Origin of the sequence: Legionella drozanskii LLAP-1 (assembly GCF_001467585.1) — a bacterium.
In the GTDB taxonomy this organism is placed as follows: Bacteria; Pseudomonadota; Gammaproteobacteria; order Legionellales; family Legionellaceae; genus Tatlockia; species Tatlockia drozanskii.
This window is the reverse complement of the sequence record NZ_LNXY01000027.1, coordinates 184,633-242,303: the sequence shown is the minus strand read 5'-3', so window position 1 is coordinate 242,303 and position 57,671 is coordinate 184,633. Positions and strand designations below refer to the sequence as shown.

The following is a 57,671-nucleotide window of genomic DNA, read 5'->3' as shown; positions in this document are numbered from 1 at the left end:
TTCTTGCCTAGCTTTACGTGCTCGCTGAGATAGGAAAACTGTTCATCTAATGGAGGTGTTTTTTTAGCAGAGGGACGCATAAAGCAACAGCTCTCTCTTTCTTCTTCAAAGTTATTTTTAAAATCAAGAGCATAAATGAAATTTTTCCAGGAAAAAACAATATTTTTATAGGCCGAGAGAATCGATAAGGTACCTGAAATCAATTTCAGTTTGTTAAATAATTCAAGCTGATATTTTTTTTCAAGGATAGCAATATCATCTGCACTCTTATTTAGTTCAGAGTGGTAAGCAGGCGAACTAGTGTCGAACGCTCCAATGTAAGAGGGTTCAGCACAAAACGCAGGGATGGATAACACTTGGCCTGCTATATATCCCTCAGGTGTCATGAAATCATAAATAATACGATCAAAATCAGCACAAACTCTAATCAGCTCATCAGTCAATTCTCTAGCACGACCCCAATTATCCCCCTTAGAATTGGCAGTATTTTTACTTTCTAAAACTACAACTTGTTTACCACTAGCCTCTTCTAGCTCCCTTAAATCGCTCTCTCTTATTGTATGTCCCGACCAACTCGTCAATATAAAGCTAAAATCTAATTCAGGATCATACCTTTTAGCTTCATCAACTAATTGTTTTACAATTCGGGTATGTCCAGCATTAGGTAGGGTAACAATAGCGATCTTGTATCGTTTCGCTGGGTGCTTAGGCGAAAAAAATTTCTCCCTCATAAATCATCACTGTATTTGGTTATTTGTGTAGCTCGCCAGTATAGGCGAGGAATTCGGCTCTATGGCTGTAGAGCCAACTAGATTAGATAGCTTAATTAAGCTTTTTTGCTCATGGCGCTTTTTATCAGTCCGACGATACCGGTTAAGACTATTCCACCCACGGCACTAGAACCTGCATTACCGAGCATGGAACCGATGCTCATGTCAGCCAAACCTAAGGTGGTTAAAATGCCAACCGCTTGAGAAATATAGGCACCTGCAACCCCACCAATTGCTCCGGCAATCGAGTTACCTATTGCTCCGAGGCTTTTTTCTTTCCAGGCAGCACCTAGGATGTTACCTCCAATACCGCCACTGATTAAACTAATAAGTGCACTGACAAGATCCATACTAACTCCCTTTAGTTTTTACTAATTACAAGCTAACATAGGCTGATTATAACGTCAATTGGTGGATTATTGCCCTGATAAGCGAAACACACCAAGAACCAAATAGGAGTAAATACGACGAGAGTCTTGATGCGCTTCGCTTATCAAAGCAGGAATGAATTTTTGCAAAAGGAGCCTGTATGACGCCTAGCATCATACAGGATTACAACAGAGATGAACCTTAAAATTAATTCTCATCTTCCCAACTTAAAGTGCCACCCGCTTGATATTCAATGACTCGAGTTTCAAAGAAATTTTTCTCTTTTTTCAAGTCCATCATTTCGCTCATCCACGGAAATGGATTTTCGGCACCTGGATATTGTTCTGCTAGGCCAATTTGATTAAGGCGACGGTTAGCAATGAAATGGATATATTCCTCAAACATTTCTGCATTCATACCTAGAATACCATGAGGCATAGTGTCTTTAGCATATTGGTATTCTAATTCAACCCCTTCTTTAACCAATTGAATGATTTCCTCTTTGAAAGCAGGAGTCCACAAATGAGGATTTTCAATCTTAATTTGATTAATGACATCAATACCAAAATTCATATGCATGGATTCATCGCGCAAAATGTATTGGAATTGTTCAGAGGTTCCTACCATTTTATTGCGTCTTCCCATGGAAAGAATTTGGGTGAAGCCAACATAGAAGAAAATACCTTCAAAAACGACAAAGAAAGCAATCAAGTCACGTAATAATCGTTGATCATTTTCTGGAGTACCCGTGTGGAAATTAGGGTCACCCAAACTTTGAGTAAAGGGTAGGGCCCAAGAGGCTTTATTAGCCACAGCAGGGATTTCTCTATACATGTTAAAAACAGCCGCTTCATCAAGACCCAAACTTTCAATAACATATTGATAAGCATGAGTATGCAAGGCTTCTTCGAACGCTTGGCGCAGCAAGTATTGGCGGCATTCAGGATTAGTAATATGACGATAAACAGCCAATACTAAATTATTGGCCACTAATGAATCAGCCGTTGAGAAAAAGCCCAAATTACGCAGAATAATGAGACGCTCATCTTCAGTTAAGCCATTGGGATCTTTCCATAGCGCTACGTCGGCACTCATATTGATTTCATTGGGCATCCAATGGTTAGCGCAGGCGGTTAAATATTTATCCCAAGCCCAAGTATATTTAAAAGGTACTAATTGGTTTAAATCAGCACGGCAATTAATAATCTGTTTATCATCGACATGAATGCGGCCTGCGCCCATTTCTAGGGTTTCTAAGCCCGTTGCACCCAAAAATTCGGGTGCTCTTGTATGTTCTCTAGTGGTACTAGACATTTATTTTCTCCTCATTATTGGCATGCTTCGCAATCAGGGTCGAGAATAGAGCATACTTTAGGCTCTTCTTCGATTTTGACTGCGTTGAGCGCGCCATCGGTAACTGTCGATTTCTCCGCATTACTAGCTCCTAAACTGCGTAAGTAATAGGTGGTTTTTAAGCCGCGTAGCCATGCATGTTTATATAATTGATCTAGTTTGTTACCAGATGGTTTTGCCATATAAATATTCAGTGATTGCGCTTGATCGATCCATTTTTGGCGACGCGATGCTGCTTCCACCAACCACATTGGATCAATTTCAAAGGCAGTGGCGTAACGGGATTTCAATTCCTCGGGTATTCGGCTGATCGGCTGTACGCTACCATTGAAATACTTCAAGTCATTGACCATAACTTCATCCCAAAGATTCAGTGCCTTTAAATCAGCAATTAAATAAGGGTTCACAACAGTGAATTCGCCTGACAAATTCGATTTCACATATAAGTTTTGATAAGTTGGCTCAATTGATTGCGATACCCCACAAATATTGGAAATCGTTGCTGTTGGAGCAATCGCCATCACATTCGAGTTACGCATACCTTGCGTGCGTACTTTAACACGCAAACTTTCCCAATCTAAGCGTTGTGAGCGATCTTGTTCAAGATATTTATTGCGAGTTTGCTGTAATAAATTGATAGAATCGATAGGCAGAATACCTTTGCTCCATAACGACCCTTCATAACTTGAATAGCTGCCTCGTTCTTGAGCCAATTCGCAAGATGCTTCGATAGCATAATAACTTACTAACTCCATCGATTCATCGGCAAATTCGATTGCCTGCTTAGAAGTATAGTCCAGCTTTAGCTCATAAAGCGCATCCTGAAACCCCATTATACCAAGACCTACTGGTCGATGTTTCAAGTTAGAGTTACGCGCTTGTGGTACTGAGTAATAGTTAATATCGATGACATTATCCAGCATGCGAACTGCGGTAGTAATAGTACGCTTTAACTTTTCTCGATCGATTTTGCCCTTACAAATATGAGCGGGCAAATTCACGCTACCTAAATTACAAACTGCAATCTCATCCACTGAAGTATTCAGCGTAATTTCAGTACAAAGGTTTGAGCTATGGATAACACCAGCATGTTGCTGTGGTGAGCGTAGATTACAAGCGTCTTTAAAAGTTAGCCAAGGATGGCCAGTTTCAAATAACATGGAAAGCATACGACGCCACAGTTTGACCGCCGATAAGGTTTTAACATTTCTAATGTGCCCTTGACGCGCTTTCTCTTCACAACTGACGTAGAGCGTTTCAAATGCTTTACCGTATTGCTCATGCAATTCTGGTACTTCATCGGGAGAAAACAGAGTCCATACGCCGTCTTCATGAACACGCTTCATAAATAAATCGGGAATCCATAAGGCGGTATTCATGTCATGAGTACGACGTCGATCGTCACCGGTGTTTTTACGAAGCTCGAGGAACTCTTCCACGTCACGATGCCAACATTCGAGGTAAGCACAAACAGCTCCTTTACGTTTACCGCCTTGGTTGACTGCTACTGCAGTGGCGTCGGCAACATTTAGGAAAGGTACAACGCCTTGTGATTTACCATTGGTGCCTTTGATATGAGAACCCATAGCTCTTACAGGGGTCCAATCATTGCCTAAGCCACCTGCAAATTTTGAGAGTAAGGCATTATCTTTAATTGCACCGTAAATCCCATCTAGATCATCAGGCACTGTCGTTAAGTAACAGCTTGATAGTTGTGGTCTAACTGTCCCAGAATTAAAGAGAGTAGGGGTAGAAGACATATAATCAAAAGAAGAAAGGAGTTGATAGAATTCAATTGCTTTGTCTTCCCGGTTTTGTTCACGAATAGCAAGCCCCATGGCTACGCGCATGAAAAACGCTTGTGGTAATTCATAACGTACGCCTTTTTCATGAATAAAATAACGGTCGTAGAGTGTTTGTAGGCTTAGATAAGTAAATTGCATATCGCGTTTTGGAAGCAATGCTTTAGCCAATTTATCTAAATCAAACTCACCTAAACGATGGTCAAGTAGGCCTTGAACGATACCATGTGCAATGTAAGCTTTGAAATAAGCGGGATAAAGCTCTGCCATTTCATCGAAGGTTGCTTCTGATTGCAGTTGCAGTTTGCTTAACGCTTCAGAACGGAGGCTGTCTAAGAGTAAGCGAGCACTGACATAAGTGTAGTTAGGCTCTTTTTCTACCATTGTCCGCGCGGACATAATTAGTGCTTTATGGACATCATCCAATTTTGCATGATTAAAGAGATTACGTAGAGCGTCTTTAATCACTGGCTCAGCTTTTACATTTTGCAAATCACGGCAAGCTTCAGCAACAATCGTATTGACACGCTCCATATCGAGAGGAGCCAGGTCGCCATTCGGCATGGTGATCAATAAAACTTTAGAATCAGCGCTAACTTGTTTTAGATTGGCTTCACGCGCTTTGCGGTGTTCTTCGCGATAAAGAACATAGGCACGAGCAATTTTATATTCGCCATTACGCATCAAGGTAAGTTCGACTTGATCTTGAATGTCTTCAATGTGAACAGTACCGCCACTTGGGAGGCGGCGTTTAAACGTTTGCGTAATTTGTTGAGCAATTTCCTCGACTTGCTGATGAATACGGTTCGAAGCCGCGGCATTGCCACCTTCTTCGGCAATAAATGCTTTGGTAATAGCCACTTTAATTTTGTTGTCATCATACGCGACAACCTTGCCATTACGCTTAATGGTTTTCAGTGAACCTGGGGCATTAGCGGTCAATTCCAGTTGACTTGTTTGCGATACTTCTTTTACCGGCTCTAGAATCTCAGACATGTTTTCTCCACGAAGGTATTTGTTTCACCCAACGACGTTCATTCCATGAAAATCAGTGGTGGGTCTACATTAAAAATAAAGGTAGAGTCATATCTTAAGTATAGATGACAAAAAACACAATATATTGTGATTAAAAAAATTTTAACCCTATATATTGTGTTTTTTCCCTCAGGTCAAGGGAATAATTTTGGTATAAGCTGTGGATAATTTGTGGGAGATTTTATTTATGCCAAAAAACTTACCAGATCGCATGGTCATCAAGCTTTAATAAAAAACCATCGGAGAATAAAAACCTCGGGGTTCTTGATATTCACCCATGGTCATCAACGTTCTTGGACTCAACACGCGTAAACCTTGCTCAAGACACCAGCGAAAAAAATTGGTTTGTCGAGACATCAACAAGAAAGAGAAGGGCTTTTCACAAAATGGGGCTGCACCTAACATTAAGGCGCTCATTGCTTCATCGTTAAGGGCAACAGAGTGATTTAAAGGCTTGAAGGTGATGGCTGAGCTGTAAGCAATGATATTTCCTTTTCGCAAAGCAACAAAAGCGGATGAAAAAGACAAGGCTTTTTGCAAGGCTTGACTGCGATCAAAACCAAGTACCTTCCTACATAAAGAAGCGCATTCCTCAAGATCGTTCATTACAAAAGGCCTCACCTCAACGTCCTTTAAAGGTTCAGATTTGGGCTTACCTTTCATGGTTAAAAGGGGCTCTTGAACCTCAAAGCCTAGAGAAGCATAAAGCGACATGCTTGCCATGTTAAATGCGTCTTGAACTAGGCGTATTCCGCGCGCATCTCGACCCTCTTCAAGAACAGCTTGCATTAATTGTCGGCCCACGCCGCTATTTTGAGTGTTCACATCCACGGAAATAGGGCCCACACCATAGATTCCATCGCATTTATCTAAAAAATTTGAGCCTATTATTCTTCCATTTTTTTCAGCCACTACACTGAAGGTTAAAGGATCTTCAATGTTCATTTTGGCGACAAATTTGGCAACCTCCAACTCTGAAAAATCAGGACTGAAGTTATGATTTGTCGCTATAGTAGTAAATGCCTTGTGGATAATTTCACCACAGGCATCAATGTCTTCAGGAGTAGCAGCACGAATAATTAAGGTCATTTATATCCTTTTGATTTTAGGGTCGTTCTTTGATAATTACAGCATCGCTGACATTGGAAAATCCATGAACCTCCAACCGAAAGGAATTGATATCAGCATGTAATTGACTTGAACTACCCCCGTCAAGATTGAGTGCGTTTTCACAATTAAGTGGAGGAGCCTTCATAAGCTGAGCTAATTCTGTCGTTGATAGAGGTAGATTATCTGTGACGACAACAATCACTCGACCATCATGCGTTATGCCTAAAGCAGAGCGTTCTGCTCTACCAGGTTTAAGCGGAGGAATACGGTTATTAATCAATAGCCTCGGGCCACTTTGAATCGCGAAATCAACCTGATTCTTGTAATGATATTGACTGATACTAGATAAATAAGGCCTCTGATTTTTAACGTAAAATACACCCCACCAGCTAATATTTTTTGCCGGATTTTGCTGCTGTTTATTATAAACTCTTAGACCAAGTGGCTTATAATTGTTATCAAAAAAGCCACCATTAATCGCTAATAAGGCTTTACTGAATTGGGCATATTCATCAACAGAAGCATGTTCACGAGACAAATCTTTAGCAGAGACTAGGGAGAGCTCATTCTCTTTTAAACTGATGCGAAAAGCATGAAGATGCGACCAAGGTGTAAGATAATTTCCATCAATATCCTGATATTCAATTCCAGGCGCAAGCGTACGCCAGTCATCAGCAGCGTGAGTACAGCTTGTTAAAAAGAATAACAATAGGATGGCAGTTAAAATTTTAAGCACAGAAGTTTGGGTCAGCCATTTTAGAAGAACAATGGTTTGCCTGGGCATATTAATCTTGTATCCTTATAACAAACTTGATAGCGGCAGAACCACCATGCAAACATTACCGGAAAATAACAATAGAGTAGTAGTTAAGTCAACCCGCAATTTAATTGAATTAATGCAGGATGTTTTGGCAAGAGCACGTGATAAAGGTGCAACCGATGTAGCAGTTTCTGTTAATCACGATAGTGGCTACTCAGTTGATGTGCGAATGGGCGAAGTTGAAACAGTGGCTTTTAGTGAAGATAAAGGTGTCAGTCTTGTAGTTTATATAGGACATCGCAAAGGAGGAGCTAGCAGCACCGATACTTCGCCTGCAGCCTTGGACTCCTTAGTGACCGCTGCATGTGATATTGCCCGTGTGAGTGCCGAAGATCGTTGTTTTGGCCTTCCAGACCGTGAGTTAATGACGAATCATTATCCCGACCTAGATCTTTTTCATCCCTGGGATATTAGCCCTCAACAAGCGATAGAAAAGGCGTTAGCCTGTGAAGCGCATGCTTTATCCTTGGACAAGCGGATTAGCAATTCAGACGGTGTTAATTTCTCAACTTATGAGTTTTGTAATGCTTTTGCGAATACCTATGGAGGCGAAGGGATTGTACAAAGTACTCGCCATAGTGTCAGTTGCTCGATGGTTGCAAAAAAAGGAAAAACAATGCAACGCGATTATGATTACACCACGGCAAGAGATCACAGGCACTTGCATTCTTTAGATCTTATGGCAAAAACAGCCGTTGAGCGTGCTACCAGTCGTTTAGGGGCAAAAAAAATAAATACCCAAAAAGTGCCGGTTTTGTTTTCATCGCGCATTTCCAGTGGGCTTATTTCAAGTTTCCTCAATGCAATTAATGGCTCAAACCTATACCGGAAAAATTCATTTTTACTGGATTCTATTGGGCAGCAAGTTTTTCCTTCCGGATTTAAAATCTACGAACAACCCTTTCTGTTGGGGGCTTTGGGAAGTTCGCCCTATGATGGAGAAGGGGTGCCAACACGAAATAATGTTTTTGTGGAAGACGGTAAAGTGAGCCAGTATGTCTTGGGCAGTTACTCGGCACGTCGTATGGGATTAAAAACATCGGCCAATAGTGGCGGAGTTCATAATTTAACTGTAGATGCGACTGCTGGTGATTTGCATGAGTTATTGCAACAAATGGATAAAGGTTTATTGGTAACTGAATTAATGGGTCAGGGTGTAAATGTCTTAACCGGTGATTATTCACGAGGCGCAGCGGGATTTTGGGTGGAAAATGGGAAGATTCAATTTCCAGTTGAAGAGATCACTATTGCCGGTAATTTAAAGGATATGTTTAAGGCGATCGTTGCGGTTGGTAGTGATATCAATCCCAATATTTCAACGCGTTGCGGTTCAATATTGATTGAAGAAATGATGATAGCCGGTCGTTAACTGGGTTGGGCTAAGGCTCAATATGCTTCTCTATAATTCTAGGCTTGTTCGCGGGATTCATACTAAGAGCTCTGAATCCTGCGAACAAGTCGCAGGATTAGCGATGGAGTTAAATTAGTTTATAATTCTTAAGATAGTGACATCTGGCGAAGGTCCAACTTACTTGCGCAACTCTTGTGAGGAACTCTGTGACAAGCCAATTTAGTTTTTATCGCGAAAAATGATGCGACCTTTAGTCAAATCATAGGGAGTTAACTCTACTTTTACTTTGTCGCCTGTAAGAATGCGAATGTAGTTTTTGCGCATACGGCCAGAAATATGTGCAGTTACGATATGACCGTTTTCTAACTCCACACGAAACATAGTATTAGGTAGGGTATCGATAACCGTACCAAGCATCTCAATGTGATCTTCTTTTGCCATGGGCTTCCCAAAAAAATTGATCCGAATAAAGCGCAAATAGTGCACCAAAATCAGGAAAATGGCAATGGTCGCAAGTTTATCTTTCGATATTAGGGCGATCTTTCATGCTATTCATGAGGCGATTATTTGGTTAATTCCCAAAATCCTAGTCGTGTAGGATGTTTTAAAGTGTTCTCTAACCGCTTAAGAAATTCACGCCGGGCAATCACTTCTGCGCCTAAACTTTGTAAATGCGTGGTTGGTAATTGACAATCAATAAAGTCAAATTTCCAAGAAGCTAGCGTTTGGCAAAGATAAAACATTGCCATTTTGGATGCATCGCGCTGATAGTGGAACATCGATTCACCAAAAAAAGCCTGTCCCAAACTCAGTCCATACAAGCCTCCGACTAATTTATTTTCTGACCAAATTTCGAAAGAATGCGCATAACCCATCTCATGGAGCTTTGTGTAAGCTTCGCACATTTCATCGGTTATCCAAGTATGGTTTATTCGGCCTTCAGCTTGTGCACAAGATCTGATGACTGTAGCAAATGCTTGATCAATAGTTAATGAATGTGGTCTTTTAAGCGCTTGTTTTAGACTGCGAGATAAGTTAAAACACTCCGGTCTTAAAATAAGCCTGGGATGAGGCGACCACCAAAGAATAGGGCCGCCTGACTCGAACCAAGGAAATATACCTCGCTGATAAGCAGCAAGAATACGCTCGGGTGACAAATCGCCACCGATTGCCAATAAACCTTGAGAATCACTCTGCTCAGGATGGGGGAAATGATAATCCTCAGAACTCAGAAATATTGGAAGAGGAATAATGATCTCCTTGCTTCAAGGCGTTTAAACGATGCTGCGTTGTCGTTTATTTGAGTTTAGTTTGTTGGGCCAAGGCACAACAAACTAATATTTAACCTATTGAATCTAAATACTTTTCAGCATCCAAGGCGGCCATGCAACCAAAGCCAGCAGAGGTAATTGCTTGTCGATATACATGATCGGCGACATCGCCACAGGCGAATACACCAGGAATAGTTGTCGCAGTTGCCATACCATTCAAGCCAGAGTTAATCATTAGGTAGCCGTCTTTCATGTCGAGCTGGTCTTTAAACAGACTTGTATTCGGATCGTGGCCAATGGCAATGAAAACCCCGTCAAATGGAAGTTCTTGAAAACTATCATCAAGCACATTACGAACACGCACGCCAGTGACTTTCATGCTATCACCTTGCACTTCTTCCAACGTATGATGCCAGAGCAGATTAATATTCCCTGTTTCTGCTTTTTCAAATAATTTATCTTGTAAAATTTTTTCAGAACGCAAGCTATCACGGCGATGGATAAGGGTAACAGAGGAAGCAATATTGGATAAATATAAGGCTTCTTCAACAGCTGTATTGCCGCCACCAACCACACAGACGTTTTTATTGCGATAGAAAAATCCATCGCAGGTTGCACATGCCGATACACCGCGGCCTTGATAAGTTTTTTCTGATGCTAAGCCCAGATAACGTGCCGAAGCACCCGTAGCAATAATTAAGGCATCACAAGTGTAGCTTTCACTGTCGCCTTGTAATTTGAAAGGGCGTTGTTGTAAATCGGCATTCACAATATGGTCGAAGATGATTTTTGTTTCAAAACGTTCCGCATGTTGCTGCATGCGTTCCATTAATGCTGGACCGAGTAAACCTTCTACATCGCCGGGCCAATTATCAACTTCGGTTGTGGTGGTTAATTGACCACCTGGTTGCATACCAGTAATCAGTACTGGATTTAAATTAGCACGGGCGGCATAAACTGCAGCGGTATATCCAGCAGGGCCTGAGCCAAGAATTATTAAGCGATGGTGATGGCTTTTGCTCATTATCTCTGCCTTCCTTATTAGTTATGTTAAGATGGCAGATATTATGACAAAATAACACACATTTAAATACCTATGGGAAAACAACAAGTGGGTAATCAGGCAAGAAAACCTAAAACAACCCTACCTCAATTTTTGATCAGACGGATTAGTGAAGGGAGCTTTATTCTTATCACTGCTTGTGCTTTGTTTGTCTTACTCTCACTAAGCACATATGAATTAAGCGATCCTAGTTGGTCGCATGTCAGTAAAGGAAGCGCAGAAGTTGCCAATGCAGGAGGACAAGTGGGTGCTTACATCGCCGACACTTTTTATTTTGTATTTGGTTATCTAGCCTTTCTTTTGCCATTATGTGTGGCTTATGTGGCTTGGTTGATTTTAAAAGATCATCGCGCGTTTAAAATAGTAAACAAACCTGCAATCTGCTTACGCGGTAGCGGTTTGATTTTTCTAATGATTGGTGGTTGTGGTCTATTAAGTTTGGAATCACAAATCCAGCCTATAGACGCTTATCATAGTGCCGGTGGTGTGCTGGGTGGTTTTGTGTCGGATGGGTTTGAATATGCGTTGAATCTGCAAGGATCAACCCTCCTTTTGTTCGCCATTCTTTTAGTAGGGATTACTCTACTGACTGGTCTTTCTTGGATTCATGCCGTTGAATCGCTAGGTTCTTATGCGCTAGCCAGCGTTGCTTGGATTGGGCGAGGCTTCATATCGAGTTCTCGATTGGTTAAAGAGAATTTAACAGGCTTTAAGAAAACTGAAAAATCGAAAGCTGCAACCTTAGCTGATCCTAAACTGCCTTCTATTACGATTAAAAAAGAAGCCAGTCTGAGTCCAGCGAAGGAAAAAGAAAAGTCCTTACCTTTATTAATCCCGACGTTAAGCCCCACGTTAAATACAGAAACCATAGCGACTGCTGCAGTATTAACACCCAAGGTTATGCCGTCGATAGAACCTGTTATACCTGCCATAAAGTCGACGCCTCCGGTAAAAGAATCTCGCCCGACGAGATCAGTGTCGCAATCTCTTTCTGGGACTGGCTTGCCTTCATTAAGTTTGCTAGATAAAGGGCAACCAGGGAAAGCGATGGGAGGCTACACACACCAAGAATTAGAGTCATTTTCTCGGGAAGTTGAGCAGCATTTATTGGATTTTGGTATTCAAGCCGAGGTCGTGGCTGTGCATCCTGGTCCGGTGATCACGCGATTTGAGTTGCAATTAGCAGCGGGAATTAAAGTCTCTAAACTGTCGGCATTGGCAAAAGATTTAGCCCGCTCTTTATCAGTGACCAGTGTACGAGTTGTCGAAGTGATTCCAGGTAAAACAGTGGTGGGTATAGAGTTACCTAATCAACATCGAGAAATGGTGTGTCTATCCGAAGTGCTTTCAGCGGATGTCTATCAACAAGCTCATTCAGCTCTCACCCTGGCTTTAGGCGTAGATATAGCTGGCCATCCTATGGTGGTTGATTTAGCAAAAATGCCGCATTTATTGGTCGCAGGGACCACTGGTTCAGGAAAATCTGTCGGTATTAACGCGATGATTTTAAGTCTCCTATTTAAGTCAACACCTGATGAGGTCCGACTGATTATGGTGGATCCCAAAATGTTGGAACTGTCAGTTTATGATGGAATTCCGCATCTGTTGACACCCGTAGTGACTGACATGAAAGAAGCCGCTTCGGCTTTACGTTGGTGTGTCGGTGAAATGGAACGACGTTATCGATTAATGGCGGCGATGGGTGTAAGAAATTTAGCAGGATTTAATGCAAAAATTATTGAAGCAAGCGCAAAAGGTGAACCCGTACTTGACCCACTTTGGAAGCCCATTGATTCTGTAAACGAGGGTGCGCCTCAATTACAAACTTTGCCCTACATCGTTGTTATTATCGATGAGCTAGCTGACATGATGATGGTGGTGGGTAAAAAAGTAGAACAATTGATTGCCCGTATCGCACAAAAAGCACGAGCTGCCGGTATTCATTTGATCTTGGCAACGCAGCGACCCTCTGTTGACGTATTAACTGGATTAATTAAATCGAATATCCCTACAAGAATGTCGTTTCAGGTTTCTTCAAAAATCGATTCACGTACTATTTTGGATCAACAGGGTGCAGAGCAATTATTGGGGCATGGCGACATGCTTTATCTCGCACCGGGTAGTGGTGCCCCCTTGCGTGTACATGGTGCCTTTGTAGATGACAAAGAAGTTCATCGTATTGCTGATGATTGGCGTTTACGTGGGGCACCTGAGTATATTGATGAAATTACCCAAATCAATGATAGTTCTGAGGGCGGTAGTTTTGCGGAAGAGGGCCAAGAGGTTGAGGAAGCCGACCCGCTCTATGATCAGGCTGTGGAATTTGTAGTTCAAACTCGAAAAGCGAGTATTTCATCTGTACAACGCCGTTTTAAAATAGGGTATAACCGGGCCGCCCGTTTAGTGGAAGAAATGGAGCGGACTGGCATTGTCGGACCTTTGGATGGCGGGTTTAGGGATGTGTTGGTGTCGACCATAACTGAGGATTAATTATGAAAAAAATTATTTTATTAGCGCTCTGTTTCTTTGTGCAACAGGCCTTTTGCGAGTCGGCTGGTGACGTTTTACAAACCAAATTGAATGCGATGCGCAGCTTAACAGCTAATTTTAAGCAAACCGTAAAAACCAAAGAGCGAGAGCTATCGCGTTCCACAGGGACTATGGCTTTAGAACGCCCAGGGCGTTTTCGTTGGCAAACAAAAGATCCTATGGCGCAACTGGTGGTCGCTGATGGCCAAAAATTGTGGGTTTACGATGTGGATCTTGAGCAAGTGACGGTGAAGAAGCAAGATAGTAGTTTAGAGGGTACCGCTGCACTATTTTTAAGTGGTTACGATAATACAGTAACGCGCGATTTTGATGTGACTGAGTCAGTTTCTGGTAATCAACAAGCCTATGATTTACATTCCAAATCACATAAAGCCAATTTTCTACGCTTAAAATTAATCTTTACACAAGATGTATTAACCAGCATAGAAATGTATGATCAGCTGGGGCAGCATACGATTGTCAACTTATCTAATGTCAAAGCGAACCCAAAAGTTGCCGCGAGTTTGTTTCAATTTAAACCACCTAAAGGAATGGATGTCGTTCAGCAATGAGCCTATTTGATACTCAGCCTAAAGCCCCTCTTGCTGAACTATTGCGACCAAAACACTGGAACGAGGTCATTGGTCAAGATCATTTGCTCGGTGAAGGTAAGCCGCTCAGACTTGCCTTTGAATCAGGTAAACCCCATTCCCTGATTTTATGGGGGCCACCAGGGGTGGGAAAAACGACCATTGCGCGCTTAAGTGCCGATGCGTTTGATTGCGAGTGGATTGCGCTTTCTGCTGTTTTCTCTGGTGTAAAGGATATTCGTGCTGCCGTAGAGCAAGCTAAGCATTACCTCAACCAACAGCGTCATACCATACTTTTTATTGATGAGATTCATCGCTTTAACAAGTCGCAGCAAGATGCATTGCTACCTTTTACTGAATCAGGTCTGATTACCTTTATCGGGGCAACCACCGAAAATCCTTCTTTTGAGGTGAATTCCGCACTGCTCTCGAGAGCACAGGTTTATGTATTAAAGCCCTTAGCTGAAGAAGACTTGAAACTGTTATTAGCGCGCGCTCATAAGAAAGCATTGGCTCATTTACAATTTAATGAACAGGCCATAGAGCGGCTGGTGACTTATGCGGATGGCGATGCACGACGATTGTTTAACTTATTAGAGCAAATTAGCATCGCTGCCAATGCTCAAGGCCAAACTGAGGTCACTGCTGAGCTCATTCAAAATGCACTGAGCCCAGCTAATCGGCGCTTCGATAAAGGTGGGGAAAATTTTTATGATCAAATCTCCGCTTTGCATAAATCCGTTCGCGGCTCTCATCCCGATGCTGCACTTTATTGGTTATGTCGTATGCTCGATGGGGGAGTGGATCCTTTGTATTTAGCACGTCGAATAATTCGTATGGCTTGGGAAGATATAGGTCTTGCTGATCCAAGAGCAATGCAAATCGCAAATGATGCCGCTTCAACTTACGAACGGCTAGGTTCACCTGAAGGCGAACTTGCTCTAGGACAGGCTGTGATTTATCTAGCGGCTGCCGCCAAAAGCAACGCGGGCTATATGGCTTTTAATAAGGCAATGGCTTTTGTGAAACAAGATAAATCGCGAGAAGTTCCTATTCATTTACGCAATGCGCCGACTAAATTAATGAAGGATTTGGGTTATGGACATAGCTATCGCTATGCTCATGATGAACCTCATGCTTATGCTGCTGGTGAAACTTACTTGCCTGAGGGAATGAAAGAACCTGATTGGTATGAGCCTAGATCGAGAGGTTTAGAATCCAAGATTGCTGAGAAATTGACGTTTTTACGCCAACTGGATCGGGAAACAAAGAAAAAATAACTGTTGGAATTATTTGCAGAAAATCTCGCGGTTGACAAAAAAATAAAATAAACATAATCTGCTCTTTTTTTATTCGATTGGGAATTTTTAATCCATGCGCTTAGATTTTGAACTGCTAGATACCCTTGAACTTTCTCTGACAGACTTAGACAATCTAACTGAAGAAGAAAAAAAAGCAAAAATTCGCAAGCAATATTGGAGATTAGCATTACAATATCATCCTGATCGAGGTGGTGATGAGGCAAGGTTTAAGGAAATTGCTACCGCATACGGGCAAATTTTATCCGATGAAGAGGCTGATGAATCTCTTGAAATCAATCGTTATTTTACTGTGGTCGATTTTAACCTTCCTGATACGGCATTTGATTTATTATCACGCGAAGCGATTGATGAGGCTTATGAAGGGCTTCTATCTGATTTCAGGATACTTGCATCCGAAGAAGAGAAGTATAATTTTGCTAGACAAAATGCCTCTTTTATCAGTCTTGCTCAATTATTAAAACGAGAAGAGTCACGGTTAAATGGAGAACTGGGATCTTATTTCTTAAATCAACTGGAAATGCCAGTTTGGCAAAGCTATCAGCATGAATGGCGCAAACTAATGCTTAGCTTGTTTGCTGAAGAGTATTTAGATGATTTTCAATATAGAAATGCCATTGTGACGGGAGAGTTATGGTCACTCTTAGCTACGCGAAAATTGCTTTCGCCGGTTAAATTACTGGTGGCTTTATTAAACTCTATTATTTTAGGAATTACGGTGGTAAGCAATTACTTGTTTGCCAAAAAACTCATAAGGCCTTTAGTTCAGGAATTCAGCCAATGTTATAATGATTTTCAGCAAGGAAATTTAAATATATGGGCTGTTGCGCGTATAGGAATAAAAATAATGGGCCTCATAGCCCTTGTTACCTTACCTTTGGTTTTTTTCCCGCTTACGTCGACATTAATATTGAGCATACCTCTAGCGGGTAGTTTACTGACTATACTTGCTTGTCCGGTGAACCGAATAGTTAGACCTTTATCGCAGTATACTGGACTTTCTCCTTATGTTGTCAATGCAGCGTTAGTCATTGGTCTTGGAGTTTCTGCCTATCTTTTTATTAACTTTTTCCCTATAACGGTTATGGCGAGTTTACTCACTCCAATGTCAATTGCTTTAACTTTATATATGATTTATGGCGTTGTATTATCAATTAAAAAACTTTATGAAATAAATCCATCACTAGCTCTGTTTCAACTGATTTATTTTATTTTTGCAACCGCTGTCGGTTTGCTAGCCTATTTTTTATTTCCGATTGATACTACACCCTTAACGGACTTTCTGATTAATTTAATCGGGGCAATTTTCATTTATCAAGAGAATAGGTTGCTCGATAATTACAAACAAGATATGGCTGATCAAATCGAAATGCTCCCTTTGCCACAAGAAGAAATTCCTGAAGATATTAAAGATACAGTGCTCCAAAAGGTTAAAACAGGTCACTATTCCTCTAAATTTTTTCATACTCCCAAAGATGCGGCGTATATTCCGACAATAGAGAGAACTGTATGGCAGCAGGCAGCTAGCTTTTTTGGCGGAGGGCAGCCTCAATCCGCAACTAAAGCCACCTGGGAAAAGGAGCCAATTCTTCCTTATCTGGCCCTTGAAGTTGGGTGTTAATTGATTTCAGAGTTGACGATTATTTTTTTATAAAATAGGGTTCAGCTCAGCCATGAAAATCTGTCATTAGTGCGAATAAACTACCGGCTCCACTACTCGTCATTATTAATAGTTAGCAACATTGATTCTAGCGTTAATCCCGGACCAAAAGCGCAGCTAAAAATTGTTTTGTTATGATCGACTACAGGTTTTACATCATCCCAAATACTTTTTAAAACAAACAAAATAGTTGCTGATGACATATTGCCAAAATTGCGCAAGACTTCGTAAGAATATTTTGTTTTTTCTTTGGAAATGGCTAGGGCGTCTTCGCAGGCTTGCAGAATCTTAATACCGCCAGGATGAATTGCATAGATATCAACTTCCTCCGGAGTTAATTTACTTTGCGCAATTAAGTTGGCAACGAAATTGGCTATACCGGATTTGATCACCTGAGGTACATAAGAGGTTAATACCATATCAAAACCATGATCCCCAATATGCCAAGCCATTTCTTGATTGCTTTGAGGGAGTAAATCGCAGTGAAAAACATCTAAACTAAGGTATTTTTTTTGCTGAGGTTCTGCTTCAATCAACACAGAAGCTGCCCCATCGGCAAAAATGGCATTCGAGATAAGATTATCCAAATCTTGTTTATGTTGCAGATGAATAGTGCATAATTCAACACAGACTACTAGAACCTTGGCATTTTTATCGGCTTTGCAAAAAGCATCGGCAGTTTTTATACCATTGAAAGCCGCGTAGCACCCCATAAACTGAATGGCAGTCCTTTTGACATTTGAATTTAAATTAAGTGTTTGTATAATTTCGATATCGATTCCTGGGGCATACATTCCAGTGCAGCTCACGGTAATTAGATGAGTAATTTGCTTTCGATCAAAATCACTCCGAGTTGCCAAGCAATTTTCTATCGCCGCAAGGGATAAATGCAGTGCGTTTTGACGATATATTTCCATCCGTTCCGAAGTGCTGGGATAATCTTCTGCTGTAGAATCAGGAATAAAAGTAAATTGTTCTTTGGTTTGACTTGTATCAGCGAGCACACTATACCGAGTTTCTATGCCAGATGAATTATAGATTGATTTCAGTAACCGTTTTTTTACCATCCCCAGGTTTAATAAATTTGCCAAAATTTCCGCGATATTTTTTTGATTATATTTATGAGCAGGATTAGCTGTTCCGATTGCTGTAATTGCAGTTGTCATAATTAAATTCTGTCCCTAATTGTATTTAAACCCTTCAATACTGATTTAATTTTGATCCGTCTCGGTTTCTAACTTCCTTCGTCCGCGAGGAGCGATTTTGCGATAAAGAAAAGCAATTAATGGAGGGCTTATCGAGAGCACAATAATGCCATAAATAACGATCGAAAAATTGTCTTTAATGAAAGGCAAAGAGCCAAAAAAGTAGCCGAAACCGAGTAAACTGCCAATCCAGAGCAGAGCGCTGCTGAAATTGTAAAGAGAGAATTGATAAGGCTGCATATAACCTATGCCGGCTACAAAAGGAGCAAAACTGCGAATTATCGGTATAAATCGTGCGAGAATAATTGTTTTTCCACCATGTTTTTCATAGAAACGATGCGTTTCCGTTAAATGTTTTTTATTAAGTAGCCAGGAGGTTTCAGCTGAAAAAACACGAGGCCCGATTCTACGTCCTATAAAATAATTGACTTGATTACCTACGATGGACGCGACAACCAGTAAAAAAAGAAGCACGAAAATATGCAAAGGGGAACTCGGCTGAGCTGCAATACTGCCGGCAACAAAGAGCAAAGAATCTCCGGGAAGAAAAGGGGTGATCACTAAGCCGGTTTCGCAAAAAATAATGAGAAAGAGAACTAAATAAGTCCAGGTCCCGTAAGATGCTACAAAGCTCAGTAAGTAATTGTCGATATGTAAAACGAAATTCAATAATTGGTGTAAGCTGTCCATAAGGCTGTGTACTTCTTCGATTTAAATCACTTTTCTATTTTATAAATGATAGCAATGATTAGAGCCTATGAATATCCTTTTATTTATTAAAGAAAATAAATTAAAAATATAGCGAAGGGCTTTTTCTTAAGGTGAGTAGAGTTTTTTTATGAGTCAGCAAAAGAGTAAGAAGAAATGAGCAAGACCTTCTTCGGGTAATGCTCATGACTCTGATTCTGTTTCCATTCGAGTGAAAAGGATTAGGATGTTTTAAATAGATACGTTCGACATCAACCTTACAAGGGAATCAACTTCTTTGACGTCCTTCGCTTGTTCTTGTTCTAATGCTAAACCATAAGTGGCCCTGGGTCCTCCAATATTGCCGTATTTATCTGATATGCGTTGAATAAAACTATCATAACTTAACATATAGGCTTTCTCTGGAGCACCAGGAGTAGAGGGATCGTAAGGATCTCTAAAGAAAATGAAAGGCTTACCGTCAATAATTTTGGCTTGATCAACAATCACGCAATGAGTCCATGATGAAGCATGCAAGGTCCTTGGTTTAAAAAAATAAACTTCTCGTTCTACAGTACTTTCATTTCTGTGCTTAGCAACGTTTGAACCACCATGAAAGCAGATACCGTATTTCCCTTGGAAAATAATTTGTCCATTATCTCTTAATGCTTGTTGTAATCCTTCAAACCCATCTTCAATAGTCCATTCTAAGTTTTTGAGACCAAAGGTCTGATCCATTTTGTCCATTAGAGTAAAAAAAGCCCATTTTGCTTGAAAATCAGCCCCTGCCATATTATAAAATTTGATGGCACTTATAGGCTGTCCCGATTGAGCGAGCTCTGTTTTTTTACGAATAAAAGCTGGATTCTTAAAAATTTCAGTTAGAGGATCGTAACTCATCTTTTCTAAACCACGCATAGTTTCAGACAGTAAGTCGTCGAAATCCAATGGCTGTGATGCCATAACTGCTTTAACTTTGTTAAGAATAACTTGGGCTTCCCTGTTTCTTCGCACCACAGGGTCAGCGCTTTTTTCTGCATCTTTAGTATAAAAAGTTCTCAGTCTTTCACGCGAGGCAATGGTGCAAGCCACTCCTTGTTGTCCTTTAAGCGGCTTGGTTGAACCATCTAATTGTAATTTACCTTGATGGGATTTAACAAAGACGTTTTCTTTGCTGTCAACAACTAATTCTACTTCACGTTTCGCTTTCATTTTTAAGTCCACTTAGTTCGATTACCCATAAGATATATAAAAATTATTAAAGAAATATGACGTATAACTTAAGGAATTATTAAGGCGGTCTTATTGATTAATTATTAAGGCGGTCTTATTGATTAATATAGAATTTCTGAAGCTTAAGTTGTTAACTAAAAATCTAGAGAAAATGGGATTCATATTGTTATTTTTTTGAACGAATATTAAACTAGGTAATTTTGTGCAGGGAGATTTACTTGAAGTACTACCGAGTCGAGCGTAATAGGGACAATTTTGACTATCTTGCTACCGAAGATCTCACTTCGTCTTCTCATATTGATATTTCTGCAAACCAATTAAGAGATTTATCAAGGGTTCAATTTAAAAAGCTTTGTAGTTATTTTAGCAGCCCCTTGGATACCCTTGATTTAGGATCTAATGAATTAGGTCAAGCTAAGCTTGAAAATTTTGCACTGAATTGTTTACCAAAGGTTCGAAATTTAGGTTTATCAGGTAATGAATTGTCTGATAAACCAGCTGAGAAAGTAGCGAAGTTTTTGCAAACAGTTTCACCAGAAGTTGAGTCGGTTGATTTAAGTGTTAATCAATTCAATAAATACACTATGGAAGAGCTAATCGCCATTATATCCGCCTTGCCTAAAACAGTGACCAAGCTCAATTTAAGTGGCAATAATTTTGCTAGCATGAGTACAGAAGAGTTAGTTGAGTTTTTAAATAAAATCCCTGAGCATATTCTTGAACTTGATTTATGTTGGAATAATTTTGAGCGAAAAAGCCGCAAGGAACAGCTTAGCATCTTAGCTGCCGTGCCAGCGACCGTTAGAGCTTTAAAAGCAAGTATTAAAATAGAAGATCAGGCCGAAGATTCTCATTTTCTTTCTGTTTTAGCAGCAGAGCTACAAGAAAGATTAGTATTGCTTGTTATTGATTGGCCTAATTTGAGAGAAACACCAGTAGAGCAGGTTAGATCAATGCTCAGTCCTTTAGCTTCTAAGGTAGAACTTAGTTTTAGTAGCCGTAATTTGGGTCCTGCAAGACAAGCTCAGTTAGAAAAAATAGCTGAGAGTTTGCCAGATGCCACTGAATTTTTTTATCTCGACTGTAATGAACGCGTTGAGCCCGCTGAAGTCTGGGCTGAACTACTTTCGCAAAAACTGCGAGAGATGATCAGCAAAGAAGGTGTTTCGGGTATTTGTTTTGAATCTATCGTTGTACCGAAAGTGATCGATAGTAATCTACTGGAAAAGCTGATTAAACATTACGAAAAAGAAAAAGATGGCTTATCTTCTCTGATTTGCGGATTACTCTTGCAAGCTAAAATTAGAGCGGTTGAGTTTAACAATAATGAGCCTGAGGCAGTTGAGAAAAGAACGCACGATGCCTTGTCTTTTTATATTAAGGCTGGCAATGTCGATCCGAATCTTAGATCTGTTGTGGAATTTCTGGTATGGGAACTTAAAGTAACAACTGATTTTTCTTCAGTGAAAGAAAGAATAAATCAAGCTCATTGGACTCCTTCGGAAAGTTATTTTCCTAGCTATAGTTTTTTCTCACATGAAGAGTCTGTACCCGTGTTGTCTATTGATGGTTTTAGATTTGGTATGAACGGATAATCCTCGATTCAAGCTCAGAGGCCAGAAGAAACAGTACAAGTTATTCTTAACTTTACTGCTACGTTTAAACTTACCTAATAACTTAGAAATAATTAAAGTCTGCTCATGCAGAAATTTCTGAGGTGCGTAGATCTTTTAGGAAATGCTCTCGAAATTTAAAAAAGGAGGGGGAGCTTTATACTCCCCCTCGCTGAGATAAAAGAATAGCTAACTGGTTGGGTTAACAATATTAGTATCGAGCGTAACAGCTCCATTTAATGCCCAAGCCCTTCCTCGCAATGAGGCGCTGTTGGTTAGCGTAATACTAGCAACAGCATCTATGATTCCTGCAAATGCTGTGCCTGTGCCAATTGTGGCTGAACTGCCTACAGCCCAAGTAACGTTACCATTCGTGACGCCTCCTTGGAGTACAACACTCGCATTGGATGCTGTGGTTAGTGTGGATCCTATCTGAAAAACGTAACTACTGGTTGGTCCACCCGATAGTACAAGTGCTCCAGTTAGCTGAGCGCTTGAGTTGAAACAATAAACACCTGGCGGAAGTACTCTCCCCCCTAAATCAAGTCCCGTCAAATTGTTGCCCGGTGGACAAGGTAAACTTACTGCAGAGTTGTAATAAGCCTGGGCCTCGTTATGGGCTGCGGCCGCTGTTGCATCAGCAGCATGAAACGCCCCATTGAGAACAGTTCCCGGAGGAAAGCCAGTGATCGCAGAGCCTGGAGAGACGTCAACATCTCCATTAACAACCGAGAGTCCCGCATTTGTCACGGTGGTCGCGCCAAGAATAGATACAAGAAACTGACTAGGTGGAGGCGGAGTAGGGAAGAAAGGACTAGTTGGTGTCGGTGGTATAACAGGAGGAGGTGTAATGCAATTTACCGCTGAAGTAATAACTGGTGCATCTAACTCTAATTGACGACTATTAATCCCGATCTGAAGTACTCTATAAAAGTTCCCAAAGGCAACTGGCTGAAGGTTTAATAGAATGTTACAGGAGGCACCTGGCGCTATATAGGAGCCACAGCTTAGAGGTGCTGCAGCAATTACGGCAGCCTCATTTGGCAATGCATCATAATTTTGAATTCGAATATAATTTATTTTCAAAAAAACGGGGGAATTATTTGTAATAGTATAGGTACCGCCCAGAATTGTCCCTACACAAAGGTTACCGAAATTTGGTATGGCAGAAAACGTAACATCACATCCTCCCCGAACTCCCTCACTTTCAGAGACGCTATTACAAATTTGGGCTTGAGTTATTAAGGGAAGCATTAAACCTAAGATCATCAATCCCTGGCGAGCATTATTAAACATCTTATGGATCTCCTTATCGGTATTTTTTAAAATCTAATATGTAAACTAAGTAACACAGATTGAGAGTCCAGGTTAAAATGAGCTGGTGCAATCAAGGGCTCTGTTAAAAGCCCCAAATTACCGCCTGCTGAGGTTCGCACTTTACCCAAATTCGCATACAAATATTCTAAACCAAGTCCAATATGGGAATTAAATGAAAAATTCAAGCCTCCACCTGCTTCCCAGGCAAAACGCGAACGAGTTGTCGAATTGAAATTAAAACGTTCCTGTGTAGGGCAAAATACGTTATCAATATTTTCATTGTTTTGATCTTTATAACTAACGCGATTCCACGTGTTACCAATACCGCCTATCGCATAAATAGAAAACTGCCTTAATGATGCCACGGTTAATGCACCATCCAACATTAAACGGGTACTATGGACTGGTATTTTATAAGAAAGATCATTAAAACTAGGATCACTAAACCGCCAAACACTGCCCTTAATACCCGAATTGCTCGATAGATAGTAAACATTCAGCTCTGGTTCTATAGAAGGGAACCATTGAACTTGATCAGAGTATCGTTGGGCGCCACGCAAGTTAAAAACATAGCCAATTCCTAATTGAGCAGAGAGTGTATTCCAATTATTGTTATTGGTGGGTACGAGTTTATCTATTTCATCGCTTGTCACCCCTAAATGACTATTCCCTGCATTTAAACTTGCAATACCAATAGCGCCAATTAGCTCAAAATAGTTAGCTGACTTTACCGGTGCTAATGCTGCATCTTTGTCGCCAATTACAATTGGCGCAAAATTCGATACAGAGCTAATCCGAGGGACCTTTACCGTAGGGGGCTTATCAGCATCATTCACAACTCTCTTCACTTCTGGAATATTCGAACGATTAGCAGTAGCAGCAATTGCATCAATGGTTGTCAACATCGAAGCTGAGAGAATAAAAACGCATAATTGTCGGCGCATAAATAAATATCCCTATTTTGTCATTCCATTAGTACGTACTCATCACATGCTAATATATAAATAAGCAGAGCTCAAGAGAATTTGTCAATGTAAGATTTCATGGGTTAAAATAGTTTTAACGGGATTTAAATTTATATTCCTCTGTAGAGTCAAAACTCTTCTCTTTTGCCTCCAACTGCCTAAGGGTTAATAGATAAATAGAACAAAGCAAAGCAGTTAAAGCCTGTAATCTTAAGAGGTAAAAGGTCGTTTAATCATGTCCTGTTAGATTTAAAATAATGATACCCATCGCTCCTGACATTGGTATCGTATTTATACTATTAGTTTTACTCGCGATCTTAATGATTCAACCGATATAAAATAAGACTGATATCTCTATTTGATTGAAAGCGATTTAAAATTAATTAACTAAGACCGGCATCGACCTAGTGATTGAATCCTCTGTAATTGCTTGTTCTTTTACTAGACCATAGGTGGTTTTAGGTCCTCCTCCAGCATAACCATATTTATCGGATAGGCGTTGAATAAAACTGGTAAAACTTAGCATATAGGCTTTATTTGGAGTTCCCGGAATAGAAGGATCCCTAGGATCTCTAAAGAAAACAAAAGGCTTACCATCAATAATTTTGGCTTGATCAACAATTACGCAATGAGTCCATGGCGAATTGCGTAGCGTATTTGGTTTAAAAAAATAGACCTCTCTATCTACTGAACTTTGTTTTGCGTGCCATTTGGTATTTAATCTACCATGAAAGCATGAACCATATTTTCCTTGGAAAATAATTTGTCCATTATCTCTTAATGCTTGTTGTAATCCTTCAAACCCATCTTCAATAGTCCATTCTAAATTTTTGAAATTAAAGGTCTGATCCATTTTGTCCATTAGAGTAAACAAAGCCCATCTTCCTTGAAGTTCAATGCTTGCCATAGTATAAAATTTATCGGCGCGCATCCTGCGTATAAAATGGGCAAATACTTTTTTTTCTCTGATAAAAACTGAATTCTTATAAATTTCCGTCAAGGGGTCATAACCCATTTTTTCCAAACCTCGAACACTTTCTTCACATAAAGCGCCAAAATCCCATGGTATTGTTGCCATAATTACCTTAATTTTTTTAAGAATTAATTCAGCTTCTCTCCTTTTTCGTTCTGCAGGAAAAATGCTTTTTTCAGCATCTTTTCCATAAAAAGTTCTTAGTCTTTCACGCGATGCAATGGTGCATGAATATCCAGCTTGACTTTTAAGAGGTTTGGTTGCTCCATTGAATGTTAGTTTACCTTTATGTGATTGAACTAATACGTCATCTTTAGTATTAATAACAAATTTAACTTCGTTTTTCGCTCTCATATTTACAACTCAATTTCGTTTTCATTGCCTATATGATAAAGAAAAAATAAATATGAGGTATAACTTAGGAATTATTAAAACGGCTAGCAACTACGTGCGCTGTCGGCATTGCGAGGGGAATCACTTTAGCCATGACAGCCATGGGCCAAGGCCCAACCTTCTAGTATTTTGATTTTGTTGCAGATTTTGTTAAATTTATAAAATACTATAAAAAAGACTATGATATGGAAGTGCCCACAGAACAAGTAAAGAATGAAATCAGTTTGCCAGAACAAGATATTTTAGCGAACTTACCTTGTGGTCTTGTGGTACTGAATGCACGAGGATCTATCCTTTGGCTAAACGCCGCTGCGGAAATTTTACTAGGTAAAGGTTTGAAGGGTCTAGCCTGGCGGAAAGTGATTCAAACGGTTTTTGCACCGCGCGAAGATGATGGCCATGAAGTGTCTTTAGTGGATGGACGTAGAGTTCATGTCGCTATTTCTTCTTTAAATAGTTTGCCAGGACAATTAGTCACACTGACTGATTTAACAGCCACTCGTGCTTATGAGCAAGCTAAAGCGCATAAAGGACGCTTGGCAGCGATTGGCCGAATGACTGCTCAATTAGCTCATCAAATTAGAACTCCGCTATCGTCGGCAATCCTTTATACGGACCATTTAGCCAATTTATCTTTTGATGATCATCGCTACAGCGAATGGTTAACTCGATTGCAAGGCTGCCATGCGAGTATTGAAAAACAAATTCGTGATTTATTGTTGTTTGCTAAAGGCGAATCGGTCGAACCGGTTTTAACTTCTGTGCAAGCTTGGTGTGAGCAATTGGCGGACAGAGCACAGCCATTGATTCAAGCGGCAGCGGCAGAATTGATCATTAATAACCCGCTTAAAAATAAGTGGATATCGTTACATAGTGAATCTTTAACGGGAGCTGTGTTAAATTTAATTATTAATGCTTTGCAAGCGCGAGCAAATTGCATTAGCCTGACTATTATGCAAATAGAAAAAGGCTTGCAATTAATCATCGCTGATGATGGTATAGGAATGTCAGAGGAAATCAAAGCACAGGCTTTTGCCCCTTTTTTCACAACAAAAGCCCAAGGCACAGGTTTAGGATTAGCGGTAGTTTATGCAGTTGTAAAGGCGCATGGTGGAGAAGTTCTATTAAATTCTTCATCAGGTCAAGGGAGTTGTATAACGATTAATCTACCAGAGTAATCTAAATTCAAATTGAGATTAATGATGCAAATTTACAAATCACTGATAATTCGGAACGTGATTAATCTCTAGATTTTATTAGCGAATTTAGGATAATGGTATTTTGAACAAAGGACTTGCTCATGAGCGATGTATTAATTGTTGAAGATGATCCCGTATTACGCGAAGCACTTGCAGAGACAATGAATCTTGCAGGTCATTCTTATCTGGCAGCAAAAGATGGCAAGGAAGCGCTTGCTATGCTCGAACGCCATAGCCCAGCCATTGTTTTAAGTGATATCCGCATGGATAAAATGGATGGCCAGCAATTACTTGCTGAAATACAACGCCGTAATCCAGGTGTACCGGTCATTCTAATGACTGCACACGGCTCAGTTGAAGATGCGGTAGCCGCTATGCGTCATGGCGCAGTCGATTATCTACAAAAACCGTTCAGTGCTCATGCTCTCACCGAAAAAATTAATCGCTACATTAAACCGGCTTTAACTGAGGATGATAGTCAGCCTGTAGCACAAGATCCTAAAAGCCAGGCTTTACTCTCTATGGCATTGAAAGTAGCTCAATCAGATGTTGGAGTAATGATCAGTGGCGAAAGTGGGACAGGTAAAGAAGTGTTAGCGCATTTCATTCATGATCATTCCCCGCGCAAGCAACACCCATTTATTGCTATTAATTGTGCTGCGATTCCTGAGCAAATGTTAGAAGCCACTCTATTCGGTTATGAGAAAGGTTCATTCACGGGAGCCTACAAATCCACGCCTGGTAAGTTTGAACAGGCACAGGGGGGCACGCTCTTACTTGACGAAGTGAGTGAAATGAGTCTGAGCTTACAAGCGAAATTATTGCGGGTATTACAAGAAAAAGAAGTCGAGCGTATTGGCGCTAATAAATTGATTCAGCTCGATGTACGGGTGTTAGCGACATCGAATCGAAAACTACTTGAAGAAGTGAAGGGCGGTCGTTTCCGTGAAGACTTGTATTACCGTCTCAATGTTTTTCCCTTGCATTGGCTACCGCTGCGTGAAAGAAGCTGTGATATTCTTCCTTTGGCGAATTATTTACTACGTCGCCATTGTCAAAATAATTATCCTTTAATTCCTTCTTTAAGTGATGAGGCTAAGACTGCGCTTTTAGAATATAGCTGGCCAGGTAATGCCAGAGAATTAGATAACGTGGTGCAGCGAGCTATAGTTCTCCAAACCAGTGGCGTTATTGAAGTGGCTCATCTACAACTGCCTATGTCGGAAGCCGAAGAGCTTATAGAATCAGGCACAAATACTAGTAAGCCAAGCTCTAAAAATAAAAAAGATGGGATAAGTTTGCAAAATCATGAGTTTGATTTAATTGAGCAAACTTTAAAGGAACATCAAGGAAATCGCCAACAAGTTGCGGAGATTTTAGGCGTAAGTGAACGTACTTTACGTTACAAATTAGCTAAGATGCGTGAAGAAGGCTATACAGTGTGAATTAAAAGGATGAACAGCCGCATCGAGCAACTGAGCCTGCGATGCGTGAAGAAGGGAGGCGTATGAGCGAAGTTAATGCTGTATCTCTAATGAATCAAATGCGTTTAATGTCAACGAAGGCTGCAGGTCCCAGTGTGGAGTTAGGGGCTGTCCAAGAATCCTTCGGCAATGTTTTTCAACGCGCACTCAATGGAGTGAATGAATTGCATCAATCGGCTGATGCATTGAAATCTCGTTATGAAATGGGCGATGCGAACGTTGGTATTAGTGAAGTTATGGTAGCTTCTCAAAAAGCAAGTTTAGGCTTTGAGGCGGCATTGCGCGTCCGAAATAAATTGGTCGAGGTTTACCAAGACATTATGAATATGTCGATTTAATACGGTTTACAGGAGTTTAATATGGCCTTGGCCGACAGTGCTTCAAGCGCAGCTGCGAGATTTGCTGATCTATCCATTCCCCGACAAGTAGGCTTGTTGGCAGGAATTGCGGCTAGTATCGCTATTGGTATGGCGGTTGTATTGTGGTCGCGCGAGCCTAATTATTTGCCTTTATATAACGATATTAACTCACGTGATGCTGCTGAGGTTATCGAGCTTTTGCAACGAGATCGTATCCCTTTCAAAATCGATAAAAATCTAGGCCAAGTCATGGTAACTGCTGACGACATGCAGAGTGCGCGTATGAAATTGGCAGCAGAAGGCTTGCCGCGAGGCGCTGGAACTGGCTATGAATTGTTTGCGGGCAATAATACCTTTAATACCAGTCAATTCATGGAGAATGCACGGTATAAACAAGCGTTAGAAACAGAGTTGGCGCGCACTATCAGTCAGTTTCATGATATTAAGTCAGCGCGAGTGCATTTAGCTATTCCGAGAGAATCCGCGTTTGTTAGAGATAATCGCGAACCCAGTGCCTCTGTTTTTATTGATGTTTATTCCGGTCTCGAATTAAAAAAACAAACAATCGCTTCAATCATTAATTTAGTTGCTTCAAGTATTCCAAATCTTTCTGCCAGCCGCGTTACCGTTGTTGATCAAAATGGTCAATTACTTAGTGAAGGCGGGGGGCAAACCTTATTTACGGATACTGAACGATTTATGGATTATCGTCAGACACTTGAGAAGCAATATGTGCAGAAAATTCAAGATATTTTAACTCCGCTGCTTGGGTATGGACGCGTTAGGGCAAAAGTTGCGGCTGATATTGATTTCACTTCCTTTGAACAAACTCAAGAGAGCTACAACCCAGAACAAACTTCCCTACGCAGCGAACAAAAAATGGAGGAAAAACGTAATTCTGGCAGTTCGGCTTCTGGAGTGCCTGGTTCTTTATCCAACACACCGCCTGCGAATGCAGCCTTACAACAATCTAAGAATAATCAAGCTCCTCCTCCGCAGCAGGGTAATAAAAATCAAGGACAAGGAGGGGCTAATCAGCGACCTGGCGGTGCAAATGCGAATGCTAATTCAAATTCGGAAGATTACCGCACGCAAAGTACAAAGAATTTCGAATTAGATAAAACAATCTCTCATACCAAAAATCAGCCAGGCATGGTTAAGCGTCTAACCGTTGCAGTGTTAGTGGACGACAGACAAGTTACCGATCCGAAAACAAAGCAGAAGGTAGCTAAGCCCCTCACTGAGCCTGAACTTCAACAAATTAGGATGCTGGTTGCTAATGCGATTGGTATCAATACAAGTCGTGGTGATAGCTTGAATGTCGTCAATAGCCATTTTGTGAAACCCGAGCCGCTTCCTGTGATACCTGACCTTCATTTTTGGCAAAAGGACTCCTTTTGGTCGATAATTAAACAGATTGCAGCTGCGTTATTTGTACTCGGTATTGTTTTCGGTTTGTTTAGGCCCTTGTTCAAAAATTTAGCTGGTGTAACCAAAGAGGAAAAGGAAGAAGAGCAATTAGGAGAGTTAACTTATAAAGCACAAGATATGCTACCGCATGCCAGCGATTATGAGTCACAGTTATCTTTGTTGCGACAAGTGGTGGATAAAGAACCTAAACGAGTTGCACAAGTTGTTAAAACATGGGTGGAGCGGGGATAGATTTATGGATGGAATCGAGCGTGCGGCAATCTTGCTGTTAGGGATGGGTGAAAAAAATGCTGCCGAGGTGCTAAAACATCTCGAACCCAGACAGGTACAGAAAGTGGGCATGGCTATTTCGACAATGAGCAGCGTTAGTAAAGCAAAAATGCAAGGTGTACTCGGTGAGTTTTTAAACGCCATTGAAGATCAAACAAGCCTAACCGTTGATGCAGAGAATTATCTACGCACCATTCTCATTAATGCATTAGGTGAAGAAAATGCAATTCCTTTTATCGATCGTATCTTAGTTTCCGATAAAGATAGCGGTCTTAACCGTTTGAAATGGTTAGACGCCCGTTTAATAGCAGATGTTATTCGTAACGAACATCCGCAAATTATCGCAACTATTCTTATTCATTTAGACAGTGAGCAAGCCGCAGAGGTCGTGGGCTATTTTGCTCATGAAAAGCGTGCTGAAGTTTTATTGCGCATGTGTACGATTGATACTGTCAAGCCTGAGGCTATTTCAGAGCTTGGACATGTTATTGAAAAACAATTAAGTGGTCAGAAAGTGGGAAAAATCGCTTCTGTCGGAGGCATTAAAAGCGTTGCCGATGTCATTAACTTTCTTGAGGGTTCCGTTGAATCGGAAGTATTGGACAAAATTAATCAATGGGATGAAGAACTTTGTAATAAAATCAAAGACAAAATGTTCGTCTTTGAAAATTTGGTCGACATGGACAATCGGAGTGTACAAACTTTATTACGCGATGTTGCAACCGAGCAATTAATGTTGGCCTTGAAGGGAACGACAGAGCCTGTGAAAGAAAAGATCTTCGGCAATATGTCCAAACGCGCTTCCGATTTACTTCGTGATGATCTAGAAATGCAAGGTCCAGTGAAAGTGAGCGACGTTGAAAAAGCCCAGCGTGACATTTTAGCTATTGCGAGAAGCCTTGCCGAAGAGGGTAAAATTGCTTTGGGTACAAAAGGGGGCGATGAGATGATTTGATCCCCTGCGTCTTACTCAACCAAAACAGTTAAAAATGAAAAATGAGACTAAACGTGGAAAATAATTTTCAACCTTTGTACGAAGAAAAAGATAAAGATTCTTTCAATATTTGGGATATTAGAGGACCCGAACCAGAGGTCATCGAGCCTGTTGATCCTCAGGTGGAGATAGAAAAAGAATGCGCGCGCTTACGCGAAGAAGCAAAACAAGCAGGTTATCAAGAGGGGCTACAACAGGCGGCTGCGGATATTCAGCAACTAAAGCAAGAGCTAAACAATTGGATAGTACTACTACAGCACCCAGTGGCTTTAGTGGATAGTCAATTAAATCAAGAAATTGTAAAAACTATATTGTGGGTCTGTGAGGCTTGTATAGGTATAGAATTATCTATCCATCCTGAAAAATTATTTGCTTTAATTGAGATGATAAAGCAAGAACTGCCAGCTTTACAGGGGGATAAGCAGCTGTTCATGAATCCCGTCGATGTGGACTATTTAACGCAGGAATTAAAAGAATCCCAAAATTTTAATTTAACTCAGTTTTTAATGCCTGATGCCTCTTTAGCCCAAGGCGATTTTTATTTAAAAAGTGACTATACCGATTTGGATGGGCGAGTAAAAACTCGCTTACAAAAACTATTTAAATCCTATCTTCAAGAAGATAGCGATGACTCAACAAACGTTTAAAATTTATGACGAACTATCAATCTCAAGCATTTAAAACCTTAAAAACAATACGCTCTAGGAAGGATTCTGGTTTGGTAATTTGCGGTCGGGTTAGCCGAGCGATTGGTTTGACTTTGGAAGCGCGAGGTTTTCATCAACCTGTTGGTGCGCGCTGTTGGGTAAAAATTAATAAAAAAGAAAGAGTAGAAGCCGAAGTTGTTGGTTTTGATAATGAAAATGCCTATCTCATGTCTATAGGTCATACGCAAGGAATAGGCCCGGGAATGTTAATAGTACCCAGCGGTCGAATTGCGCAAGTGGGGGTGGGTGATGCTTTGCTCGGTAGAGTACTGAATGGTGCCGGGCTTATTATCGACGAGGGTGAAATTCCAGATGTTGAAAAGGATTATCCTTTGCATAGCCAACCGTTTAATCCACTTAAACGGGCGATCATTGATACACCAATGGATGTAGGAATTCGAGCCATCAATGGATTTTTAACGGTTGGACGTGGACAACGAATAGGTTTATTTGCCGGGTCCGGGGTAGGAAAGTCGGTGCTACTCAGTATGATGACTCGATTCACCGCTGCGGACATGGTAGTCGTTGGCTTGATTGGTGAACGGGGGCGAGAAGTCAAAGAGTTTATTGAAACTAACTTAGGTAAAGAAGGGCTAAAGCGCGCGGTGGTTGTAGCCGCACCCGCAGATGAGAGTCCCCTCATGCGTTTGCACGGCGCTATGGTGGCAACGAGTATTGCTGAATATTTCCGTGATCAAGGGAAGCATGTGTTATTGCTCATGGATTCATTAACTCGTTTTGCTCAGGCTCAACGTGAAATTGCCCTGTCTATAGGCGAACCGCCCGCCACGAAAGGTTATCCTCCCTCTGTTTTTGCGAAGCTGCCTCAATTAGTTGAACGAGCGGGAATGGGGAAACCCGGCAGTGGTTCTATTACTGCCTTTTATACGGTTCTTACCGAAGGGGATGATCAGCAAGATCCTATTGCCGATGCGGCACGAGCTATCCTTGACGGCCATATTGTCTTAAATCGTGAGCTGGCTGAATCGGGCCAATTTCCGGCAATCGATATCGAAGCTTCTATCAGTCGGGTTATGCCAACGATTGTTCCTAGTACCCAAATGAAAGAGATGCTGTTATTAAAAAAATATCTTTCCCTCTACGAGAAAAATAAAGATCTTATTTTGTTAGGAGCTTACACCAAGGGAAATGATCAGCAGTTAGATAAGGCAATCGCCTACCGCGAAAAAATTAGAGAATATATTGCGCAGGATATGAATGAAAAAGTAGATTTTGAAACAAGTATCGATCGACTTAGTCAACTTGCGAATTCGGTTGAAAAAGTTTAATTTATAAACAAATTGATTTGCCATTGCAAAGAAAAGCCCTAAAAACCCCCTTTTTTTGCAAAACCATTTAAGATCCTTCAAAATCTAGCAATCCGAGACATCTTGAGCATATATTAATATTGTGCTAAATAGCTTTAGCGGTATTAATCTTAAGGAAAAGATCGAGGGTCCAAATTATGAGTCTACGGATTAGTCGCTTACAGCAATTGCTGATGTTAAAGGAACAAACTACACGTTTGGCTGCTGAACAATTAGTACGAGCTAGAGAACAATTTATTACTGGCAAGGCTCGACACGAACAATTACTAGGTTATCGTGGTGATTATGTGCAACAGCTAAGTGACATTGGAGATAATGGATGTACTGTGGGGAATGTGCGGAATCGAATTAATTTTATTGCTCAGCTCGACTCAGCTCTTTCGCAGATAAATCAGCAGTTGGCACAGCTTGCGAAACAACGTTCACGATGTGAAACGATTTATTTGCAAGCAAAATCAGAACAAGATGCTGTTAAACGGCTAATAGAGCGTGTTGAACAACAAGAAAATACCAAGAAAGAACGCGCAGAACAAAAGGAGAGTGATGAGTACGCGCAAAAACAATGGAACAGTAAGGCTAGCAATAATTCGACAAAACACAGTGGCTAAATTTTTAAAACGATGCTGGATAACTCTGGCCTGTTTGATTATCACAGCTGCTATCATTTCGAGTCTTTTTCGTGCATTAACTCCCTGGGCTAAACAATACAAGACGGAAGTGGAGCAGCATCTCTCAACAGTGATGGGTGAGTCTGTGACTATTGCTACCATGGAAACAGGTTGGTATTGGTTTGAACCAGTCATTAAATTAAATCAAGTGAGCATCTCCGACGGCAAAAAAGATACTATCAAATTAAGCAAGTTGCTAGTTGGTATTAATTTATTTAGTTCACTTTGGCATTGGCAGTTTCAGCCCGGCGTGCTTTTCATCGACGATTTACACTTGAGTCTTCATCAAAATGAAAAAGGCTGGGAAATTGATGGCATAGATAGTTATAACAGTCCAAAAATAAGCTGGGAGGCTGCTCAACCAGTATTGGCATGGATGTTAGCCCAGCAAAAAATCATTATAAAAAATCTCTCAGCACATCTTTATATGCAAGATGGAATTCTAATTCCTCTTAGCGAACTGAATCTACAAATTGTGAATAAAGCAGGGCGTTATACTATCAAAGGGCGAGGAAATCTTGCTCAAACCGCAGCGACTAATTTTCAGTTATTGGCAGAGTTAAAGATAGACCCTTATGCCTTAGATAAAACTTCAGGACAGGCATTTTTCTCAATTCAACATTTACTTCCTGCTCAATGGCAGGGTTTTGTTGGGCAATCAGGGCTGCAATTATTGGACGGCAAGGGAGATGTTCAATTATGGGCTGATTTGTTAAAAGGGAAAGTTGCTAAAGTACAGGCAAGATTACGCATGCATAATGTTGCTTGGATTGACAAAGAAACACAGAGTAATGAGCAAATCAAAATCCTGAAAGCGAATCTAGCCTGGAAACCGACCACTGAGGGCTGGGAATTAGCGAGCGATCGGATTCATTTACGACTTGGCGATACCTTTTGGCCTAAGAATAATTTGATGTTGCGTTACCAAAAAACGACAGATACCTACCTACTGTACGTGAAAAATATTTTACTTGAATCTTTGCTATCCACTGCTGTTTCTTGGCCGCAAGCCTTAACTCCAATGTTAGCGATGAAGCCTCATGGCTTATTTCATGATACGCAGATACAAATTAAACAAGGCAAACTCGAATCTGTACTGACTAATTTTTCCAATTTGGGTTGGCCATCTCAGACTGATTATCCAGGTGTTGATAAGCTCTCGGGCGCCCTTCATTGGCAGCCTCATGAAGGAATGTTGCAGTTAGGGGGCGACAAAACAGTGCTTACGCAGAAAAACCAACCGTCGATGACCTTATCTGCTCTGAGTGCTGCGATTAATTGGCAAACACTGAGCGATGGTTTACGCATTAATCTCGATCATTTTATTATCAATCATCGCAATCTCCTGCTGAATCTAAGAGGCGTGATAGATAAAGTGACTGCGACTTCTTCAGGCCAGTTAAATTTAACCGGTGAATTTTCAGCAAAAAATGCACAACGATTATTACCCTATTTACCTTCCAAATACCTAAAACCTAGATTAAATACCTGGCTTAAACGCGATATTAAACGGATAGGCAAAGTCGAAGGAAAAATCAATGTTAACGGAGCTTTAGCTGATTTTCCTTTCGACAAACAACCGGGTGAATTTTCAATTAAAAGTCACTTAACCAATGTCGATTTAGTTTTTGCGCCAAAGTGGCCAGTAACAAAAAATATTGATGCCTACTTACAAGTGAATAAAAACACTTTAGAAGCAGATATTGTCAATGCCAGTTTAAAAGATGTGAAAACTAATCAGGTATCTGTGCTGATAAACAATTTAGGCTCGGATCGTGAAGTATTGCTGGTTCATAGCAAGATGAATACTTCCGGTGAAAAAGCTTTGTCCTACATTAGGAGTTCACCGCTACAAAAAAAATTATCTGCTTTAAACATGTTGAAAATAAGAGGTTTGCTTGATTTAGATCTCAAATTAGAAGCCCCACTTTATCCTGAAAATGACCGTATATTAGTTCTTGGTGAGCTTCAGTTTAAAAATAATAAAGTCGATGTTCATCACAGCATGGACGATGTGAATTTAGAAGAGTTAACCGGTGATTTACGGTTTGATCAAAGTGGTGTTTTAGGTAGTCATTTGCAAGCGCAGATTTTAAATAATCCTGTGACACTAGCGATTCAATCGATTCATCAGCCTGTCCTTTATACTGAGGTGAAAATAGCAGGAGAGCCTAACATTGAGGTACTCAACAATAAATTTAATTTACCGATTTTATCATTGATGCATGGCACTGTTAGGATAGATGGGGTGCTCCAGTTAACGGATGATCCGAATGATTTAGATCATCTGCATGTGAACACTTCTTTAGAAGGTCTTGGCATTGATTTACCTGCACCTTTGGGCAAAACGATTGAGAAAAAAAACCCCCTTAGAGTCGACATTGATTTTAATCCCGAGCGAGTAGTGAGGTTGCGATTTAACTATGATAATCAATTAAGTAGCGATTTATGGTTTACTCGACCGAGCGGTGTTTTTGAGTTGCAGAAAGGGAAAATACGTTTGGGAGGTGGAGAGGCGAAGGGGAGATCTCAATCCGGTCTGCAACTAATAGGAGCCTTACCTAATTTTGAATTAGATCAATGGCTAAAAGTCAAAGCGAAATTATCTAAATTAGCTGGCCAAAGCACCTTAGTCAATTCATTAAATTTAATCGATGTTAAGTTGCAAAAAGCGAAAATATGGAAGGAAAGCTACGATGAGTTAGCTGTCAAAGCAACGAAGTTAACCAGCGGAGATTGGTCAATTCGCTTAAATCACGCAACTGTAAATGCTAATTTGCGCTATAAACCTACTTCAAATACTTTAACAGGACAATTTGATAAATTGCATCTGGAAAATAAATCTGCTGAGGTAAAACCAACTGAGCCGCAAACGCAATCAACTTTAAAACCTATCGATATGCCAAACCTGAATATACGTATAGCCTCTTTTCAATTAGGTGCCTTAGATTTAGGAGATGTAAGCTTAAAAGGGAGATCGACTCCTGATCGTTGGCATCTTGAATATTGTAAAATAACCTCCCCCTCCTATTTATTAACTGCCAAAGGTGAATGGAAGCAGGTCGGGAAAACCAATACGACGAAGCTTGAGGCTGATTTACATATCAATGACCTAGCCACAAGTCTACGGCGCTGGAAAATCAGTCCAGCCGTTGAAGCGAAGCATGGGGATTTACGATTCCAGGGCGGATGGCCCGGCGCGCTTCATGATTTCTCACTGGCAAAAATAAATGGCGAAGTAGCAATAAACTTTAAAGACGGACGGATCACGAATTTAAGTTCGCAAACAGAAGAAAAACTGGGCTTGGGTAAGCTTTTGAGTATCCTAAGTTTGCAAACTATACCTCGACGTCTTAAATTAGATTTTAGTGATCTAGCCAAAGGGGGCTATAGCTTTGATCATTTAGAAGGTAGCTTTAATGTTACTAATGGTGTTATGACGACGCAGGATAGTTATATTGATGGCCCAGTAGCCTATGCCTCGATGAAAGGGAATTTAGATATCTCTAAACAATTGTATAATGTGGATTTAAGAATTTCGCCTCATATCACAGCGAGCTTGCCGGTGGTGGCGACAATAGCTGGGGGACCAGTGGCTGGTTTTGCAACCTGGGTCGCAAGCAAGATAATTAATCAGGGTATGCAAAAGATCAGTGGTTATTCTTATAAAATTTCAGGACCTTGGAAACAACCTTTGGTCGAAGAGGTCAATATTATAAGAAAGCGCTTAGCCGCAGCCTATGCAGCCCGAGCTAATCATTCGCCCTCGATCTAGATGGCTTGCAGCGACTCCTCTTATTCCGGCACAGGGATATCAAAAGCATTCAGTGTTAAGCACACCATGCAATAAAGTCCCACAAGATAAATTAATTCTGTGGTGCCTTCTTCGCCAAATTGATCCACGCTTTTTTTATAAATCCATTCGGGTAATACGCCACCCTCAAGTAAAGAAGAAGTGAAGTCATAAGCAAGGGCCTCCTCTTCGCCTAAAGTAGTCGGACGTTGGCCGGCTACTAGGGTAGTAATTATTTCATCTTCTAAACCATGGTCTTTCCCCATCAAGATATGTGCATACAATTCATAAGAGGCATGAAATTTCGCACCGACAGTCAGAATTGAAACTTCTCTCACTGATTTAGGCAAACCCGGAGACAGGGAAAGGGATTTAACTAGCTCCCACATCGGGCCTCCAAATTTGGGATATTTTAACCAAGGAATCCAAGGTCCAATGAGGGAGCCGTCATCATCGATTGCCTTAAAACCTTTGAAATGGGCTTCGATTCCTTTTTTCATATCCTGATAAAGATCTTTTTGCTCTGGAGAGAGTGCTGTCGGTTTGATCCTGTTTAGACGCATCTTATATTTTCCTTAATGGCAATTTATTTAAAGCGTTAAAAAAAGTATAGGCATTCAAAACAGAATTTTCTTCGAGAGTATAAAGATAAAATATATTTTCCCGATATAATGACTATCAAAACAAGAAGAAATATTTAAACGGGACTTACTTAATAGGATATTTTTATGTGGGAGGCAGTTTTTAAGCGATACTGGCAGGTTGCTCTGCTAAAAGAGAGTCCGGCGAATACGCCTTGTTCATCGCTGTTATTAATCCTAGTCTCTGTTTTATTTTTTATAATAATTGTGCTTCAATGGTATCTTGCTGATATTAAACAAGAATTTAATCCAATAGCCTCCGCTCTATCTGGTTTAACTTTAATTTTCTCTTATTTTGTCTATAGCTATGTTTTGCTGAAAATTAATGTCAAAGCTTCTCGTTTGCAACAAACCTTGACAGCTCTTTTAATTAGCCACATGATAATCCATTTTTTCGCATTCCCTTTATTGATAGTAACCCCAATGCTGGTGAATGCGGATCTAAATCAAGTGCTAGGCTTTTTCATAGGAGTTGTGTATTTAATTTTGACTTTATTGCTCACGATCTGGCAATTTTTAGTCACAGTTCACATTTATAAACACGCCTTGGAAGTGGATTATTTAAGTGCTGTATTAGCAAGTTTTGGATTATTAGCCTGTAATATTTTAACAGTTTCCTTTTGGCAATGAGAGTAAAAGCTACTCGTGGAGAACAACATGCATTTACATATTTTAGGTATCGGTGGAACCTTTATGAGTGCTTTAGCTATATTAGCGAGAGAGGCAGGTTTTAAGGTGACTGGTTGTGATGCGAATTGCTATTCCCCTGTTAGTGATTTATTGCAAGCCAAGCAAGTTGAGTGGACTGAAGGTTATGAAGATAGCACGCAAGCATTAAAAGCAGATTGTGTGATCGTTGGGAATGCGATCAAACGAGGTATGCCCGTCCTTGAGGCCGTACTTAATGCTGGAAAAAATTATATCTCAGGTCCGCAATGGTTAGCCGAAAACATCTTAACTCGTTATCGCGTTTTATCGGTTTCAGGAACTCACGGTAAAACAACGACCACGTCGATGCTTGCTTTTATTCTACAACAAGCGGGTAAACAACCTGGTTTTCTTATTGGTGGGGTAGCGCCGAATTTTAATACAAGTGCTTATTTAGGCCAAGGCGATTGGTTTGTCATTGAGGCGGATGAGTATGATTCTGCATTTTTTGATAAGCGCCCAAAGCTTATGCATTATCGACCCGAGATTGCTATTTTAAATAATTTGGAATTTGATCATGCGGATATTTATACCGATCTTCCGTCAATTCAGCAGCAGTTTCATTATTATTTAAAGACCATTCCCGGCAAAGGCGTTGTGATCAAGCCACGCGATGATGCAGCGCTGAACGAAGTCTTAACGCGCGGGGTATTTTCAACGGTGGAAGATCTCGCTTTTCAGGGAGAAGCGGTTTGGCGCGCTGAATTACTCAATGACAATGGACAATCTTTTCGCATTTGGCATAAAGACGAAGCGGTTGCCGAGGTAAATTGGCCGCTAATTGGGCAATTTAATATTGAAAATGGACTGGCAGCACTGGCAGCGAGTTCCCATGCTGGTGTTGAAATAGAAGTCGCTGCACGAGCCTTAGAAAAATTCCAACCCGTTAAAAGGCGTTTAGAGGTCAAATCAGAGCGGCATGGTGTCACTATTTATGATGATTTTGCTCATCATCCAACAGCTATAACAAAAACGATTGCCGCATTGAAACAGAGTGGTCGACATAAACGTATATTTGCGGTGTTAGAATTTGCTTCTTACACGATGAAAACCGGTGTCCATGCTGAGGCAATGGCCGATGCTTTAGCGCCTGTTGATGGCGCTTATGTATTAGAGCCTCAATTTGATTTGCAAAAAGTAGCCAAAGGTTGGACTTGTCCCCATGAGATATTTCCAAATACGACAGGCATCGTTGACGCTATTGTGGCCAAGGTTCAGCCTGGCGATGCGGTATTGATTATGTCAAATCGTGGTTTTGATAATATTCATTCGCAGTTAACTGCGCGTGTAGATACGCGGTTTGCACAAGGTTGAATTTCGAGCCAATCCAGTGTTCTACTGAACCGTTCAGCCTGAGGAGGAGCGCCAGCGACGTCTCGAAGGCCGGTCCTGAGGGCACTCGAAGGCCTGTCCTGAGGCACTCCAAAGGGGTGCTTTGCACCAAGGCTCCGTGACAGCGCTACGCGCACCCGAGCATCCTGAGGCTCTCGAAGGACTAGCCCGAACGGATCGAGCTACTGATTGGAGCAACACCTATTTTTTTTCAAAAAAAAATGAAGATACCTCAGGGCCTTGGCTGACAGGTCTACCTTGCAACAACACGGACAAGTCACGCGACCTAATGAAATTCAACCAGACAAAAAACACAATTTCCCCAAGAAAACCTCACCACTAATTTACTTCAGTTAAATTTATTGCAAATTCTTCAACAGATTGTTATAAAAATAAAAAGGTTACTCAGAATATGTTGTTAGGGATAGCAGTTACCTGGGAGGATGGAACCATGCTCGAGTATGCCGAATTGCAAAATAATGCAAAAATTTTCCCAGTAAGATTGGCCAAGGCGTACGCAAAGCAGCCTTTGTTTGGAAGTTTTTTCACTGCTTGTTTTCCCACGTTTATTCCCAATCGCGTTCTCACTGATGCTCAATTGATTCAGCAAATTGCAGAAGGACTTGAATATTATACTGACGCAAGCATAACAACCAAAAAATTAGTATTGATCGGAATCTATATTTATCTTTGGCATCAATATGACAATAATTTGCAGTGGCTTTTGAACAAACCGTTATTAACTATGTTTCAGGAGCAATTAGGGGTTAACTCACTATCCAGTTTAGATCAAACTCTTTATGAGAGTAGCTTAGATAAGTTAAGTGATTTTTCTTATTGGGTATTTAGCAACCGAAGATTCCGGGATTTACAAGCATTATATGAAGCGTTTCCGGCAGAAATGCAAGGAAGAATTTACACGCAACGACGAAATCCTCCCGCCGAGTATTCATCCTGGATGGGCGGTTTTCCAGATATGAAGATAGAAACAGACATGAAAAAAAATTTTTAAGGAGAGCATGGTGTATAAGATGCCGCTATATAAAACCATTCAGGAAGAAACCAATGAATTGCGTGTTAATTTTACCACTCACGCAAACTTATATTATTTTCCAGGAACGCAAGACATTCTGGAGAAGATCGAGCAAATTGAGATCGTTTATAAGAAAAAAGTTCTAGAACAATCCAAGGAAGCAGATAGTTTACGTTTAGATCAAATTTCTTTTATTCATCATGTTACTAATGATTTAAAGCAAGATTTACGCTCGAAGGATGAATTGGTGCGTCTTGGGGCCGAACGAGCTCTTTTAGGGGTTGTCATTCATCGTTATCTGCGCCTTATCGATTCCTACAAGCCTAAGTTTGAAGTAAGTATCGTAGGAGCTATGACTTTTTTTGCTAGTAAAGTTGCTTATAAAGATGTATCTAACTGTGAGTTACATAATACCTTGTTAGAACTTTTTGGGTTTGCAAAACTGGAGCCCTATACCATTCTTCTTTGTTGCAATGCGCTGCAGAACTACTTAATGTTAGAACGGAGTAAAGGCAGGTATGCTTATATCAATAAAGATGCCGATTTTTTTGAAAGGCTTAATGACCTGATTAAGGATGCTAAAGCAAATATAATAGCCCTCGCTAAAGTTCCGATAGAGACACAGCTTGATTATATTTCTTACGTTGAGTCAATGGGGGTCGCTTTAAGTACAACGGATGAAAAAGTGTCTAAATATATCGAACGGTTGTCCAAATTAATAAAGAAAAGGCTTGAAGCATTAGCGGAAGAAGGGCATATAGATCGTGAAACATTATTTGAAGATTTAGATACCTTAAGCCCCAGTCCCACTATTCGGCTTATTTTTGAGGATTTCGTACCTGATTTGGTCATAACAAAAAACGGCGAGATGCATACAAAAAATAGTGAGGGTGAATGGAAAGTAGATGGTGAGTTTCAAAAGGTACTGTCAACCTGTCTTGCGGTGCACAGTAAAAATACCTTACTTGGCGCATACTTACTCTGTTTGAGTCAAAGTAATGAAGATACCCCTCATTTACGCCTTGCCCTTTGCTCTGCTATTGGCATCACCAGTTTAAATCCACTCAACAAGGAAAGAGAAGAAGACAGAGCGATTATCATTAAAACACTAGATCATCTAAAAAGATTCATGAGAAGAGGGGTCACGGATAAGGTTAAATTCACCGTTTGGGGTAATGAGGATGAAATGACTCGTGCACTTACCCAGCTCAAAGGTTCTTACGAAAGTGAGACTATGTCTTTAGCATTGTAATTTATTTGTTAATGACCCGCTTCGCGGAGGGTGACGTGAGTCCTTGTTCAGAACTTCTGTCGCTCTCCACGAAAGCAGGAGCCATAAATTAGCTTAAATTACTCCTCGATTTTAAACTGTAACCGTCCATCTTCCCAAATCACTTCAATTTTATTACCTGACTGAAATTGCCCCATTAATAAAGCTTGCGCGAGGGGATTTTCAAGTTTCTGTTGGATTGTTCTTTTTAATGGTCGTGCGCCATAAACGGGATCAAATCCAGCCTCAGCGAGATGGAGTAGTGCATCGTGACTAACGTCTAATTCAATATTTTGTTGACGCAATCGCTGTTGTAGATGCCCTATCTGAATCGCTGCGATACTGGCAATTTGCTCTTTCGCCAAAGGATGAAAGACCACAGTGTCATCGATACGATTGATAAATTCGGGGCGGAAATGCTGACTGACGACTTCCAAAACAGCTGCTTTCATTTGCTCGTAATTTAATTTGGCTGCCATATCTTGAATCAGATGCGAACCTAAATTCGAAGTCATGACAATCACTGTATTACGAAAATCAACGGTTCTTCCCTGTCCATCTGTCAAGCGACCATCATCTAGCACTTGCAAGAGCACATTAAAGATATCGCTATGCGCTTTTTCAACTTCATCAAGCAAAATAACGGAGTAGGGTCTTCGTCGCACGGCTTCGGTCAGATAGCCTCCTTCTTCATAACCGACATATCCAGGAGGAGCACCAATTAATCGAGCCACAGAATGTTTTTCCATGAACTCAGACATATCAATACGGATCATCGCTTCTTCCGTGTCAAAAAGGAACGCGGCGAGGGCTTTACAGAGTTCTGTTTTACCAACCCCGGTGGGACCTAAGAAGAGAAAAGAGCCAATTGGACGATTTGGATCTGACAAGCCTGCACGTGAACGGCGAATTGCATTAGCTACTGCATCGACTGCCTCATCTTGGCCAATAAGTCGCTTATGCAATGCTTCTTCCATACGCAAGAGTTTATCTTTTTCACCCTCCAACATTTTGGCGACGGGAATACCAGTCCACTTAGAAACCACTTCAGCGATTTCTTCTTCGGTTACTTTATTACGTACAAGTTTGCTTTCTGTATTTTCAGCTTTTTCGGTTGCAAGCACCTGTGTTAACTGCTTTTCGAGTTCAGGAATACGGCCATATTGCAATTCTGACATGCGGGTTAAATCACCTGCACGTCGTGCTGTTTCCAGTTCAATTTTGGCTTGCTCTAGCGCTTCTTTAATTTGATTTGCACCTTGTAAAGTCGCTTTTTCAGTCTTCCAAATTGTTTCCAGCTCAGCATAATTTTTTTCGAGTTCATCTATGCTTTTTTGTAAATCGCTTAAACGCTTTTTCGATGCTTCGTCATGTTCTTTCTTTAATGCTTCACGCTCAATTTTTAGCTGAATTAGACGTCTTTCCAGCTTATCCATGACTTCGGGCTTGGAGTCAATTTCCATACGAATTTTGCTCGCTGCCTCATCGATTAAATCGATCGCTTTATCGGGTAATTGTCGATCAGCAATATATCGTTGCGAAAGGGTGGCCGCGGCAACAAGCGCTGGGTCGGTGATATCCACTCCATGATGAACTTCATAGCGTTCTTGTAGACCGCGTAAGATAGCAATCGTATCTTCCACATTAGGCTCTTTGACCAATACTTTTTGGAAACGACGCTCCAAAGCTGCATCTTTCTCGATGTATTTACGGTACTCATCTAGAGTTGTGGCTCCGATGCAATGAAGTTCGCCACGAGCGAGAGCAGGCTTTAGCATATTGCCCGCATCCATTGCTCCTTCAGCTTTTCCAGCTCCGACCATGGTGTGTAATTCGTCAATAAATAAAATAATTTGGCCTTCTTGTTTGGCTAAATCATTCAGCACGGCTTTTAAACGTTCTTCAAACTCACCGCGGAATTTAGCTCCGGCAATGAGCGCCCCTAAGTCCAATGAAAGTAAACGCTTATCTTTTAAGCCCTCGGGCACCTCACCGTTGACAATGCGCTGTGCCAAACCTTCCACGATTGCGGTTTTACCTACGCCAGGCTCACCGATCAGTACGGGGTTATTTTTGGTACGACGTTGTAAGACCTGGATGGTGCGACGTATTTCATCATCTCGTCCAATGACGGGATCAAGTTTTCCTTGTTCCGCACGCTCTGTTAAATCCAGGGTATATTTTTCCAATGCCTGTCGTTGTTCTTCTGCGTTAGGATCATTAACTGTCTCACCACCGCGAATTTCATCAATTGCTTTTTCGATGGCCTGCTTGTTAGCACCGGCCTGCACGAGCAATTTGCCAAGACTTCCGTCTTCACTAACAGCGGCTAAAATAAAGATCTCGCTGGAGATGTAACTGTCTTTGCGCTGCTGGGAAATTTTATCAGTCAAGTTTAACAAGCGATTGAGGCCGTTAGAGATGTGAATATCACCCCCCGTGCCTTCTACTTTAGGCAGCCTATCTAAAGCTTGATCGATTAAGTTGCGTAACTGAGATAAATTCACTCCTGCTTTGGTCAATAAAGGTCGACTGCTACCCCCTTGTTGATCAAGCAGCGCTTTCATCAAATGTTCTGGCTCAATAAACCCATTGTCTCGACCTAATGCAAGTGATTGAGCATCAGCTAAAGCCATTTGAAATTTTGAGGTGAGTTTATCAGTTCGCATAGAGACCCTCTCTTTAGAGTTAAAATAATTAAATACAAAAAAACCAACGCCAGTGGCATTAGTTTCGAATAACATTCATTTATTATGCCGAATTGCTTAATACCGTTTTAATTAAATGTTATCTGCCGTAAAATGTGGGCTCATTTTGCAAAATCAAGTAGTCACAACGATGAATAATATCCCCGCAGGTGAAAATCCTGACTCACAAACTTTGTTAAATCAAATTGTTATCGAATACATGCGCGAACAAAAGCGAAAAAGACGATGGCGCTGGTTTATGCGTGCCGTTTTTCTTTTATTAATTCTTCTTATTGCCTACAACTTATTTTCTCTGACTGAAGAAGAAAAAGGCATACGCTCTAAGCCTCATGTCGGTCTAATCGATGTCAAAGGAGGGATCTTTGATAGTCAAACTGCTAGTGCCGAAAATTTTGTTAAAGGATTGGATGAGGCCTACGAACATTCAAACTTGAAGGCGATTGTTTTAAGAATCAATAGTCCTGGGGGTAGTCCAGTGCAGGCTGACTACATGTATAACTCACTTCTGTATTACCGTAAGAAATACCCTGAGGTCAAAATTTATGCTGTCTGCGCAGATATGTGTGCTTCTGCTGCCTATTACATAGCCGCTGCGGCAGATGAAATTTATGCCAATCCATCCAGTATGGTGGGTTCCATAGGTGTTTTATACAATGGCTTCGGTTTTGTTGACACACTGCAAAAATTTGGTGTGACAAGACGCTTGCAAACTGCTGGGGTTAACAAGGGATTTCTTGATCCTTTTTCAACCGTTTCTCCTGAGCAGACTAAACTCTTACAAACCATGCTAGATGATATTCATAATGTATTCATCGCCAGAGTTAAAGAGGGTCGAGGTAATCGACTTAAAGTGGATGATTTGACTTTTTCAGGACTTTTTTGGACGGGCCAGCAAGCTAAGGATCGTGGTTTAATTGATGGTTTTGCAAGCAGCGGCCAGGTTGCCCGGGACATCGTGAAGATTGACCAAATTGTTGATTATACCTATAAGCAAAATGTATTTGAGCGAGTCGCTAAAAATATTGGTACCGCTATCATGGAGCAATTTCCAATTTCATTAGGATTACAGCAGGGTGTAAGAGCCTAGAAAATGCAGATTGGGCCATAGCCTGACGGCTATAGGCCCTTGGCCCAACAAATTCATTAAACTCAAAGAAGCTGTCTAAAGGTTGGGCCAAGGCCCACCCTAGTTGCCCACGGCTTCATCATCTTCCCTTAATAAACTCATAATGTTTACTTAATTATCTTTGTGTACAATTATATAACAACTATTAAACGATTTTAGGGTTACTCTATGTCAATGACTCTCACGCAATGGTGGAAACAGCTTAATGATGATTTAAATCAATTAAAGCCGACACTCAGCAAGGGAGATTCTTCTTGGGATGGAAGCTATTGGACTGCGGCAGAACAAATGGCAATAGATGGCCAGACGATCGAAGCAAATATAGTATCCGGTGAGAGTATAAAGGCAAAAATTTATAACCAATCAAAAAATTTCGGATCAGAATCCAGTGCAGGGTTCAAAAGTACCTATGATCCAGACACTCAATACCTACCCCAAGTTACTAATCCAGAAGAATTACTATTTGCCCTAACTTATTACCGTCATCTTAGCCGTTATCCAGAGATTGATAAGGTTGACCCCGTTGTTAATTCATTTATTTCAGGAATAGCGCTTAGTAAAATCAAAGAGCAGCGTAATTTAGTAGAAGACAACGCCAACGAATTAAAACGCCGAATTTTGGAGTTTTGCAATAAACCAGAAAATGTCCAGGCAGTGAAACAAGAGTTCCCAACCGTCGCAGATGATGTATTAAAACAAGTGGAAAAATTAGCCGAGCCCGTAGATGAAAAACTGATAAGGCAAATAGAAATTGAGGCTAATGCTGCGCTTGAAAAATTCAGAAAAAATAAAGATACCAATGGCAATCAAGGCAATCAAGCGTTGGTCGACCTACTTGAGGAATTGAATAACTCCTTTCTTGAAAAGGAAACAATACTTAGAAAAATTGCCCTCTACAAAAAATATATTGAAAAACTTGCGGAAAATAAAATAAGTCCGAGCGATTTGCAAGATTCGAAAAAGTTTGAATCAATCCATAAACAATTGGTCGAAGAGCTTGCTCTCGAGAGCTTAGAAGCCGATGAGCAAATAAATTCTCAAGTAGAAATCCTCGGTGCAAATCAAGAAGAAGAGGAGGAACTAGACGAGGTTGAAGAAGACTTCGACAATGAGGAGGGATTTTTTGATCCTACCTTAAAATTCGAAGAACTTGCTTTCGAGAGCTTAGACGCCGATGAGCAAGTAGAAATCCTCGATGCAAATCAAGAAGAAGAGGAGCTGCTAGTCGAGGTTGAAGAAGAAGACCCCGACAATGAGGAGCAATTTTTTGATACTACCTCAGAACTAGACCTAAGTTCGGAAGAAAGGTTAGAAAAATTAAAAGCAAGATACCCGCGAGAATTCACAACCGATTCCTTAAATATTTCTGACACGGATCGCTATCAAATCACACAATACGGAATAACTGGGTTTCGTGCAACGATGACAAGTTTGGGTTGGCTAACAAGCGGTATAACTAGTTCTGTAACTGCAGTCGCCAATGGGGTGGCGAGTTATACGCCTCAGTGGGTTAGCAATATAGTAAGTTACCCAGCTAGTGCTGTAAATTATCTTGCCTCTAAGCTACCAAGTATCCCCAAGTTTCAGCTACCAGTTTCAAATGATGAGGATAAAAAAGCGAAGTATATTGCCAAAGCAGAAATTAATATTGAGAGCTTAGCCAAAAGCTTAAACTATAAGGAAAATACGGATATCAGCGCCAAGGATTTTAGCAAAATGTCTTCGAAGCAAATCAATGAATTAGCGGATAGGATTGCCCTCATTGGTCACATGGTCAGTATCCAAAAATGCTTAGTAGAATATCGCCAAAGACAAATGAAAGGTATTGTGAAAGTCACTCAAGTTAGTATTTTCAGCTCGATTATAGAGTGGCTAAGTACCACATCAATGCGCTCATATATCCATGATAGATTATTGCTGAGTTTAGAAGCGAAAAAACTAGAAGACAATTTAAGTCAATTGGTCGAAAGAGTAGAAAATTCAGATAGTGAAGAAAAAGGCGCAGTAGCAAAAGACCTTGAGAGCACCCTATCTACCACACACAAAGCGGTCGAAACTATCCAGGGAAAGGGAACAATATATGGACGATTTTTTAAGGATGTAAGAGTAGAAATTGAGACTGCTACTAAAGAATTAACTCAAGTAGTGGAGAGTGGTAAAAAGGTCCATCTCACCGATTCTAGTGCCGAATCAGAGGAGAGCGTAAATCCAACTTCTAGACATGGATAGAGGCAAAATCTCTAAGCTCCTCCCATGCCCATTTGTGGAGGAGCTGTATCTCTTGGCGCTTCATGCTCCTCAAACCAGTTTTTAATCATAAGTTTCGCTTCTTCAGGATTTTCTAAAGAAAACGAATTGCTTGTTTTTAATCCTTTTCCTAAACTGGCATTGTGTATAGAATAGGTACTGCGACTAAGAAATCTTTCTGCCTCATCACAAGATTTTTTTGCTGATTGGATGCATTTTTTGGCGGTAGCAAAATCATTTTGTTCAATAGCCCAGTTTGCATATTTAAAATAAGCATCAGCCAGCATCATATAAGCATAACTTCCATAGAGTTCTAATAGATTTTTATTAAGACAATTTTTCAGTGCTTCTGTAATTAATAGAGCCTGCTGTTCAGGAGTTAATTGAGTATTTTCGGATTTTTTATAAAGAGAGTCGTTATAACGTTGTACCGCGTGCACAGAATGAAAACTAATGGCTTTTTTTAAAAAACGAATTTCTTCATAGGTGAAATCCTGAGCTGACGAGCTTGCTATCAACTGGGATTTTTGGAAGTAATAGGCACCTTGTAATAAAGGGAAGTGTTTTACGTTTTTATGCAATAAAAAATTGGTGTGTACGTCTTCGAAGGCAGATATCTTATACCCGTACTGACTGTAGTATTGTTGCCATAGAAAATCATTTGAATCCTCTTCGCAAAACGACTTAAATGCGGTACTTCTGTTTGCCATTTTCATAGTAAAATCAAGAAGAGAGTGACAATTGAGATTGTCACTCTTATCGAAGCTTAATGCTCGCGATAATCGTAAAAAAAAGGCTTTTTTATCAAAGGTTCCATTTTCAACGGTCTGTAAAAAAACACCGTCACCTAAATTCACAGCACTTAAATTGTCCAATGTTTGATGGGTGGGGCCGAAACCTTTGCAATCCCTCATTCAATCCTCCTGCGTCACAAAACTGCGTCTTAGCTCTAAGGTAATATGGCCAATAAAAATACAACAATTTTCTATTTATTTCTAGCCATTTTTATTTTAAATTGCTCAATTCGCCGCTTCTTAAATCTAATCTTCTACTATTTACCTTATTGGTATTCACTTAGTTACCACCTATTTTAGGAGGCTCATTTGTTATAATATCTTCGGAAGTGCTTTTAGTCGAAGTTTTAGAGCCGAATAGAGTATCTTGAGTATTTTTAAAAACCGGCTTTTGTTGTGATGACTCGCCTGATTTTTTTTCCATGCTAACAAACTCAGTTTCTACAGCCAATTTCTCATCGCTAATTTCTGGCACTTCAAAGAGAGCGTCTTCGGGGTAAAAAAGAGTATTAAGCCGCTTACTAGCACTCTCCTGATTATAGATACGCGACGCTGTAGCGGTTGTTAACAAGATATTGTAAATAGCATTTTTTAGAATAAGCAGGGAGTCAGCTTCAGGATGAGTAGTTACTAAGGCCATAATTCTAGCTTCCATACGGTCAGGTAAACGACTCCCTTTTATGAACTCGTCTAAATAAGCGGTACTCATTCCGTTCAGTTTATAAAAGCTGGCTGCTTCTTGCTCTATATAGGCAATAAGTAAGGCTTGATCATGATAGATATTCCTTCGCTTTTCTTTAATTTCTAGATTAATCAAAGACCTACTAGCATTACGAGCGATTGACCTCATAAGAGGTGCAATGTCGACATGTCGGCTAAAAACCGGGGATCTAAATTGGTCGTCTACCGCTTGGGCATACATTTTTTCTAAATCAGATTGATCGATAGGCATAATTGATTATCGCTGGAAGGAATCATGCTTATAATATTAGCATATATTTGATCAGTAAGTTCATATAATGATCTCAGTGTGTGCTATCAGCGAAAACTAATTAGCGATGTTTTATAATAAGCTTGCTCCTCTCCATGACCAAGGGCGACGCGTTATTTTCAGAGCTTCTTTGCTTCAGCTAACAGAATTTCCGTTGTCCGCCGGGGCGAACTTAAACCAACATAGGTTGGCTCAACTTGTTATATTTTTTCTCAAATGTGCTTAACAAAAAAGAAATGATTTTATAAACGAATGCTCTTTTTTTATGATAAAATAGCTAGCCTCCTTTTTATTTAGTTATAGTCATGACTATTCCACATCTTTTCCTCGTCCTTTTAGTCGTTGTTGTTTGGGGGCTTAATTTCCTTTTTGTCAAATTAGCGCTTGAAGATATTTCCCCTATATTTCTTTGTTGTTTGCGGTTTATTTTAGCGAGTATCCCAGCTATTTTCTTTGTTAAAAGACCTGCCGTGCCCTTCAGGGTGATTGCCTTATATGGATTGGTCATGTTCGCACTCCAATTTTCATTTTTATTTGTTGGAATGTCTGTAGGAATGACGCCGGGTATTGGCTCGATAATTATGCAAACGCAAGTATTTTTTAGTATGTTTTTTGCTGTGATTTTATTGGGAGAAAGAACATCCGTTTGGCAGATTTTAGGTGCAATAATCTCATTCTCAGGTATCGGTTTGGTCGCAACTCATTTTGATAAAAATGTTTCTTTATTAGGGTCGTTATGTATTCTTATTGCAGCGGCAACCTGGGGGATAGGCAATCTTATTACTAAGAAAATTCATCATATCAATATGATGGCTTTAGTGGTGTGGGGGAGTTTTGTAGCTTGGTTTCCTCTACTACTTTTATCTCTCATTATAGAAGGTCCAAACGCGATTATTGCTAGCCTCCAACATTTAACTTGGAAAAGCACTTCATCTTTATTCTATATTGTTTATATCTCAACCTGGGTTGGATATGGGGTATGGAATTGGTTAGTAAGTCGTTATCCTGTGAGTCTCATCGTCCCTTTTACCTTGCTCATTCCCGTTGTGGGTGTCTTAGGTTCAGTCTTGTTTTTAGATGAGCCGTTTTATCTTTGGAAATTAGAGGCGGGATTACTAGTCATTAGTGGCTTATTTATAAACATCTTTGGTGCACGATTTTTTGCACCTAGGCTTCGCGAAGAAGTTAATTTGTGAGAGCTGTAAGTTGGGCCTTGAAACCCAACTTACATGGAATCTGTGGTCAACTACCCCGATTTATGAACGTCTCGTAACGGGTATCAAGGTTTGTAATAAGGATTTAAAAACCTTAGGTGTTCCTGCAACTATATCCCCATGTTTTAGGTAATCTTCTCCGCCTTGCATGTCACTCACTAAGCCGCCAGCTTCTTTGATAAGTAAGCTACCGGCAGAGATATCCCAGGGGCGAAGGCCAAATTCCCATAGTCCATCAAGTCTTCCACTGGCTACATAAGCAAGGTCCAGTGCTGCAGATCCTGTTCTGCGGACTCCCGCACATTTACCCATCAATGCTTCGAAGGTTGGCATATAACGTTTAGCGAGTGCTAGATTGCGGAAAGGAAAACCAGTTCCTAATAAGGCACCGTCTAATTGAGTTTGCTTGGAAACACGAATACGCCGATCATTGAGCTGTGCGCCACATCCGCGACTAGCTGAAAAACATTCATGACGAAGTGGATCATAAACGACGGCATGTTCGATGCGATTTTTAACTTTATGTGCTATGGACACAGAATAGGATGGAAAACCATGTAAATAGTTTGTGGTGCCATCTAGAGGATCAATAATCCAGACTGATTCTGCATCCTCGTTTTGGATTCCACTTTCCTCGGCAATAATCCCATGTTCAGGGTAGGCCTTGTGAATCGTGCTAATAATTGCTTGTTCTGCTTTTACATCGACTTCGCTGAAGTATTCGGTACTACTTTTAGCGGTTATTTTTATTCGGTCTAATTGTTCGACATGACGGATAATAATATCACCGGCAAGGCGTGCAGCTGTGATAGCAATATTTAATAATGGTTGCATGGGTTAACTCTTTATCAACAAAGTCCGCGATTCTAACACATTTTTTTTTGTACAGAGAGAAGTCATTGCTGGTATAGTTGCTATCATTAAATTATAAGTGGTTTTCTTATGAATTTTGCTTCGATCCGTGTTGTATTAGTTGCGACGTCTCATCCAGGAAATATTGGCTCAGCAGCCAGGGCGATGAAAACAATGGGCTTGCATCATCTTTATTTAGTATCGCCTAAATCATTTCCTGACCAAAAGGCTTATGAAATGGCAGCAGGTGCTGACGATGTTTTAAATGACGTGCGAGTGATGACTTCACTGGACGAGGCATTGAAAGGATGTGAATTGGTTTTGGCAACGAGTGCGAGACCGCGGGGCATCGCCTTACCCGGACTGACACCAGCTGGTTGTGCAGAATTAGTCTGTAAACAGCCTGATAATACTGAAATCGCCATTGTTTTTGGGCGTGAGCATGCAGGATTAACCAATGAGGAATTATTACGGAGTAACTACCACGTGAATATTCCATCGAATCCAGAATATAGCTCATTGAATCTTGCACAAGCGGTACAGATTATTGCCTATGAATTGCGCATGAAATTGCTTTCCCCTGTCGCTGAAGTCGGTCTTCGTCAGGATCGCCAAGCAACAATGGAAGAAATTGAGCAATTTTATGCTCATTTGAATGAAGTGATGGTTGCGATTGAGTTTTTAAAACCAACTAATCCAACCAAACGCTTGCAGCAACGAATTAGGCGTTTGTTTAATCGAACCCAGCTGGAACATATGGAAATTAGTATTTTACGTGGCATTTTAAGTCAGGTGCAATATGCATTGAAATTTGCAAATAAGAAATGATTGGAGTTGACTATGAATCAATTACCCATTTATTTAGATTACATGGCGACAACACCGGTCGACCCGCGAGTTATTGAAAAAATGATGCAGTACTTAGGTCCCGAAGACAATTTTGGGAATCCAGCGTCAGTAACCCATATCTATGGAAAAATTGCGGCTGAAGCGGTAGAGCGTGCACGTTTGCAAATTGCTGAAGTGCTCCATACGTCGCCCCGAGAAATTGTTTTCACCTCAGGCGCCACAGAGGCTGATAACCTAGCTATTTTAGGTGCAACGCGCTTTTATCAGCGTAAAGGGCGACATCTCATCACGATGAAAACTGAACATAAAGCGGTACTGGACAGTTTTCAACAGCTCGAGAAAGAAGGGTTTGAAGTCTCTTATCTCGACCCACAACCCGATGGTTTACTTGATTTAAACAATTTAGAAAGAGCAGTACGTGAAGACACTATTCTCGTCTCCATTATGCATGCGAACAATGAAATTGGAGTTATTCAGGATATTGCTGCCATCGGAGAATTCTTACGCGATAAGGGAATTATTTTCCATGTCGATGCAGCACAAAGCGCTGGAAAAATTGAAATTGATTTAAGTCGCTTGTCTGTCGATTTGATGTCTTTCTCCGGACATAAAATCTATGGACCGAAGGGCATAGGCGCATTGTACGTTCGTCATAAACCTAGAGTTCGTTTGCAACCTCAGTCTTTCGGAGGAGGGCATGAGGGCGGTTTACGTTCGGGAACTCTTCCGACTCATCAAATTGTAGGTCTGGGAGAAGCGTTTGCCATTGCTGAAGCGGAATGCCTCAGCGAGCAAACGACTATTTTAGGATTGCGCCAACAATTATGGGATGGAATTAAGCATCTTCCTGGTATTCGTTTAAACGGTCATGAGCATCAACGTCTTGCGGGTAATCTTAATTTAACCTTCGCTGGAATTGAGGGTGATTCCCTTTTATACGCTTTGCGTGAAATAGCGATTTCAACGACTTCGGCTTGCGCAGCAGCCAGCATGCAGCCTTCCTATGTGCTGCGTGCTTTAGGTTTGTCGGATGAACTGGCCTATAGCTCAATTCGTCTTTCTTTGGGGCGTTTCACGTCCGAGGAGCAAGTTAAACAGGTAATTGCTATAATCTGTCATCAAGTTAATCGATTGCATGAAATATCACCACTATGATGTATAATGAAGTTGTAGAATCCTGCTTTTTTACACCCAATCACGTTGGGACAATGGACTTAACACAGCCATTGAGCGCTCACTATCGCGGAGGAGAAACGGGTCGAGGCGATGTATTTGACTTTTACCTGCTCTGTAATGAAGAGGGTTTAGTATTAAAAGCCTGCTTTAAAGCCTATGGAAATCCTTATTTAGTTGCAGCAGCAGAGTGGATTTGTCGACAATTAGAAAGCAGTCAAATCGACAAGCACCCACTGTTTAATTACAGGACACTAGTGGACGAATTGACTATACCTAAAACACGTTACTCGGTTGCTCTACAAGTTGAAGATGGTTATCGTGAGTTAGTTGAAAAAATAAAACTGAAGTTAAAAGGGGAGAAATAATGAGCGAAGTAATGCAACATACAAGCGAAACAGGGTTCAGCGTTACTTTAAGTGAAACGGCTATTCATCATGTTATTGCCTATCTTGATAAGCAAACAGACAGTAAAGGTATTCGACTATCCGTTAAAAAAACAGGATGTTCTGGTTTATCTTATGTTGTTGATTATGTCACAACGGCTCAAGCGAATGACATTGTGCAAGAGCTGCCTAACAATTATCAATTATACATCGACAAAGCTAGTTATCCTTATCTTAAAGGAATGAATATTGATTACGTCAAACAAGGCTTAAATCACAAGTTCGTATTTAATAATCCAAACCAAACTGGAGCCTGCGGTTGTGGTGAAAGTTTTACGGTGGAATAAGTCTTCTAAGTAGGCTGGGCCTTGGCCTGAGGTTTCGTCACTTTTTTTGAATAATATTTCGAGTCAAATTCAGTGTTTTACTGAACCGTTCAGCCTAAGGAGGAGCGCCAGCGACGTCTCGAAGGCCTGTCCTGAGGCTCTCGAAGGGTCTGTCCTGAGGCACTCGAAGGGGGCTTTGCACCCCAAGGCTTCGAGACAGCGCTACGCGCACCCGAGCATCCTGAGGCACTCGAAGGACTCAGCCCGAACGGATTGAGCCACTGATTGGAGCAACATCTATTTTTGTTCAAAAAAAAGTGACGATACCTCGGCCTTGGCCCAACAAACTCTGACCCAAGCTCATTTATTGTCTTCCTATTAGTGAATGGACCAACCCTTTTATCCAACAAGATTTATTTGCATTTTCAAAATTACCAATTAATTCCACCGGTCTTTACTTCTTCTGCATTAAATGGTCAATTAATAGACAGTTAATGCTTAATTTTTAGTAAAGTGAATTAATTTGCTTCAGATCGCGCAAAAATGCTTGCAAAATAAATTAAATTTACTTAAGCTTCCCTTAATAAATGAATATCAATCAAACAATGTTTACATAGTTTGTGATATTTGTTAGTATTACGAGCATGATGTTCATTTATGAATTGATGCTTTTTTTTAACGTTTTTTTTATTTTTGTGTCTGGAGAGGATAATGAGCGCAGTTATGCAGCGTGTGGAACAACAGAGTGATGCGTTGACACAGCAAGTTATTAGTGCTGTAAAGGGTTACTTGCAAGCAGTAGGTAATAAAGAATCTAATTTAAATCTTTATCAACTCATTGTTGAAGAAGTTGAGGCTCCTTTATTCCGTACGGTTATGGAATTAACTCGTTATAATCAATCTAAAGCAGCTCGTGTTCTTGGTGTAAGCCGCGGTACTTTGCGCACTAAGTTAAAGCGCTATTTTGATGACGAATTCATCGGTACTCGAGGATAAGTAACCCGTCAGATCTCTCATGTCAAATTTGACAAAGACGGTCATATTTTATCGAAATATGACCGTCTTCCGTTTGTGATTCATTGATTGAAAGGAAGTCCTGGTCTTTCACTAAGCACTCTGCTAGTATTGATAACAGAGTCGGTCAGGCAATCGCTCTTTGTGCAATACAAAGGGAGGAAAGTCCGGGCTCCAGAGGGCAGGGTGCCAGGTAACGCCTGGGAGGTGAAAGCCTACGGAAAGTGCCACAGAAAATATACCGCCTATAATTTTCAGTTACTGAAAATAAGGTAAGGGTGAAATGGTGCGGTAAGAGCGCACCGCGCGATTGGCAACAGTCGTGGCAGGGAAAACCCCACCTGGAGCAAGACCAAATAGGAATCCTACTTACCTTTGTGGTAAGACGTATGGCCCATACGGGATTCGGGTAGGTTGCTTGAGACATGCGGTGACGCATGCCCTAGATGAATGATTGTCCGCGACAGAACCCGGCTTATCGACCGACTTCACCTTAACGATTTAAGTTTATTTTCCCATTGATTTTCATTCTAACTCGACATACTATCGCCGATTTAGGGATGCAATGAGTTAAACTATGATGCTATGTATCGATGTTGGTAATTCCCATATCTATGGTGGAGTATTTGCTGGAGAAGAGATTCGTCTTCGCTTCCGACATACGTCAAAGGTTAGCACCTCCGATGAGTTAGGTATTTTTCTCAAATCAGTTTTGCGTGAAAATCAATGCTCTCCTGAAGCAATTAATGAAATTGCAATTTGCTCAGTTGTACCTCAAATCGATTATTCTTTGCGTGCTGCTTGCTTAAAATATTTTTCAATTGACCCCTTTCTGTTACAAGTCGGGGTAAAAACCGGTTTAAATATTAAGTATCGCAATCCGATCGAAGTGGGTGCTGATCGTATTGCGAATGCGATAGCTGCAAATGCCGCTTATCCTGGAAAAAATATAGTAGTCATTGATTTTGGCACAGCAACGACTTTTTGTGTCATTACTGCTCAAAAAGGGTATTTAGGTGGGGCAATTTTGCCTGGCGTTCGTTTATCCGTTGATGCACTGGCTTCAAAAACGGCAAAATTACCGATAGTGGAAATCGTGAAAACCGAGCAGGTTGTAGGACGCTCAACTATTGAGAGCATACAATCAGGTGTGTTTTATGGGGCTTTAGGTGCCTGTCGTGAATTAATTAATCGTATCAAAGAAGAGGCTTTTCCTGGACAAGAGGTTTTAGTCTTAGCAACCGGAGGATTTGCATCTTTATTTGATAAGCAGGGGATTTATGATCATCTAATTCCTGATTTAGTGCTGCAAGGGGTTCGTTTGGCAGCAGAATATAATCGGTAAA

48 protein-coding genes and 1 other RNA gene (1 of these 49 running past the window's edge) are annotated in these 57,671 nt (G+C 40.7%); 29 read left to right on the top strand and 20 right to left on the bottom strand.

Annotated features, from left to right (window positions below):
- From Ldro_RS10350 to Ldro_RS10325, 6 genes are all read right to left on the bottom strand, one after another.
- On the bottom strand, nt 1-731 hold the 5' portion of the coding sequence (locus Ldro_RS10350) for a glycosyltransferase (protein WP_058496346.1). It extends 652 nt beyond the left edge of the window; 731 of the gene's 1,383 nt are visible here — the first part of the coding sequence; its start codon is at nt 729-731; its stop codon lies beyond the left edge, outside the window.
- Between the two features lie 95 nt (nt 732-826).
- The gene (locus tag Ldro_RS10345) at nt 827-1,120 is read right to left on the bottom strand and encodes a hypothetical protein (protein WP_058496345.1); all 294 of its coding nucleotides are present in this window, start codon (nt 1,118-1,120) and stop codon (nt 827-829) included.
- Between the two features lie 226 nt (nt 1,121-1,346).
- Nucleotides 1,347-2,453 (bottom strand): ribonucleotide-diphosphate reductase subunit beta, encoded by a 1,107-nt coding sequence (locus Ldro_RS10340; RefSeq protein WP_058496344.1) that lies wholly within the window; start codon nt 2,451-2,453, stop codon nt 1,347-1,349.
- Nucleotides 2,454-2,467: 14 nt separating this feature from the next.
- Nucleotides 2,468-5,290: a ribonucleoside-diphosphate reductase subunit alpha gene (locus Ldro_RS10335; protein ID WP_058496343.1), complete on the bottom strand. Its 2,823-nt coding sequence runs from the start codon at nt 5,288-5,290 to the stop codon at nt 2,468-2,470.
- A gap of 264 nt (nt 5,291-5,554) precedes the next feature.
- Nucleotides 5,555-6,418, bottom strand: coding sequence for a GNAT family N-acetyltransferase (locus Ldro_RS10330; protein WP_058496342.1), 864 nt, complete (start codon nt 6,416-6,418; stop codon nt 5,555-5,557).
- A gap of 16 nt (nt 6,419-6,434) precedes the next feature.
- Nucleotides 6,435-7,223 (bottom strand): phosphodiester glycosidase family protein, encoded by a 789-nt coding sequence (locus tag Ldro_RS10325; protein WP_058496341.1) that lies wholly within the window; start codon nt 7,221-7,223, stop codon nt 6,435-6,437.
- A gap of 46 nt (nt 7,224-7,269) precedes the next feature.
- On the opposite strand from Ldro_RS10325, the gene pmbA reads away from it, so the two are divergent.
- Complete coding sequence (gene pmbA, locus Ldro_RS10320; protein WP_058496340.1) at nt 7,270-8,628, top strand: metalloprotease PmbA; 1,359 nt, start codon at nt 7,270-7,272, stop codon at nt 8,626-8,628.
- Nucleotides 8,629-8,829: 201 nt separating this feature from the next.
- Here pmbA and infA read toward each other — a convergent pair whose 3' ends face one another.
- The 3 genes from infA to trxB all read right to left on the bottom strand — a co-directional run bounded on the left by infA (nt 8,830) and on the right by trxB (nt 10,905).
- Nucleotides 8,830-9,051 (bottom strand): translation initiation factor IF-1, encoded by a 222-nt coding sequence (infA, locus tag Ldro_RS10315; protein WP_044011715.1) that lies wholly within the window; start codon nt 9,049-9,051, stop codon nt 8,830-8,832.
- Between the two features lie 122 nt (nt 9,052-9,173).
- Nucleotides 9,174-9,842: a leucyl/phenylalanyl-tRNA--protein transferase gene (aat, locus tag Ldro_RS10310; RefSeq protein WP_058496339.1), complete on the bottom strand. Its 669-nt coding sequence runs from the start codon at nt 9,840-9,842 to the stop codon at nt 9,174-9,176.
- 109 nt (nt 9,843-9,951) lie between these two features.
- Nucleotides 9,952-10,905, bottom strand: coding sequence for a thioredoxin-disulfide reductase (trxB, locus tag Ldro_RS10305; RefSeq protein WP_058496338.1), 954 nt, complete (start codon nt 10,903-10,905; stop codon nt 9,952-9,954).
- 72 nt (nt 10,906-10,977) lie between these two features.
- Here trxB and Ldro_RS10300 point away from each other — a divergent pair, with 72 nt between their 5' ends.
- The 4 genes from Ldro_RS10300 (at nt 10,978) to Ldro_RS10285 (ending at nt 17,003) form a co-directional block, all read left to right on the top strand.
- Complete coding sequence (locus tag Ldro_RS10300; RefSeq protein WP_058496337.1) at nt 10,978-13,434, top strand: DNA translocase FtsK; 2,457 nt, start codon at nt 10,978-10,980, stop codon at nt 13,432-13,434.
- Between the two features lie 2 nt (nt 13,435-13,436).
- Complete coding sequence (lolA, locus tag Ldro_RS10295) at nt 13,437-14,045, top strand: outer membrane lipoprotein periplasmic chaperone LolA (RefSeq protein ID WP_058496336.1); 609 nt, start codon at nt 13,437-13,439, stop codon at nt 14,043-14,045.
- The gene (locus Ldro_RS10290; protein WP_058496335.1) at nt 14,042-15,343 is read left to right on the top strand and encodes a replication-associated recombination protein A; all 1,302 of its coding nucleotides are present in this window, start codon (nt 14,042-14,044) and stop codon (nt 15,341-15,343) included. Before lolA ends, Ldro_RS10290 begins: the two co-directional genes overlap by 4 nt.
- Before the next feature lie 94 nt (nt 15,344-15,437).
- Nucleotides 15,438-17,003, top strand: coding sequence for a J domain-containing protein (locus Ldro_RS10285; RefSeq protein ID WP_058496334.1), 1,566 nt, complete (start codon nt 15,438-15,440; stop codon nt 17,001-17,003).
- A gap of 92 nt (nt 17,004-17,095) precedes the next feature.
- Here Ldro_RS10285 and Ldro_RS10280 read toward each other — a convergent pair whose 3' ends face one another.
- From Ldro_RS10280 to Ldro_RS10270, 3 genes are all read right to left on the bottom strand, one after another.
- The gene (locus Ldro_RS10280; protein ID WP_058496333.1) at nt 17,096-18,208 is read right to left on the bottom strand and encodes a type III polyketide synthase; all 1,113 of its coding nucleotides are present in this window, start codon (nt 18,206-18,208) and stop codon (nt 17,096-17,098) included.
- Nucleotides 18,209-18,253: 45 nt separating this feature from the next.
- On the bottom strand, nt 18,254-18,937 hold the full coding sequence (locus Ldro_RS10275; protein ID WP_058496332.1) for a DedA family protein: 684 nt from the start codon (nt 18,935-18,937) through the stop codon (nt 18,254-18,256).
- Nucleotides 18,938-19,186: 249 nt separating this feature from the next.
- A complete protein-coding gene (locus Ldro_RS10270; protein WP_058496331.1) occupies nt 19,187-20,146 on the bottom strand; it encodes a hypothetical protein in 960 nt (319 codons plus the stop codon).
- Between the two features lie 239 nt (nt 20,147-20,385).
- Between Ldro_RS10270 and Ldro_RS10265 the strand changes: the two genes are divergently transcribed.
- Nucleotides 20,386-21,762, top strand: a complete 1,377-nt coding sequence (locus Ldro_RS10265; protein ID WP_058496330.1) for a leucine-rich repeat domain-containing protein — start codon at nt 20,386-20,388, stop codon at nt 21,760-21,762.
- 207 nt (nt 21,763-21,969) lie between these two features.
- Here Ldro_RS10265 and Ldro_RS10260 read toward each other — a convergent pair whose 3' ends face one another.
- The 3 genes from Ldro_RS10260 to Ldro_RS10250 form a co-directional block, all read right to left on the bottom strand.
- Nucleotides 21,970-23,076, bottom strand: coding sequence for an ice-binding family protein (locus tag Ldro_RS10260; protein WP_058496329.1), 1,107 nt, complete (start codon nt 23,074-23,076; stop codon nt 21,970-21,972).
- A gap of 26 nt (nt 23,077-23,102) precedes the next feature.
- Entirely contained in the window at nt 23,103-24,041 is a 939-nt protein-coding gene (locus tag Ldro_RS10255; RefSeq protein WP_058496328.1) for an outer membrane protein, read from the bottom strand.
- Nucleotides 24,042-24,441: 400 nt separating this feature from the next.
- Entirely contained in the window at nt 24,442-25,389 is a 948-nt protein-coding gene (locus tag Ldro_RS10250) for a hypothetical protein (protein WP_058496327.1), read from the bottom strand.
- A 224-nt stretch (nt 25,390-25,613) separates the two neighbouring features.
- Between Ldro_RS10250 and Ldro_RS10245 the strand changes: the two genes are divergently transcribed.
- The 9 genes from Ldro_RS10245 to Ldro_RS10205 all read left to right on the top strand — a co-directional run bounded on the left by Ldro_RS10245 (nt 25,614) and on the right by Ldro_RS10205 (nt 37,643).
- The gene (locus Ldro_RS10245; RefSeq protein ID WP_058496326.1) at nt 25,614-26,606 is read left to right on the top strand and encodes a sensor histidine kinase; all 993 of its coding nucleotides are present in this window, start codon (nt 25,614-25,616) and stop codon (nt 26,604-26,606) included.
- A gap of 122 nt (nt 26,607-26,728) precedes the next feature.
- Nucleotides 26,729-28,072: a sigma-54-dependent transcriptional regulator gene (locus tag Ldro_RS10240; protein WP_058496325.1), complete on the top strand. Its 1,344-nt coding sequence runs from the start codon at nt 26,729-26,731 to the stop codon at nt 28,070-28,072.
- Between the two features lie 62 nt (nt 28,073-28,134).
- Nucleotides 28,135-28,449 (top strand): flagellar hook-basal body complex protein FliE, encoded by a 315-nt coding sequence (fliE, locus tag Ldro_RS10235; protein ID WP_058496324.1) that lies wholly within the window; start codon nt 28,135-28,137, stop codon nt 28,447-28,449.
- A gap of 21 nt (nt 28,450-28,470) precedes the next feature.
- Nucleotides 28,471-30,132: a flagellar basal-body MS-ring/collar protein FliF gene (fliF, locus tag Ldro_RS10230; protein WP_058496323.1), complete on the top strand. Its 1,662-nt coding sequence runs from the start codon at nt 28,471-28,473 to the stop codon at nt 30,130-30,132.
- 4 nt (nt 30,133-30,136) lie between these two features.
- Nucleotides 30,137-31,126, top strand: coding sequence for a flagellar motor switch protein FliG (gene fliG, locus Ldro_RS10225; protein ID WP_058496322.1), 990 nt, complete (start codon nt 30,137-30,139; stop codon nt 31,124-31,126).
- Nucleotides 31,127-31,179: 53 nt separating this feature from the next.
- Nucleotides 31,180-31,812 carry a FliH/SctL family protein gene (locus Ldro_RS10220; protein ID WP_058496321.1) on the top strand — a complete coding sequence of 211 codons (633 nt, stop codon included), beginning with the start codon at nt 31,180-31,182 and terminating at the stop codon, nt 31,810-31,812.
- 5 nt (nt 31,813-31,817) lie between these two features.
- On the top strand, nt 31,818-33,161 hold the full coding sequence (gene fliI / locus Ldro_RS10215) for a flagellar protein export ATPase FliI (RefSeq protein ID WP_058496320.1): 1,344 nt from the start codon (nt 31,818-31,820) through the stop codon (nt 33,159-33,161).
- A 176-nt stretch (nt 33,162-33,337) separates the two neighbouring features.
- The gene (fliJ, locus tag Ldro_RS10210) at nt 33,338-33,808 is read left to right on the top strand and encodes a flagellar export protein FliJ (RefSeq protein WP_058496319.1); all 471 of its coding nucleotides are present in this window, start codon (nt 33,338-33,340) and stop codon (nt 33,806-33,808) included.
- Complete coding sequence (locus tag Ldro_RS10205) at nt 33,744-37,643, top strand: YhdP family protein (protein ID WP_065235926.1); 3,900 nt, start codon at nt 33,744-33,746, stop codon at nt 37,641-37,643. The genes fliJ and Ldro_RS10205 overlap by 65 nt, the downstream gene beginning before the upstream one ends.
- 20 nt (nt 37,644-37,663) lie before the next feature.
- Here Ldro_RS10205 and Ldro_RS10200 read toward each other — a convergent pair whose 3' ends face one another.
- The gene (locus Ldro_RS10200; RefSeq protein ID WP_058496317.1) at nt 37,664-38,224 is read right to left on the bottom strand and encodes a carboxymuconolactone decarboxylase family protein; all 561 of its coding nucleotides are present in this window, start codon (nt 38,222-38,224) and stop codon (nt 37,664-37,666) included.
- Between the two features lie 165 nt (nt 38,225-38,389).
- Here Ldro_RS10200 and Ldro_RS10195 point away from each other — a divergent pair, with 165 nt between their 5' ends.
- The 4 genes from Ldro_RS10195 (at nt 38,390) to Ldro_RS10180 (ending at nt 42,627) form a co-directional block, all read left to right on the top strand.
- On the top strand, nt 38,390-38,932 hold the full coding sequence (locus Ldro_RS10195) for a hypothetical protein (RefSeq protein WP_058496316.1): 543 nt from the start codon (nt 38,390-38,392) through the stop codon (nt 38,930-38,932).
- A 27-nt stretch (nt 38,933-38,959) separates the two neighbouring features.
- Complete coding sequence (gene mpl / locus Ldro_RS10190; protein ID WP_058496315.1) at nt 38,960-40,324, top strand: UDP-N-acetylmuramate:L-alanyl-gamma-D-glutamyl-meso-diaminopimelate ligase; 1,365 nt, start codon at nt 38,960-38,962, stop codon at nt 40,322-40,324.
- Between the two features lie 469 nt (nt 40,325-40,793).
- Nucleotides 40,794-41,354: a hypothetical protein gene (locus tag Ldro_RS10185; protein WP_131764311.1), complete on the top strand. Its 561-nt coding sequence runs from the start codon at nt 40,794-40,796 to the stop codon at nt 41,352-41,354.
- Between the two features lie 19 nt (nt 41,355-41,373).
- Nucleotides 41,374-42,627: a hypothetical protein gene (locus tag Ldro_RS10180; protein ID WP_058496313.1), complete on the top strand. Its 1,254-nt coding sequence runs from the start codon at nt 41,374-41,376 to the stop codon at nt 42,625-42,627.
- Nucleotides 42,628-42,725: 98 nt separating this feature from the next.
- Here Ldro_RS10180 and clpB read toward each other — a convergent pair whose 3' ends face one another.
- On the bottom strand, nt 42,726-45,314 hold the full coding sequence (gene clpB, locus Ldro_RS10175) for an ATP-dependent chaperone ClpB (RefSeq protein WP_058496754.1): 2,589 nt from the start codon (nt 45,312-45,314) through the stop codon (nt 42,726-42,728).
- 169 nt (nt 45,315-45,483) lie between these two features.
- On the opposite strand from clpB, the gene Ldro_RS10170 reads away from it, so the two are divergent.
- Together Ldro_RS10170 and Ldro_RS10165 are read left to right on the top strand one after the other, a co-directional pair.
- Complete coding sequence (locus Ldro_RS10170; protein ID WP_058496753.1) at nt 45,484-46,440, top strand: S49 family peptidase; 957 nt, start codon at nt 45,484-45,486, stop codon at nt 46,438-46,440.
- 207 nt (nt 46,441-46,647) lie between these two features.
- Entirely contained in the window at nt 46,648-48,708 is a 2,061-nt protein-coding gene (locus Ldro_RS10165; RefSeq protein WP_058496312.1) for a hypothetical protein, read from the top strand.
- Between the two features lie 11 nt (nt 48,709-48,719).
- On the opposite strand, the gene Ldro_RS10160 is transcribed toward Ldro_RS10165, so the two are convergent.
- Nucleotides 48,720-49,640 carry a DUF5630 domain-containing protein gene (locus tag Ldro_RS10160; protein WP_058496311.1) on the bottom strand — a complete coding sequence of 307 codons (921 nt, stop codon included), beginning with the start codon at nt 49,638-49,640 and terminating at the stop codon, nt 48,720-48,722.
- A 160-nt stretch (nt 49,641-49,800) separates the two neighbouring features.
- Nucleotides 49,801-50,472 (bottom strand): hypothetical protein, encoded by a 672-nt coding sequence (locus Ldro_RS10155; RefSeq protein WP_058496310.1) that lies wholly within the window; start codon nt 50,470-50,472, stop codon nt 49,801-49,803.
- Between the two features lie 344 nt (nt 50,473-50,816).
- Here Ldro_RS10155 and Ldro_RS10150 point away from each other — a divergent pair, with 344 nt between their 5' ends.
- A complete protein-coding gene (locus Ldro_RS10150) occupies nt 50,817-51,707 on the top strand; it encodes an EamA family transporter (RefSeq protein WP_058496309.1) in 891 nt (296 codons plus the stop codon).
- Between the two features lie 60 nt (nt 51,708-51,767).
- Here Ldro_RS10150 and Ldro_RS10145 read toward each other — a convergent pair whose 3' ends face one another.
- A complete protein-coding gene (locus Ldro_RS10145) occupies nt 51,768-52,559 on the bottom strand; it encodes an inositol monophosphatase family protein (RefSeq protein ID WP_058496308.1) in 792 nt (263 codons plus the stop codon).
- A 108-nt stretch (nt 52,560-52,667) separates the two neighbouring features.
- On the opposite strand from Ldro_RS10145, the gene Ldro_RS10140 reads away from it, so the two are divergent.
- The 7 genes from Ldro_RS10140 to Ldro_RS10115 all read left to right on the top strand — a co-directional run bounded on the left by Ldro_RS10140 (nt 52,668) and on the right by Ldro_RS10115 (nt 57,670).
- On the top strand, nt 52,668-53,405 hold the full coding sequence (locus Ldro_RS10140) for an RNA methyltransferase (protein ID WP_058496307.1): 738 nt from the start codon (nt 52,668-52,670) through the stop codon (nt 53,403-53,405).
- 12 nt (nt 53,406-53,417) lie between these two features.
- Complete coding sequence (locus Ldro_RS10135) at nt 53,418-54,581, top strand: IscS subfamily cysteine desulfurase (protein ID WP_058496306.1); 1,164 nt, start codon at nt 53,418-53,420, stop codon at nt 54,579-54,581.
- On the top strand, nt 54,578-54,967 hold the full coding sequence (locus tag Ldro_RS10130; protein ID WP_058496305.1) for an iron-sulfur cluster assembly scaffold protein: 390 nt from the start codon (nt 54,578-54,580) through the stop codon (nt 54,965-54,967). Before Ldro_RS10135 ends, Ldro_RS10130 begins: the two co-directional genes overlap by 4 nt.
- Nucleotides 54,967-55,332: a HesB/IscA family protein gene (locus tag Ldro_RS10125; RefSeq protein WP_058496304.1), complete on the top strand. Its 366-nt coding sequence runs from the start codon at nt 54,967-54,969 to the stop codon at nt 55,330-55,332. The genes Ldro_RS10130 and Ldro_RS10125 overlap by 1 nt, the downstream gene beginning before the upstream one ends.
- A 690-nt stretch (nt 55,333-56,022) precedes the next feature.
- Nucleotides 56,023-56,307, top strand: a complete 285-nt coding sequence (locus tag Ldro_RS10120; protein WP_058496303.1) for a helix-turn-helix domain-containing protein — start codon at nt 56,023-56,025, stop codon at nt 56,305-56,307.
- Nucleotides 56,308-56,444: 137 nt separating this feature from the next.
- Nucleotides 56,445-56,819, top strand: an RNA gene (rnpB, locus tag Ldro_RS12575) — RNase P RNA component class A.
- Nucleotides 56,820-56,902: 83 nt separating this feature from the next.
- The gene (locus Ldro_RS10115) at nt 56,903-57,670 is read left to right on the top strand and encodes a type III pantothenate kinase (protein ID WP_058496302.1); all 768 of its coding nucleotides are present in this window, start codon (nt 56,903-56,905) and stop codon (nt 57,668-57,670) included.
- Nucleotide 57,671: the final 1 nt, after the last annotated feature.

What these genes read in the sequence shown, in the direction of transcription:
- Ldro_RS10140 (WP_058496307.1), top strand. Translation starts at nt 52,668, where the DNA reads ATGAATTTTGCTTCGATCCGTGTTGTATTAGTTGCGACGTCTCATCCA.
- Ldro_RS10340 (WP_058496344.1), bottom strand. Translation starts at nt 2,453, where the DNA reads ATGTCTAGTACCACTAGAGAACATACAAGAGCACCCGAATTTTTGGGT.
- Ldro_RS10325 (WP_058496341.1), bottom strand. Translation starts at nt 7,223, where the DNA reads ATGCCCAGGCAAACCATTGTTCTTCTAAAATGGCTGACCCAAACTTCT.
- Ldro_RS10290 (WP_058496335.1), top strand. Translation starts at nt 14,042, where the DNA reads ATGAGCCTATTTGATACTCAGCCTAAAGCCCCTCTTGCTGAACTATTG.
- Ldro_RS10150 (WP_058496309.1), top strand. Translation starts at nt 50,817, where the DNA reads ATGACTATTCCACATCTTTTCCTCGTCCTTTTAGTCGTTGTTGTTTGG.
- Ldro_RS10255 (WP_058496328.1), bottom strand. Translation starts at nt 24,041, where the DNA reads ATGCGCCGACAATTATGCGTTTTTATTCTCTCAGCTTCGATGTTGACA.
- Ldro_RS10200 (WP_058496317.1), bottom strand. Translation starts at nt 38,224, where the DNA reads ATGCGTCTAAACAGGATCAAACCGACAGCACTCTCTCCAGAGCAAAAA.
- fliE (WP_058496324.1), top strand. Translation starts at nt 28,135, where the DNA reads ATGAGCGAAGTTAATGCTGTATCTCTAATGAATCAAATGCGTTTAATG.
- Ldro_RS10130 (WP_058496305.1), top strand. Translation starts at nt 54,578, where the DNA reads ATGATGTATAATGAAGTTGTAGAATCCTGCTTTTTTACACCCAATCAC.
- fliI (WP_058496320.1), top strand. Translation starts at nt 31,818, where the DNA reads ATGACGAACTATCAATCTCAAGCATTTAAAACCTTAAAAACAATACGC.
- Ldro_RS10240 (WP_058496325.1), top strand. Translation starts at nt 26,729, where the DNA reads ATGAGCGATGTATTAATTGTTGAAGATGATCCCGTATTACGCGAAGCA.
- fliJ (WP_058496319.1), top strand. Translation starts at nt 33,338, where the DNA reads ATGAGTCTACGGATTAGTCGCTTACAGCAATTGCTGATGTTAAAGGAA.
- Ldro_RS10125 (WP_058496304.1), top strand. Translation starts at nt 54,967, where the DNA reads ATGAGCGAAGTAATGCAACATACAAGCGAAACAGGGTTCAGCGTTACT.
- Ldro_RS10160 (WP_058496311.1), bottom strand. Translation starts at nt 49,640, where the DNA reads ATGAGGGATTGCAAAGGTTTCGGCCCCACCCATCAAACATTGGACAAT.
- Ldro_RS10270 (WP_058496331.1), bottom strand. Translation starts at nt 20,146, where the DNA reads ATGAAAGCGAAACGTGAAGTAGAATTAGTTGTTGACAGCAAAGAAAAC.
- pmbA (WP_058496340.1), top strand. Translation starts at nt 7,270, where the DNA reads ATGCAAACATTACCGGAAAATAACAATAGAGTAGTAGTTAAGTCAACC.
- Ldro_RS10185 (WP_131764311.1), top strand. Translation starts at nt 40,794, where the DNA reads ATGCTCGAGTATGCCGAATTGCAAAATAATGCAAAAATTTTCCCAGTA.
- Ldro_RS10205 (WP_065235926.1), top strand. Translation starts at nt 33,744, where the DNA reads ATGAGTACGCGCAAAAACAATGGAACAGTAAGGCTAGCAATAATTCGA.
- Ldro_RS10155 (WP_058496310.1), bottom strand. Translation starts at nt 50,472, where the DNA reads ATGCCTATCGATCAATCTGATTTAGAAAAAATGTATGCCCAAGCGGTA.
- fliG (WP_058496322.1), top strand. Translation starts at nt 30,137, where the DNA reads ATGGATGGAATCGAGCGTGCGGCAATCTTGCTGTTAGGGATGGGTGAA.
- Ldro_RS10285 (WP_058496334.1), top strand. Translation starts at nt 15,438, where the DNA reads ATGCGCTTAGATTTTGAACTGCTAGATACCCTTGAACTTTCTCTGACA.
- Ldro_RS10275 (WP_058496332.1), bottom strand. Translation starts at nt 18,937, where the DNA reads ATGGACAGCTTACACCAATTATTGAATTTCGTTTTACATATCGACAAT.
- fliF (WP_058496323.1), top strand. Translation starts at nt 28,471, where the DNA reads ATGGCCTTGGCCGACAGTGCTTCAAGCGCAGCTGCGAGATTTGCTGAT.
- Ldro_RS10145 (WP_058496308.1), bottom strand. Translation starts at nt 52,559, where the DNA reads ATGCAACCATTATTAAATATTGCTATCACAGCTGCACGCCTTGCCGGT.
- Ldro_RS10165 (WP_058496312.1), top strand. Translation starts at nt 46,648, where the DNA reads ATGTCAATGACTCTCACGCAATGGTGGAAACAGCTTAATGATGATTTA.
- Ldro_RS10300 (WP_058496337.1), top strand. Translation starts at nt 10,978, where the DNA reads ATGGGAAAACAACAAGTGGGTAATCAGGCAAGAAAACCTAAAACAACC.
- Ldro_RS10345 (WP_058496345.1), bottom strand. Translation starts at nt 1,120, where the DNA reads ATGGATCTTGTCAGTGCACTTATTAGTTTAATCAGTGGCGGTATTGGA.
- Ldro_RS10195 (WP_058496316.1), top strand. Translation starts at nt 38,390, where the DNA reads ATGTGGGAGGCAGTTTTTAAGCGATACTGGCAGGTTGCTCTGCTAAAA.
- Ldro_RS10170 (WP_058496753.1), top strand. Translation starts at nt 45,484, where the DNA reads ATGAATAATATCCCCGCAGGTGAAAATCCTGACTCACAAACTTTGTTA.
- lolA (WP_058496336.1), top strand. Translation starts at nt 13,437, where the DNA reads ATGAAAAAAATTATTTTATTAGCGCTCTGTTTCTTTGTGCAACAGGCC.
- Ldro_RS10245 (WP_058496326.1), top strand. Translation starts at nt 25,614, where the DNA reads ATGGAAGTGCCCACAGAACAAGTAAAGAATGAAATCAGTTTGCCAGAA.
- Ldro_RS10250 (WP_058496327.1), bottom strand. Translation starts at nt 25,389, where the DNA reads ATGAGAGCGAAAAACGAAGTTAAATTTGTTATTAATACTAAAGATGAC.
- trxB (WP_058496338.1), bottom strand. Translation starts at nt 10,905, where the DNA reads ATGAGCAAAAGCCATCACCATCGCTTAATAATTCTTGGCTCAGGCCCT.
- infA (WP_044011715.1), bottom strand. Translation starts at nt 9,051, where the DNA reads ATGGCAAAAGAAGATCACATTGAGATGCTTGGTACGGTTATCGATACC.
- Ldro_RS10280 (WP_058496333.1), bottom strand. Translation starts at nt 18,208, where the DNA reads ATGACAACTGCAATTACAGCAATCGGAACAGCTAATCCTGCTCATAAA.
- clpB (WP_058496754.1), bottom strand. Translation starts at nt 45,314, where the DNA reads ATGCGAACTGATAAACTCACCTCAAAATTTCAAATGGCTTTAGCTGAT.
- Ldro_RS10335 (WP_058496343.1), bottom strand. Translation starts at nt 5,290, where the DNA reads ATGTCTGAGATTCTAGAGCCGGTAAAAGAAGTATCGCAAACAAGTCAA.
- Ldro_RS10115 (WP_058496302.1), top strand. Translation starts at nt 56,903, where the DNA reads ATGATGCTATGTATCGATGTTGGTAATTCCCATATCTATGGTGGAGTA.
- Ldro_RS10135 (WP_058496306.1), top strand. Translation starts at nt 53,418, where the DNA reads ATGAATCAATTACCCATTTATTTAGATTACATGGCGACAACACCGGTC.
- mpl (WP_058496315.1), top strand. Translation starts at nt 38,960, where the DNA reads ATGCATTTACATATTTTAGGTATCGGTGGAACCTTTATGAGTGCTTTA.
- Ldro_RS10180 (WP_058496313.1), top strand. Translation starts at nt 41,374, where the DNA reads ATGCCGCTATATAAAACCATTCAGGAAGAAACCAATGAATTGCGTGTT.
- Ldro_RS10260 (WP_058496329.1), bottom strand. Translation starts at nt 23,076, where the DNA reads ATGTTTAATAATGCTCGCCAGGGATTGATGATCTTAGGTTTAATGCTT.
- Ldro_RS10330 (WP_058496342.1), bottom strand. Translation starts at nt 6,418, where the DNA reads ATGACCTTAATTATTCGTGCTGCTACTCCTGAAGACATTGATGCCTGT.
- Ldro_RS10120 (WP_058496303.1), top strand. Translation starts at nt 56,023, where the DNA reads ATGAGCGCAGTTATGCAGCGTGTGGAACAACAGAGTGATGCGTTGACA.